This window comes from Thermophilibacter provencensis (assembly GCF_030372065.1).
Lineage (GTDB): Bacteria > Actinomycetota > Coriobacteriia > Coriobacteriales > Atopobiaceae > Thermophilibacter > Thermophilibacter provencensis_A.
The window spans coordinates 1-57671 of sequence record NZ_JAUDEA010000004.1 but is presented as its reverse complement, the minus strand read 5'-3'; the positions used below and the strand labels follow the sequence as shown (position 1 = coordinate 57671).

General features: G+C 62.7%; 39 protein-coding genes, 4 tRNA genes and 1 pseudogene. 30 read left to right on the top strand and 14 right to left on the bottom strand.

What is annotated here, in order from left to right:
* The first annotated feature begins 3 nt into the window (after positions 1–3).
* Positions 4–519: a helix-turn-helix domain-containing protein gene (locus QUW25_RS03820; RefSeq protein WP_289510902.1), complete on the top strand. Its 516-nt coding sequence runs from the start codon at positions 4–6 to the stop codon at positions 517–519.
* A complete protein-coding gene (locus QUW25_RS03815; RefSeq protein WP_289510983.1) occupies positions 468–1379 on the top strand; it encodes an IS3 family transposase in 912 nt (303 codons plus the stop codon). The genes QUW25_RS03820 and QUW25_RS03815 overlap by 52 nt, the downstream gene beginning before the upstream one ends.
* 101 nt (positions 1380–1480) lie before the next feature.
* Here the strand turns inward: QUW25_RS03815 and QUW25_RS03810 are convergent, their stop codons facing one another.
* Positions 1481–2008: a bifunctional nuclease family protein gene (locus tag QUW25_RS03810; protein WP_289510901.1), complete on the bottom strand. Its 528-nt coding sequence runs from the start codon at positions 2006–2008 to the stop codon at positions 1481–1483.
* Positions 2009–2142: 134 nt separating this feature from the next.
* On the opposite strand from QUW25_RS03810, the gene QUW25_RS03805 reads away from it, so the two are divergent.
* The 4 genes from QUW25_RS03805 to typA all read left to right on the top strand — a co-directional run bounded on the left by QUW25_RS03805 (position 2143) and on the right by typA (position 4938).
* Positions 2143–2219: transfer RNA gene (locus QUW25_RS03805), tRNA-Ile, on the top strand.
* An 84-nt stretch (positions 2220–2303) separates the two neighbouring features.
* Positions 2304–2379, top strand: a tRNA-Ala gene (locus tag QUW25_RS03800).
* 223 nt (positions 2380–2602) lie between these two features.
* Positions 2603–3025: a hypothetical protein gene (locus QUW25_RS03795; RefSeq protein WP_289510900.1), complete on the top strand. Its 423-nt coding sequence runs from the start codon at positions 2603–2605 to the stop codon at positions 3023–3025.
* Between the two features lie 74 nt (positions 3026–3099).
* Positions 3100–4938 (top strand): translational GTPase TypA, encoded by a 1839-nt coding sequence (gene typA, locus QUW25_RS03790; RefSeq protein ID WP_289510899.1) that lies wholly within the window; start codon positions 3100–3102, stop codon positions 4936–4938.
* 127 nt (positions 4939–5065) lie between these two features.
* On the opposite strand, the gene QUW25_RS03785 is transcribed toward typA, so the two are convergent.
* A complete protein-coding gene (locus QUW25_RS03785; RefSeq protein ID WP_289510898.1) occupies positions 5066–5797 on the bottom strand; it encodes a trimeric intracellular cation channel family protein in 732 nt (243 codons plus the stop codon).
* Positions 5798–5947: 150 nt separating this feature from the next.
* On the opposite strand from QUW25_RS03785, the gene QUW25_RS03780 reads away from it, so the two are divergent.
* From QUW25_RS03780 to purD, 12 genes are all read left to right on the top strand, one after another.
* A tRNA-Ser gene (locus QUW25_RS03780) sits at positions 5948–6038 on the top strand.
* A 40-nt stretch (positions 6039–6078) separates the two neighbouring features.
* Positions 6079–6168 (top strand) — tRNA-Ser (locus tag QUW25_RS03775).
* A 109-nt stretch (positions 6169–6277) separates the two neighbouring features.
* Positions 6278–7402: a DUF4013 domain-containing protein gene (locus tag QUW25_RS03770; protein WP_289510897.1), complete on the top strand. Its 1125-nt coding sequence runs from the start codon at positions 6278–6280 to the stop codon at positions 7400–7402.
* Positions 7403–7705: 303 nt separating this feature from the next.
* Positions 7706–7996 (top strand): 30S ribosomal protein S6, encoded by a 291-nt coding sequence (gene rpsF, locus QUW25_RS03765; protein WP_289510896.1) that lies wholly within the window; start codon positions 7706–7708, stop codon positions 7994–7996.
* Positions 7997–8044: 48 nt separating this feature from the next.
* The gene (locus QUW25_RS03760) at positions 8045–8548 is read left to right on the top strand and encodes a single-stranded DNA-binding protein (protein WP_289510895.1); all 504 of its coding nucleotides are present in this window, start codon (positions 8045–8047) and stop codon (positions 8546–8548) included.
* Between the two features lie 54 nt (positions 8549–8602).
* Positions 8603–8875: a 30S ribosomal protein S18 gene (gene rpsR, locus QUW25_RS03755; RefSeq protein WP_072373695.1), complete on the top strand. Its 273-nt coding sequence runs from the start codon at positions 8603–8605 to the stop codon at positions 8873–8875.
* Between the two features lie 33 nt (positions 8876–8908).
* Positions 8909–9970, top strand: coding sequence for a DUF2232 domain-containing protein (locus QUW25_RS03750; RefSeq protein WP_289510894.1), 1062 nt, complete (start codon positions 8909–8911; stop codon positions 9968–9970).
* 35 nt (positions 9971–10005) lie between these two features.
* Positions 10006–10536, top strand: a complete 531-nt coding sequence (gene rplI, locus QUW25_RS03745) for a 50S ribosomal protein L9 (RefSeq protein ID WP_289510893.1) — start codon at positions 10006–10008, stop codon at positions 10534–10536.
* Between the two features lie 439 nt (positions 10537–10975).
* On the top strand, positions 10976–12328 hold the full coding sequence (gene dnaB / locus QUW25_RS03740; RefSeq protein ID WP_354003622.1) for a replicative DNA helicase: 1353 nt from the start codon (positions 10976–10978) through the stop codon (positions 12326–12328).
* Positions 12329–12525: 197 nt separating this feature from the next.
* Positions 12526–13806 carry an adenylosuccinate synthase gene (locus QUW25_RS03735; protein WP_289510891.1) on the top strand — a complete coding sequence of 427 codons (1281 nt, stop codon included), beginning with the start codon at positions 12526–12528 and terminating at the stop codon, positions 13804–13806.
* A 19-nt stretch (positions 13807–13825) separates the two neighbouring features.
* Entirely contained in the window at positions 13826–14698 is an 873-nt protein-coding gene (locus tag QUW25_RS03730) for a DegV family protein (RefSeq protein WP_289510890.1), read from the top strand.
* Positions 14695–15993: a phosphoribosylamine--glycine ligase gene (gene purD / locus QUW25_RS03725; protein WP_289510889.1), complete on the top strand. Its 1299-nt coding sequence runs from the start codon at positions 14695–14697 to the stop codon at positions 15991–15993. The genes QUW25_RS03730 and purD overlap by 4 nt, the downstream gene beginning before the upstream one ends.
* Positions 15994–16147: 154 nt before the next feature.
* Here purD and QUW25_RS03720 read toward each other — a convergent pair whose 3' ends face one another.
* Positions 16148–16633 (bottom strand): hypothetical protein, encoded by a 486-nt coding sequence (locus QUW25_RS03720; RefSeq protein WP_289510888.1) that lies wholly within the window; start codon positions 16631–16633, stop codon positions 16148–16150.
* Between the two features lie 276 nt (positions 16634–16909).
* Between QUW25_RS03720 and QUW25_RS03715 the strand changes: the two genes are divergently transcribed.
* Positions 16910–17656 carry an NUDIX domain-containing protein gene (locus tag QUW25_RS03715; protein WP_289510887.1) on the top strand — a complete coding sequence of 249 codons (747 nt, stop codon included), beginning with the start codon at positions 16910–16912 and terminating at the stop codon, positions 17654–17656.
* 492 nt (positions 17657–18148) lie between these two features.
* On the top strand, positions 18149–30562 hold the full coding sequence (locus QUW25_RS03710; RefSeq protein ID WP_289510886.1) for a SpaA isopeptide-forming pilin-related protein: 12414 nt from the start codon (positions 18149–18151) through the stop codon (positions 30560–30562).
* Positions 30563–31584: 1022 nt separating this feature from the next.
* Here QUW25_RS03710 and QUW25_RS03705 read toward each other — a convergent pair.
* Together QUW25_RS03705 and QUW25_RS03700 are read right to left on the bottom strand one after the other, a co-directional pair.
* On the bottom strand, positions 31585–33051 hold the full coding sequence (locus tag QUW25_RS03705; RefSeq protein ID WP_289510885.1) for an ATP-binding protein: 1467 nt from the start codon (positions 33049–33051) through the stop codon (positions 31585–31587).
* A gap of 877 nt (positions 33052–33928) precedes the next feature.
* Positions 33929–35174, bottom strand: a pseudogene (locus QUW25_RS03700) (IS256 family transposase).
* Positions 35175–35363: 189 nt separating this feature from the next.
* Between QUW25_RS03700 and QUW25_RS03695 the strand changes: the two are divergent.
* The 3 genes from QUW25_RS03695 to QUW25_RS03685 all read left to right on the top strand — a co-directional run bounded on the left by QUW25_RS03695 (position 35364) and on the right by QUW25_RS03685 (position 40007).
* Entirely contained in the window at positions 35364–37112 is a 1749-nt protein-coding gene (locus QUW25_RS03695) for an ABC transporter ATP-binding protein (RefSeq protein ID WP_289510884.1), read from the top strand.
* A 396-nt stretch (positions 37113–37508) separates the two neighbouring features.
* Positions 37509–38306, top strand: a complete 798-nt coding sequence (locus tag QUW25_RS03690) for a hypothetical protein (protein ID WP_289510883.1) — start codon at positions 37509–37511, stop codon at positions 38304–38306.
* A 138-nt stretch (positions 38307–38444) separates the two neighbouring features.
* Entirely contained in the window at positions 38445–40007 is a 1563-nt protein-coding gene (locus QUW25_RS03685; protein WP_289510882.1) for a DUF6273 domain-containing protein, read from the top strand.
* Positions 40008–40137: 130 nt separating this feature from the next.
* Here QUW25_RS03685 and QUW25_RS03680 read toward each other — a convergent pair whose 3' ends face one another.
* Positions 40138–41016, bottom strand: a complete 879-nt coding sequence (locus tag QUW25_RS03680) for a pyridoxamine kinase (protein ID WP_289510881.1) — start codon at positions 41014–41016, stop codon at positions 40138–40140.
* A gap of 184 nt (positions 41017–41200) precedes the next feature.
* Here QUW25_RS03680 and purE point away from each other — a divergent pair, with 184 nt between their 5' ends.
* From purE to purN, 5 genes are read left to right on the top strand one after another with little or no spacing between them, the layout of a single operon-like run.
* Positions 41201–41662, top strand: a complete 462-nt coding sequence (gene purE / locus QUW25_RS03675; RefSeq protein ID WP_289510880.1) for a 5-(carboxyamino)imidazole ribonucleotide mutase — start codon at positions 41201–41203, stop codon at positions 41660–41662.
* A 27-nt stretch (positions 41663–41689) separates the two neighbouring features.
* The gene (locus QUW25_RS03670; protein WP_289510879.1) at positions 41690–42706 is read left to right on the top strand and encodes a class B sortase; all 1017 of its coding nucleotides are present in this window, start codon (positions 41690–41692) and stop codon (positions 42704–42706) included.
* Positions 42706–44253 carry an amidophosphoribosyltransferase gene (gene purF, locus QUW25_RS03665; RefSeq protein ID WP_289510878.1) on the top strand — a complete coding sequence of 516 codons (1548 nt, stop codon included), beginning with the start codon at positions 42706–42708 and terminating at the stop codon, positions 44251–44253. Before QUW25_RS03670 ends, purF begins: the two co-directional genes overlap by 1 nt.
* Entirely contained in the window at positions 44246–45337 is a 1092-nt protein-coding gene (gene purM / locus QUW25_RS03660; RefSeq protein WP_289510877.1) for a phosphoribosylformylglycinamidine cyclo-ligase, read from the top strand. Before purF ends, purM begins: the two co-directional genes overlap by 8 nt.
* Complete coding sequence (gene purN / locus QUW25_RS03655; protein WP_289510876.1) at positions 45327–45941, top strand: phosphoribosylglycinamide formyltransferase; 615 nt, start codon at positions 45327–45329, stop codon at positions 45939–45941. The genes purM and purN overlap by 11 nt, the downstream gene beginning before the upstream one ends.
* A gap of 316 nt (positions 45942–46257) precedes the next feature.
* On the opposite strand, the gene QUW25_RS03650 is transcribed toward purN, so the two are convergent.
* The 8 genes from QUW25_RS03650 to rlmD all read right to left on the bottom strand — a co-directional run bounded on the left by QUW25_RS03650 (position 46258) and on the right by rlmD (position 56285).
* A complete protein-coding gene (locus tag QUW25_RS03650; protein ID WP_289510875.1) occupies positions 46258–47967 on the bottom strand; it encodes a recombinase family protein in 1710 nt (569 codons plus the stop codon).
* 33 nt (positions 47968–48000) lie between these two features.
* Positions 48001–48870, bottom strand: a complete 870-nt coding sequence (locus QUW25_RS03645; protein WP_289510874.1) for a hypothetical protein — start codon at positions 48868–48870, stop codon at positions 48001–48003.
* On the bottom strand, positions 48863–49933 hold the full coding sequence (locus QUW25_RS03640; RefSeq protein ID WP_289510873.1) for a DNA methyltransferase: 1071 nt from the start codon (positions 49931–49933) through the stop codon (positions 48863–48865). Before QUW25_RS03640 ends, QUW25_RS03645 begins: the two co-directional genes overlap by 8 nt.
* Positions 49930–50085: a hypothetical protein gene (locus QUW25_RS03635; RefSeq protein ID WP_289510872.1), complete on the bottom strand. Its 156-nt coding sequence runs from the start codon at positions 50083–50085 to the stop codon at positions 49930–49932. Before QUW25_RS03635 ends, QUW25_RS03640 begins: the two co-directional genes overlap by 4 nt.
* Positions 50086–50192: 107 nt before the next feature.
* On the bottom strand, positions 50193–51503 hold the full coding sequence (locus QUW25_RS03630) for a hypothetical protein (protein ID WP_289510871.1): 1311 nt from the start codon (positions 51501–51503) through the stop codon (positions 50193–50195).
* A gap of 313 nt (positions 51504–51816) precedes the next feature.
* Positions 51817–52134: a hypothetical protein gene (locus QUW25_RS03625; RefSeq protein WP_289510870.1), complete on the bottom strand. Its 318-nt coding sequence runs from the start codon at positions 52132–52134 to the stop codon at positions 51817–51819.
* Positions 52135–52194: 60 nt separating this feature from the next.
* Positions 52195–54153: a Rep family protein gene (locus tag QUW25_RS03620; protein ID WP_289510869.1), complete on the bottom strand. Its 1959-nt coding sequence runs from the start codon at positions 54151–54153 to the stop codon at positions 52195–52197.
* A 689-nt stretch (positions 54154–54842) separates the two neighbouring features.
* On the bottom strand, positions 54843–56285 hold the full coding sequence (gene rlmD / locus QUW25_RS03615) for a 23S rRNA (uracil(1939)-C(5))-methyltransferase RlmD (RefSeq protein ID WP_289510868.1): 1443 nt from the start codon (positions 56283–56285) through the stop codon (positions 54843–54845).
* Between the two features lie 141 nt (positions 56286–56426).
* On the opposite strand from rlmD, the gene QUW25_RS03610 reads away from it, so the two are divergent.
* Together QUW25_RS03610 and QUW25_RS03605 are read left to right on the top strand one after the other, a co-directional pair.
* Positions 56427–57446, top strand: coding sequence for an SPFH domain-containing protein (locus tag QUW25_RS03610; RefSeq protein WP_289510867.1), 1020 nt, complete (start codon positions 56427–56429; stop codon positions 57444–57446).
* Between the two features lie 12 nt (positions 57447–57458).
* Positions 57459–57635: an Arc family DNA binding domain-containing protein gene (locus tag QUW25_RS03605; RefSeq protein ID WP_289510866.1), complete on the top strand. Its 177-nt coding sequence runs from the start codon at positions 57459–57461 to the stop codon at positions 57633–57635.
* Positions 57636–57671 lie beyond the last annotated feature (36 nt).

Genomic DNA, 57671 nt, shown 5'->3' with positions numbered 1-57671 from the left:
TCCATGTCCGTCGACCTGCGGTGCAGGCACGACCGCAAGCTCAGGGAGCTCGCCGCCGATATGTTCGCGGAGGGGCGGGGGCGGGGATCTGTTGCCAAGGTCCTCGGGATTCCGGAGGAGGCCGTGAGAAAATGGCAGCAGACGTACCGGTCCGTGGGGAGGGGTGCGCTGCTGGACATGGGCAAGGCGCACGCGAGATACGGCTTCGAGACCAAGGTCGCCGCGGCCAGCGCCGTGGTCGACGGCGGCATGGCCAAGGCCGAGGCGATGGCGCGCTACGGGATAGCGAGCCTCTCGCCACTGAAGCAGTGGTGCCGCCTCTACCGCGAGGGCGGGGCCGAGGCGCTCAGGCCCAAGCCGAAGGGCAGGCCGAGGGGGTCGGGCGCCGGGGCGGCGCCGATGACGCGCGAGCAGGAGCTCGAGCGCGAGGTCAGGCGGCTCGAGGCCGAGGTGGCGTACCTAAAAAAATCGATAGCCCTGAAGGCGGAGCTGCGCTCCCGAACCGGGAGAAGGCCCTAGCGGTCGCCGAGCTTTCAGGGCAGGGACACGACCTCGCCGACCTGCTGGGGGCCGCCGGGCTCGCCAGGTCGAGCTACCACTACGCGCTCGCTCACCCGAAGAAGCCGACCAGGCCGGAGCTCCGGCCGAGGGTCGCCGGGATATTCGGCAGGCTCCCCAACGGCGTGGGCCACCGGCAGATAGCGATGGAGCTGAGGGCCGTGGACGGCGCGAGGATAGCCGGCAAGACGGTGCTCAAGATGATGCGCGAGATGGGGCTGCGCTGCGGCATACGCCGCGAGACCGACTACCACAGGTACAACTCGTACAGGGGCGAGGTCGGCGAGACGTTCGAGAACGTGCTCGGCCGCGACTTCTCCGCCGACGGCCCCTGGCAGAAGATGGGCACCGACGTCACGGAGTTCAGGCTCTCCTTCGGCAAGGCCTACCTCGCGCCGGTCTACGACTTCGGCAGCAAGGAGATAGTGGCGCACTCCATATCCCCGCACCCGGACCTCGCCCAGCAGCGGGAGATGCTGGACATGCTCGAGGCCGCCATGCCCGAGGGCGCTGCGCCGGTCATGCAGACGGACATGGGGTGGCAGTACCAGCACCCGTCCTTCACGGGGAGGCTGCGCGGCATGGGCGTCACCCAGAGCATGTCGCGCAAGGGCAACTGCATCGACAACGGAGCCACCGAGCAGGTCTTCGGCCACATCAAGGACGAGTTCTTCCGCGGGCGCGACTGGGACGACTTCGAGTCGTTCAAGCGCGACCTCGAGGAGTACATCATCCACTGGAACACGAGAAGGCGCCAGGTGAAGCTGAAGGGCCTGACCCCGGTGGAGTTCCGGGAGCAGGCCCTTCGGAAGGCTGCCTAGCGGCTATGATTTAACGCGTCCAGGTTTTGGGACGCAGTTCAGATTCGCTCCGGGGCCTGTCCCGAATTCTCTGAGAGGAAAAACACGTCCCCTTTTTGCAGCTACTCGCTTTCGGGTGCTACGTTGAAGTCCTCGGGAGAGAGATTCTCCACAAACTCGTGGAACTCCTCGAGCTCATGGGCCTGCTCGTCTCGCTCCACGCCCTGAAAGTCGGGGAGCGCCGCTGTTGCGAGCACGGACTCGTCCACGTACACGGGGACGTTCTCGCGTACCGCGAGGGCAATTGCGTCCGAGGGCCGAGCGTCCACGAAGGTCCGCTCGCCCGTGAGCGTGACAAGCTCTACCTGCGCAAAGAACGTGGTTCCCTGGACGGCCATGATGCGAACGCTTGCGCAGGCCCCGCCCAGAGACGAGATGGTTGAGACAAGTAGGTCGTGCGTCATGGGGCGATTGCCCTGGCGCGCGTTCACGCCCATCGTGATGGCCGTGGCCTCCACGAGACCAATGCGGATGGGCAGCTGAAGCGACGGCTTGCCGTCGTGCTCGTCCTGGGTGCGCAGCACCACGAGCGAGGCAACCGGTCCGCCGCCCACGATCACGCTCTCTATGTCCATCTTGCGAAGCGACACGTTTAATCTCCCTTTCTCTGAAGGGATATCCTACCCAATTGTGCCCAGCGAGCAACAAGTTCACAGCATTTGGAGAGAAATGGAAAAAGTTGTTGACGCGCGCGCCACAGCTGTGTAAAGTATCTCCTTGCGTTGGGCCTGTAGCTCAGTTGGTCAGAGCGTCCGGCTGATAACCGGGAGGTCACAAGTTCGAACCTTGTCAGGCCCACCACTTCCTGACAATAGTCGCCCCAGCGTTAGCCGAGTCGCCGCTGGGGCGATTATTATATTTATCCGACGCGTGCGTCGGCCCAGAGGGGACGTAGCTCAGCTGGGAGAGCGCGGGCTTTGCAAGCCTGAGGCCGTGGGTTCGAGCCCCATCGTCTCCACCATGAAACGCCGGCCGGGGTCCAATTGGGCTCCGGCCTTTTCTTGTCTCGAGCGGCCTTTTAAGCGTGGTCGAAAAAATAACGGGCACAGCCCTGCCGTCAAAAAGCGGTCAACTGGGGTTTCTCTATTGAGAAGGTCAGTTTTGATGCACTTGTGCCCGTTATTTTTAGCGGTGGTGGCGGTGAGGTATCATCGCTGCAGGAAAACACGAAGCGAGGGGAAGCCATGTCGCAGGAAACCAAGCGCCGCGAGGGCGTTTCGCCCAAGACGGACGAGCTGGCGAGCACGCTCATGGGCGATGCCCTCGACATGCTCGCCAACGGTGAGGCCTTTGAGGTCCTTCTCGCCGTGCAGGACGAGTCGGGGGAGATCAAGAGCTACGAGTTCCAGGACGACGGCCCCGAGGCGTGCCTTGAGGCCGCCCGCGCCCGCGTGGGCGAGCTCCCCGGCGCGCGCCGCTACGCCATAACCTACGAGGGCGCCGTCGCCGACGAGACCGGAGCCTATGCCGATGCCCTTCTCCTCGAGTTTGGCGAGCGCGGGTACCTTGCCTACTCGGCCTTCTCGCTCATTGACGGCAAGGGCACTGGTGATGGTTTCACGTGGACCGACCCCGCGCCGGCCGGAGAGATGCCCCCGCTGCTGTAAAGTACCGTATGTCGAGAAAAACCAACCGTCGGCCGAGATGGTCGACTTTGTGCTGCCGTTGAGTGAGGGGACCCATGCGCCAGGAGAACATCAGGAACATCGCCATCATCGCCCACGTCGACCACGGAAAGACCACCTTGGTCGACCAAATGCTCAAGGCCACGGACGCCTTCCGCGAGAACCAGCAGGTCCAGGAGCGCGTGCTCGACTCCAACGACCAGGAGCGCGAGCGTGGCATCACCATCCTGGCCAAGAACATCTCCATCGAGTACCAGGGCGTGAAAATCAACGTCATCGATACCCCGGGTCACGCCGACTTTGGCGGTGAGGTCGAGCGCGTCCTGCGCATGGCCGATGGCGCGCTCCTCTTGGTCGATGCTGCCGAGGGCCCCATGCCGCAGACCAGGTTTGTCCTGCGTCACGCCATCGATGCGGGCCTGGCCATCATGATCGTGGTGAACAAGATCGACAAACCGGCGGCCGACCCGGAGAAGGCGGTGAACACATCGCTCGATCTCATGGCCGACCTGGGCGCCACGGACGAGCAGCTCGAGTTTGCGATGGAGCACGTCATCTACGCCTCTGCCGTGAACGGCTTCGCGCGCCTGGATCCCGATGACGGCAATCAGGACATGATCCCGATGCTGGACATGATTGTGAACGAGCTTCCCGCGCCCGAGGTTGACGTTGATGGCCCTCTTGCCATGCAGTGCGTGACCATCGACCACTCCGAGTACGTGGGCCGCATCGGCATCGGTCGCATCTACTCCGGCACCATCCACGATGGCGACAAGATCCTCGTGGTGAAAAACGACGGCTCTCGCGCCATGAGCCAGGTCAAGCAGCTCTTCACCTTTGACTACCTCGGCCGCAAGGAGTGCTCCGAGGCCCAGGCCGGCGACATCGCCGCCGTGGTGGGCATCGACTCCACCGACATCGGCGACGTCTACACCGACCCCGAGAACCCCGTGGAGCTTGAGCCCATCGAGATCGACCCGCCCACGCTTTCCGTTGTCTTTGAGCCCTCCACGTCGCCGCTCGTTGGCCGCGAGGGAGACATCGTGGGCGGTCGCCAGCTCAAGGAGCGCCTCATGCAGGAGCGCGAGAACAACGTGACCATGCGCATCGAGGAGCTTCCCGACAAGACCGGCGTGGAGGTGGCCGGCCGCGGCATCCTGCACCTCTCCGTCCTCATGGAGACCATGCGCCGCGAGGGCTTTGAGTTCCAGGTGGGTCGTCCGCGCGTGCTCTTCAAGAAGGACGAGAACGGCACCATGACCGAGCCCGTCGAGCAGGCCGTGGTGGAGTGCCCCGGCGAGTACTCCGGCAAGGTCATCGAGGTCTTTGGCAACGCTGGCGGCACCATGACCAGCATGGACGCGGGCACCACGCAGACCCACCTCGAGTTCAAGATCCCCACGCGCGGCATCATGGGCCTCAAGAACCGCATCCTGAACGTCACCCACGGTGAGGCCGTCTTCTATCACACGTTCCTCGAGTACGGCCCCTATGCGGGCGAGATCGGCGTGCGCCAGAACGGCGCAATGATCTCAATGAGCACCGAGAAGGCCGTGGCCTACGCGCTCGGCACGCTTCAGGAGCGCGGCCAGCTCTTCGTGGCGCCCGGTGACGAGTGCTACGAGGGCATGCTCGTGGGTGAGCGCTCCAAGCCCGGTGACATGGTGGTCAACATCGCGCGCACCAAGAGCCTGGGCAACCAGCGCTCCTCGACGGCCGACATCGCCGTGCAGCTCACGCCGCCGCGCACGTTCACGCTGGAGGAGGCGCTCGAGTACATCATGGACGACGAGCTCGTGGAGATCACGCCCAAGAGCGTTCGCATGCGCAAGCGCATTCTCAATGAGACCGAGCGGCGCAAGTGGGCCGTCCGTACCGGCAAGGTAAAGAAGTAGGGCTGCTAAAAGGGGACGTGTTTTCCCCTCAGAGTTTTTGGGACAGGCCCGGGGCGGCGGGGCCTGTCCCAAAAACTCTGAGACGGAAAACACGTCCCCCTTTTAGCAGACCCCTTCTAACGGTCCCCTACTTCTTGCTGGAGCGCCAGCGGGTTACGCGGACGCGGCGGGCGGCGCACTGAACGGGCCTCATGACCTTGGGGCCCAGGTCAACGTCGGCGGGCGTCTGCACGTTGAAGCGCAGCGACCAGCGCCTGAGTCCAATGGTGACGGCGAGGCAGAGCAGGGAGCCCCAGAGCTTGTTCACCGAGAAGCACACGACGGTCAGGTAGTACACCACGCCGCCGGCAAGCGCGCACACCGCGTAGAGGTTCGACTTCTGGAAGATGCGCGGCACCTCGCCAAGGAAGACGTCGCGCAGCATGCCGCCGCCCACGCCGGTCATGATTCCCATGAGCACGCACGAGGCCGGGTAGAAGCCGTGCACGATGGCCTTGTCGGTGCCCACGAGGGCAAAGAGCGCCACCGCCATGATGTCGAGCCACTCGAGCAGGTTTCCCGCGCGGTCGAGCGGCTGCGGGAAGAGAAACGCCACGAGGCCTGTGGCAACGCTCACCGGGATGGCAAAGGGCGAGGTCAGCATATAGATGCGGCCGACCTGCATCATGATGTCGCGGATGAGGCCGCCGCCCAGGCCGCAGAGCAGCGCCAGTCCGACAAACCCCACGGCGTCGAGGTGGCGCGAGCGCGCGACCATGACGCCACCGGCCGAGCCCACAACAACGGACGCGAGGTCAACCCACGTGGGCAGCGAGACGGCGGCAACCTCTGGGCTATATTGGGCAAAGATGTCGAGCACGGAGACTCCCCTTTTGGCGCGACAAGGGCGATGGTCGGTCCTGCTCGTCCATTGTTGCTCATGACGATGAAAAGTGACAGTCCCTTTTCATCATGAAAAAGTCTTCCGCGGGGACGGGGAATACGCTATACTGACCGCTGCACCAAATATGGAGAGTTGTCCGAGTGGCCGAAGGAGCACGATTGGAAATCGTGTAGGCGCCTAAAGCGTCTCCAGGGTTCAAATCCCTGACTCTCCGCCAGAACTTTTTCGTGGCCCCGCAAGGGGCCACGTCACCCTTCGGAGGGGTGGCAGAGTGGTTGAATGCGGCGGTCTCGAAAACCGTTTACCCCTTCGGGGGTACGAGGGTTCGAATCCCTCCTCCTCCGCCATCGCACGCCAAGACCGGTCCCCGTGGCCGGTTTTTTCATATGTGCGAGAAATGCTACGCTTGCGGCGCATGTTTGCGGCACGTTCCACGCACCACGCTAAGGAGATCCCATGGTTAGTGAGACCGAGCTCGAGGGCTTCCGCAAGGACCGCTACTTCGCGCGCTCCTGGGCGCTGCTCACGAGGGACCGCGGCTGGATCAAGCCCGTCCTCGTTATGACGGTGGCCCTGTTTGTTCCCATCGTGGGGTTGTTCGGTGTGGTCGGCTACGCGCTCGAGTGGGCGCGTCTCACCGCCTGGAACATCAACGCCTCCCCCAAGCAGAAGGGCGTGCGCGTGGGCGAGTGCATCGGCAGCGGCGCGCGTGCCTTCGTCATCTCGCTCGTCTGGGGCATCATCGCGGGAATCATCATGGGAATTCTCGGTGCGATTCCCCTCATTGGCGGCCTGCTCACGTTTGTTTGGTCGATGGCGAACATCTTGTTCGGTGTGGTCGTTCTGGTTGCCGCCCTGCGCGCGACCATCTACAAACGCCTGCGCGCGGGCTTCAGGCTCTCCGCGATCCGGCATATGCTCTCGCACGACACCTCCGGCATTCTGCGCATCTTTGGCCTGGGGCTCATGGGCGCGCTCATCATGGGCATCGTCGCCTCGATCATCACCCTCTGCGCGCTCATCTCGACCATCCCCCAGCTTTTGGTCACCGCTGAGTACCTCTCGAGCTACGGCGCCATCATCTCAAGCTCCATGCAGACGCGGATCATCCTCGAGATGGTCTTCTCGATGATCGGCAGCGCCCTCCCCTCGCTGGTTGTTCTCGGCGTGATCTCGAGCTTCATGTACGTTGTCATGACGCTCCTTGTGACCACGGCGGTGGGCCTGTGGATGAGGCAGTTTGACGTGCCGTCATGGGGTAGGGACGAGGACCCGCTCCCGTCGCCCGTGATGGATCCGCGTGACGCCGCGCCCCAGGGCGGCTCCTGGCAGGCTCCCTACGACATTCCGGTTGACCCGCAGCCGCGCGCTGCGCACCAGGATGCGGCCGAGAAGGACGTGGCGCCCGAGCCGCCCGCGCCCGCCCAGGACAGCCCGGTTCCCGCCGAGCCGCGCCCGGACGTCCCCGCAGAGGACCCCGTTGAGACGGACCGGCAGGACGTCCCCGCGGAGCTTCCCGCCGCAAAGCCGCAGGACGACCAGCCCACGCCCTTCTCGGCAGAGGATCCCAGCGCTCGGTAGGCGTCCTCCCCGGACACCACGCAATATGGAGAATTGATGGCGGCGAGAAGCCCTTGCGCTTCTCGCCGCCATGCGTTCCTGCACGTCCGCGCGGTGGCATATGGGCTGGTGGCAGCTCGTTGGCAGCTTGGGGGAAGCTCCGTGCAAGTGCCGCCGGGTACCATCTCCTCAAAGGTCCGCAGGGGATTCGTGGAGGGTTTTAGCAGGTCATCAAATCTGTGGTATGATGCTTCGCCGAACCTTTCCTGCTCCGGGTGCAAACCTTCACGTCCCGGAGCCATTAGCCCAGAGGAGGTGAACCACATGAAGGCCTATGAACTGCTGTACTTTGTCGACCCCACGTGCAACGAGGAGACCCGCGCCGCTGTTATGAAGCGCATCGAGGTCGCTCTTGGCGAGACGGGCAAGGTCGACAGCGTCGAGGACTGGGGCAAGCGCAAGCTCGCCTTTGAGATCGACGACCTCACCGAGGGTGACTACACCCTCATCAACTTCCACGCAGATCCCACCGTTATCGCCGAGCTCGACCGAGTTCTGCGCATCAACGACGCCGTCAAGCGCCACATGGTCGTGCGCCGCGTCGACAAGGACTAGGCATGGAAGCGCGGGCCACGCGGCCCGCAGGTGAGAGGGAGTGAGAACATGAGCATCAACAGGGTCAACATCTCTGGCAACCTCACGCGCGACCCCGAGCTGCGCGTGACCGGCAGCGGCACCCAGATTCTCTCGTTTGGCGTTGCCGTGAACGACCGTCGCCGCAACCCGCAGACCAACGAGTGGGAGGACGTTCCCAACTTCGTGGACTGCGTCGTCTTTGGCGCCCGCGCCGAACCGCTCTCCCGCTTCCTCTCCAAGGGCTCGAAGGTTGCCGTTGAGGGCAAGCTTCGCTACAGCTCCTGGGAGACGAAGGACGGCCAGCGCCGCAGCAAGCTCGAGGTCGTGGTCGACGAGGTTGACTTCCTGTCCTCGAGGGGACAGCAGGGAGGCGCCCCCGCGGGCGGCCCCTATGCCAACCCGACCTATGCCACCCCGGCTGCCGCAGCTCCGATGCCGGTTGCCGCGGCACCCGCCCCGCAGCAGGCCTACGCCCCCGCCGTCCAGGCCCCGCCGTCGGCAGACGTCTACGACGAGGACATCCCGTTCTAACCATCCGGCGGAACGGGCCCCGCGCCCGGTCCGCAACAGAAAGGCAAAGAAGACATGGCTCAGCAGAAGCAGGATTTTCAGCGCCAGCCGCGTCGCAAGTACTGCCAGTTCTGCAAGGAGGAGACCGAGTACATCGACTACAAGGATGTGCAGCTCCTCCGCAAGTACATGACCGACCGCGGCAAGATCAAGCCGCGTCGCGTCACTGGCGCCTGCACGCAGCACCAGCACGACATCGCGCTTGCCATCAAGCGCGCTCGTGAGATGGCGCTTCTCCCCTACACCGTCCCCGTGGTCTCCAGCCGCGGCGGCCGCAACCGCGGCTAGGCGTCACTTCGTTGTTAGTAGAGCGCAGCCAAGATGAGTGACTGTCCCACAAACGGCCTCCCTCCCTCACCGCAGGGATTTGGCGAGAAGGGCGGTGCGGCGCGCAACAGCCGCGGCATCGTCCCCGCAGGCCCCGCTCCGGCGGGCCGCCCGGGACTCTCGCTCCCGGCCGGGCTGTTCCTCTGCGCGCTGGGCGGTGTCGTGGCGTCCTCGACGTTCTCGTTCATCGGCCCGGTGCTCGTGGGGTACGGCTACGTCTCCGCCGCCACTAAGGGCGGGGTCAGGGGCAGGCTCGCGGGCGCTGCCGCGGCTATTGTCGCCGCGGTTGCCCTGAGCCTCTCTCACGGCATCTCATCTGTGGTTGCGGCCGTGGTGTCCTCTCTTGTTGCCGTGGCGGTTGCCGAGGCGCTCCTCAGGGGCAGGCTTACCCCTGGCGCTGGCTGCATCGTCGTCGCCCTCGCGGCGGGATGCACCATCGCGGCGGACGCGCTTCTCGCCGCCTCGCAGGGCACGTCGCTCGCGGCGAGCGTTGACCAGCTCGTCACGCTCGTCTCGGAGGAGCTCTCCGAGACCTCCGTTGCCGTGAGCGCCCTCATGCAGCAGGTCCGGGCCGTCGTGAGCCTGCTCTGGCCCACGGCGTACCTGGTGAGCGCGTTTGGCTCGTACCTGTTTGCCACCATCGGCGCAGGCATGGCCGCGGAGAGGACAACCGAGAAGGACCTCGTCGTGCCCAAGCTCGCCTCCTACGACCTGCCCATTTGGGTCGTGGCGGCACTTGTGGCCTCGGCGGCGGGCGTTGCCTTTGGACTCACGTTTGAGGGCACGGCCGCCAAGGCGTCCCTCATGGTCTCGGCCAACCTGGCCATGGGCCTGAGGTTTGCCTTTGCGGCGCAGGGCTTTGCCGTGCTCGTCTGGTCGCTCGACCAGCGCGGCACGAGCGTCCTCACCAAGTTTCTTCTCGGCGCACTTGCGCTCTATCTCGAAGTACAGTTCGTCGTAATGAGCTTCGTGGGCCTTGCAGACGTCTGGGCCAACTTCCGCCACCTCACACGGGGCGAGGTTGCCGGCGAGCAGGGCAGCGCGAGGCAAGACTAGGGTCGGCTCAGGCCGACCGACCGAAGGAGTGTCACATGAAGGTCATCCTTTTGGGTGAGCTCCGGGGCAAGGGCGGAGAGGGCGACATCGTCGACGTCGCCCAGGGCTACGCGGAGAACTACCTGTTCCCCAACAAGATCGCCCAGCCCGCCACCCCGGGCAACATCAAGCAGCTCGAGGAGCGTCGCCACAACATCGAGAAGCGTGAGGCTCAGCGCATCGCCGCCGCCGAGGCCACCAAGGCCGCTCTCGACGGCAAGTCGGTGACCGTCGACGCCAAGATTGGCGAGGAGGGCCAGCTCTTTGGCTCCGTCACCCCCGCCCAGATCGCCGACGCCATCAAGGCGCAGCTCGACGTCGAGGTCGACCGCAAGCGCGTCGGCCGCGGCAACAACATCAAGACCTCCGGCAAGCACGCCGTTGAGGTCAACCTCTATCGTGAGATCACCGCCGTGGTCAACGTCCTCGTAGGCGTGACCGAGGAGGAGACCGTCGAGGAGGAGGCCGAGGTCGTCGAGGTTGAGGCTGAGACCGAGACCGAGACCGAGACTGTTGAGGCCGAGTAGCACTTTTCAACGCACTTCTTGCTGAGCTGCGGGTTTCTACAAGAACCGCAGGTCAGAAAAGTGTAAGTTTGGACCCCGGGAGCCCAGGTGGCGCCCGGGGTCCCTTTGTGGCTCAGATTCTTGATACCAGCTTCTACCTGCGGTTTTGTTGTTCGGTACACCCTTTTATATAGAAATCCCAAGTCAATCTGGGGGTTTGCCAGCACCGGTCTAAACTGACAGAAAATGTTGAAAACTCAGGTTTTTCCAGCGCAAACATTTTGTTGAAAACGTCGAAAAGCGAGAAAACCGCCGTTCAGACGCCCGCCGCCTGTCAAATGCTGACACTGGCGTCAGAGCTGAGTGTCACGGAGCGCCAGGGCGTCACGGAGTAGAATGGACGGACCGACCGAGAGGAGCCACCGTGGCGCAGAGGGAATACGACGTCAACCCCACCAAGATGACCATTGCCGAGGGCGCGGCCATGCCGCAGGACACCGAGGCCGAGGCGTCGGTACTTTCCGCCATGATGGTCTCCCCGGACGCGCTGCAGGAGTGTCTCATCGACCTCGAGCCGGATGACTTCTACCTGCCCTCCAACCGCACGGTCTTTCTCGCCATCCGCGAGATGTTCGATAAGAACCTGCCCATCGACACCATCTCGCTGGCCGACTACCTGCGCAGCACGGGCGAGCTCGAGCGCGTGGGCGGCCGCAGCTTCCTGCTGGGCCTGGGGACCAACTCCCTGGCGCTCGTGGGCTGGCGCCGCCACGTGGAGATGCTGCACCGCGACACCACGCTGCGCAAGATGATCAACGCGTCCGCGCAGATCACCGCCCTCGCCTTTGACGCCCCCGAGGACACCAAGGAGGTCGTGGACCGCGCGGAGCGCCTGCTCCTCGACGTTACCAACCGAGACGTCAAGTCCGGCGAGCAGTCCCTCGAGGAGATCATGGCCGACCTCTACGAGGAGCTCGGCCGGAACGCCGCCAACCCCGGCGGGCAGCTCGGCGTCTCCACGGGCTTCAAGCGCATCGACGAGACGCTGCTCGGCCTGCGCCCCGGCCAGATGGTCGTCATCGGCGCCCGCCCGGGCGTGGGCAAGACGTCGTTTGCCCTGAACCTCGCCACCAACGCGGCCTTTGCCGGCGCCTCCGTCGCGCTCTTCTCGCTCGAGATGTCCAAGGTGGAGATCGCGCAGCGCCTCCTTGCCGCCGAGGCGCGCGTGGGCCTGCAGGAGATCCGATCGGCACGCATTCGCAAGGAGCAGTGGCCCCAGATCCTCGAGGCCACCAACAGCCTCTCGCAGCTCGATATCATGATTGACGACACGCCGGGCACCACGGTCACGGAGATTCGCGCCAAGGCGCGCCGCATCCTGCACGGTAAGAAGCTCGGTGTCGTGATCATCGACTACCTGCAGCTCATCTCGCCGCCTGCCGGCCAGCGCCGTGCGGACAGCCGCGCCACGGAGGTCTCCGAGATGAGCCGCGGCATCAAGATCATGGCAAAGGACCTCGAGGTGCCCGTGGTGGCGCTCTCCCAGCTCAACCGTACCGTCGAGAACCGCAACGGCAAGCGACCGCAGCTCTCTGACCTGCGCGAGTCCGGCTCCATCGAGCAGGACGCGGACATCGTCGCCCTGCTTGACCGCTCGATGAACGAGGACGAGGCCGCCCGCGAGGACCGCCCCGCCATGAACGAGACCACGTTCATCATCGCCAAGAACCGCTCGGGCGCGCTGGCGGACATCCCGCTCACGTTCCTTCCCGGCTCCACCAAGTTCGTAGAGATCGACAGCTTCCACGACTAGGGCTGTGAAAAGGGGACTGTTAAAAGGGGACGTGTTTTTTCGCTCAGAGACTTTGGGACAGGCCTGTTGATGCAGGCCTGTCCCAAAGTCTCTGAGCGAAAAAACACGTCCCCTTTTAACAGTCCCGAAGGCGCTCGTGCTTCTCGGTTATTGCCGTATAATGAGCCCTGTATGTGAAACGCGACGAAAGGGCGCACATGTCGGCATCAGTGCTCGTGGGAACTCAGTGGGGCGACGAGGGCAAGGGTAAGGTCACCGACCTCATCTCCGGCGACTTTGACGTGGTCTGCCGCTATGCGGGCGGCGCCAACGCCGGTCACACCGTCATCGCCAACGGCAAGAAGCTGGCCCTTCACCAGGTTCCCTCCGGCGTCATGTACGAGGGCACCTACCCCGTGATCGGCAACGGCTGCATCGTCGACCCGGAGATCCTTCTCCAGGAGATCGACATGCTCGCCGAGCAGGGCATCTCCGCCGAGCGCCTCAAGATCTCCGGCAACGCGCACATCGTCATGCCCTATCACAAGGACCTCGACGGTGCGCACGAGAAGAAGCTCGGCAAGAACCTCATCGGCACCACCAAGCGCGGCGTCGGCCCCTGCTACATGGACAAGATGAACCGCACGGGCCTGCGCATCCAGGACATGCTCGACGAGAAGATCTTCCGCGAGAAGCTCGAGAGCGCGCTCGCCTACACCAACCCCATCCTGGAGAAGGTCTACGAGCTGCCCACCTACACCGTGGAGCAGATCTGCGAGACCTACCTCCCCTACGCCGAGCGCATCCGCCCCTACATCGTGGAGAGCAGCCTCTTCCTCAACGAGGAGCTCGAGGCCGGCAAGAACATCCTTTTTGAGGGCGCGCAGGCCACGATGCTCGACATCGACCACGGCACCTACCCCTTTGTCACCAGCTCCAGCTGCACCGCCGGCGGCGCCGTCACCGGCTCGGGCGTGGGCCCCACCAACATCGACCGCGTTCTCGGCGTGGCCAAGGCCTACCTCACCCGCGTTGGCTCCGGCCCCTTCCCCACGGAGCTCTTTGACGAGATCGGCGAGAAGCTCGGCGAGGTTGGTCACGAGTACGGCGTGACCACCGGCCGCAAGCGCCGCTGCGGCTGGTACGACGCCGTCGTGGTCAACTACGCCGCGCGCGTGAACGGCCTCACGGACCTCGCCATCACCAAGCTCGACGTCCTCGGCTGCCTTGACGAGATCAAGGTCTGCGTGGCCTACGAGTGTGACGGCGTGGAGTACCACACCGTGCCCGAGCACCAGAGCGTCTTCTATCACGCCAAGCCCGTCTACGAGACCCTGCCCGGCTGGAAGTGCGACATCTCCGGCGTCCGCAACTTCTACCAGCTCCCGCGCGAGGCTAAGGACTATATCGACTTCCTCGAGCAGCTTGCGGGCGTGCGCGTCTCCATCATCACGGTGGGCCCGGACCGAGAGCAGACCATCGACCGCTACTGGCACTAGGCCGTCGTGAGGCTGGCCCGTGGCCGAGAAGGACTTTGCGATCGTCTGTGACAGCAGCTGCGACCTGCCCGTCTCGTTCTTCGAGAAGGCCAAGGTCGAGTGCGTGACGCTTTCTGCCGGCGCGGGCGGCGAGCAGGGCCTCGTGTCCGAGTTTGCCGCCCTGTACCGCAGCCTTGCGGCGCGCGGGTACGCGCGCGTGGCGTCCGTGCACTCCGCCGCGTGCTTCTCGCCGGCGCTTGAGGCTGCGCGCACCGCGGCTGCGAGCTGCGAGGACGCCGTCGTGGAGGTCATCGACTCGGGCTCCGGCTCGTGCGCCACGGGCATGCTCATCGATCGCATTGCGCGGCACCGCTACTTTGACCTGCCCTTTGAGGACTCCGTGGAGGCCACGCGCTCTCTTGCGGCGCACGTGCGGCTGCTCGTTGTGCCCACGGCCTCGGCGCGCCTGGGCAAGCGCCGCTCGCAGCGCTCCAAGCTTGCCGTCCTGGCACGAGCCACGGCGTCGCTCAGGGTGCGCATCTCCGGCGAGCGCGGGCTCTACCTGCTCTCTCGCGGAGAGATCACGCAGCTCGCCCGCGCGACGGAGCTCATCGAGCTCACGAGCCGCCTCGCACACGCCATGAGCGCGGTATCCGCCGGCGAGGGCCCGGTCGTCTATGCCCTCACCGAGACCGGCGACGCTCGCGCCCTGCGCGCCGCAGAGAAGCCCCTCAACACCAACGAGTTTGAGTCGCGCTGCCTGGGCACGGTGCGTGCCTCGGCGTACGTTGAGTCGCTCATCGGCTCCGGTGCCGTGGCCGTGGCCTTTGCCCCCGCCGCTTCCTATGATTCAAAAGCGGACAGTCCCCTTTTGAATCATTCCGCTCCCAAAAACGAAGGAGAGATCTCATGAGCAACACCAAGGTCGACATCCTGCTGCTTGGCTCCGGTGGTCGTGAGCACGCACTTCTCGTCAAGCTGGCCGAGTCCCCGCGCGCGGGCAAGCTCTACGTGGCTCCCGGCAACGGCGGCATGGACGCCATGGCCACCCCCGTTGACCTGGACGCGGAGTCCCCGGTGGCCGTGGCGGACTGGGCGCGCGAGCACGGCATCGGCCTCGTGGTGATTGGCCCGGAGGCCCCGCTCGTGGCCGGCGTGGCGGACGCGGTGCGCTCCGCGGGAATCCCCTGCTTTGGCCCCAACGGCAAGCCCGCCCAGATGGAGGGCTCCAAGAAGTTTGCCAAGCAGGTCATGAGTCGCGCGGGCGTGCCCACGGCGGCCTACCGCACCTTCACGGACGAGGAGAGCTGCGAGGCGCACGTGCGCCAGGTCGGCGCGCCCATCGTGATCAAGGCCGACGGCCTGGCCGCGGGCAAGGGCGTCATCGTGGCCAAGACGCTCGACGAGGCCCTGGAGGGCGTACACGAGTGCTTCTCCGGCGCGTTTGGCGAGGCCGGCTCCACCGTCGTGGTGGAGGAGACGCTCGACGGCCCCGAGTGCTCGCTGCTGGCGCTCACGGACGGCAAGACCGTGGTGCCGCTCGCCACGGCGCAGGACCACAAGCGCGCGCTCGACGGCGACAAGGGCCCCAACACGGGCGGCATGGGCGTGTACTCGCCGGTGCCCGAGCACTTGGTCTCCGCCGAGGAGCTGGCCGCGATGGTGGACATCGAGCGGCGCGTGGTGGCCGAGCTCGCCTCCGAGGGCATCACGTACTCCGGCTGCCTCTACGGCGGCTTCATGCTCACGTCCGAGGGCCCCAAGGTCCTCGAGTTCAACGCCCGCTTTGGCGACCCTGAGACGCAGGTCGTGCTCCCGCGCATGAAGGCGGACCTCGTGGACGTGTTCCTTGCCTGCGACAACGGGACGCTCACGCAGGATATGGTCTCCTGGGAGAACGACTGGGCGGTCTCGGTGGTTCTCACCTCCGCCGGCTATCCCGGAAGCTACGAGAAGGGCAAGGTCATCACCGGCATCGAGCGCGCCGAGGAGTTGCCCGGCGTGACCGTCTACCACGCGGGTACGGCGCTCGCGGACGGCCAGCTGGTTACGGCCGGCGGCCGCGTGCTCGACGTCACGGCCGTGGCGCCCACCTTCGAGGAGGCCCGCAAGCAGGCCTACGCCGCCTGCGAGCTCATCGACTTCGAGGGCAAGACCTACCGCACCGACATCGGCGCCCGCGCCATCCTGACAAAGGTGACAGGGTAAACTGTCATAAAACCGTCCGCGCGCCGCCCGTACTCACGCTAGGGGCGACAATCGGACGGTTTTGGCGAGAAGAACGTCCGCGCGCCGCCCGCATCCAATCTGCGGGCGGCGCGCGTGACACTCAGCTCTGACGCCAGTGTCATGTGTCATGTTGTTAGTTGGTGCCGGACCCGAGGAGTTTGGTGGCAAAGAGGCCGCGCTTCCACCAGGGGAGGGCGGCAATCGCCTGCTGGCGCTCGGCGATGCCGGCAACGCGGTCGGCCAGGCGAGAAGAGCGCTCGTTTGCGGCGGCAAGCTGGTCGCGCAGCTCAGCCAGCTCGCGCTCGCGCGACGCGCGCATCTCCGCAATCTCTGCCACAAGGCGGTCGTTTTGCTCCTTCAGGTCCGCGATCCGGCCGTTGAGCGCCGCGATGAGGGAATCCTGGGCCTCGGGCGCCGGGCTCTCATCCTGCGTCTGGCGCGGAAGGACGTTCTTGCCCAGGGCATCCGCGAGGGCCGATACCGCAAAGTCGTCGAGCACGTCGGTCTTGCCCACGCGCGTCACGTGTTCCGGCGCCAGGCCGAGCTTGTCGATGTAGTTGACCACGGTCTGCTTGGCCACGCCCAGCTGGTCGGCAACCTCACGCTTTGTGATACCCATCTACGTCCCTTCCATCTGCCCCTCGCAGGAGCCGTGTTTGTCGACCATCGATTATACGGATAGTCGATGCGCTGTTCGGTCGACATCGACCACTTTCCGCAAGAAGTCGTCACAATTGCTGGATACGTTGGCGTTGTCGACAATGGTCAGCCCGCTAAGGCAAACAAACAGATAGTCAACCACGATGCACAGAAGCCGCCAAACCCCCAACCCTAAAGTTGAGGTACAGTAGAGAGGCTGACAAACAGCGTCAACCACAACGGCACAGGAGGACGGATGTCCGAACCCGATACGAGCTTTGAGACCAGAGACGCCGCGGGCGACGCCCACGAGGCCGCCGTCGACGACATGCGCGAGACGGTCGAGGCCTTCACCTACGATGGTGACCGCTCTCGCCTTGACCACTTCTCCGGCGCACCCGAGGAACGCGACCTCGTTCTGGGAGACGACGACCCGCGAGACGCCGCCCTTGCCGAGCGCCCCGTGACCGAGGACGTTGCCTGGACGGGCAAGATATTCAACGTTGACCGACTACGTGTTCAGTTGCCTGATGGCAGGCTTGCCATTCGTGACGTGGTGCGCCATCCCGGTGCCGTGGCCATTGTCGCGCTGACCGAAGATGGTCGCATATGCCTTGTTCGACAATATCGAACAGCGCTTGGTCGAGTCACCGTGGAGATTCCCGCCGGCAAGCTCACACCGGGCGAGGACCCGCTGGAGTGCGCGAACCGCGAGCTCCTGGAAGAGACGGGCATGTCTGCCGAGAAGTGCGCGTTTCTCACCACTATCGCCACCTCCGACGGCTTTACCGACGAGCTCATCCACGTCTACATGGCAACGGGCCTCACGTTCACGCGCTCGGACCCGGATGCGGACGAGTTCATCAACGTGGACCTCGTGCCGCTCGAGGAGCTGGTGGACGCCGTGCTCGACGGCCGCATCGAGGACGCAAAGACCGTGGTGGGTGCCCTCATCTGTGATGCGATCATGCACCGGCTGACCCCGGAGGATCCCGAGGAGTAGCCCCGCGGCAAAACGCTGCAGAATCTCGCCGAGTGTGCGCAAAGCGCGGCTTGGGCGCTGAGGAATCCCGCCGAGTGCGAACCGGCGGGTTCTTCTCGCTTAGGAATTTGGCCGAATGTCACGCGTTAGCCAGATTATGCTGCGGTTATTCGTCGTGTGATCGATGCTGGTCGATGCCCGCGTGCCACTCGACGCAATTCCTCAGCGCCCCAACTGCCAACTCCACGCACTCGGCGCAAAAACGCAGCACACACCGGCGAACATTGCCACAGAGCGCCTATGAGGAGCACTAAAAGGATGGTTTAGGCAAACCGCCATCTTGTGCGGGAATCAAGGTGCTTTTAGCTCCTCCCCCCACCATGTGGCAACATATCGTATTCAGGAACATTCAAGATAGGCCGATTCTGTAGCGCTGTGGTGAGGTACATGAGCTTTGATTTTCGCAGGTCACGCGACAACGGTAACTCCGGACGCGTGAAGGGGCACAGCCGTGTGCAAAGGGGCGTCTCTCTTGCCCTCGCGGCGGTTCTGACCTTTGAATCTCTGTTTAACAGCGGCGTTTCTCTCGCATTTGCAGATCCGCTGGACGGGGAGGCCACAACGGGCATCTCCTCGACCCAGGTGCTCCAGTCAGAGGATGACACCATCCTTACCAGCGAAAATGTCACCGGGACCCCCAGTCTCACCGCAGTTGAGACCTGGGACTGGACCGGTCGCACGGACAACCTCACGCTGAGCTCGGCTGGGCTCACGCTGGACGCCGACGACCTCGCCGCCGCTGTGGCAGAGGCGCAGGATGCCGAGAAGGACCTCTCCGCGGGCGCCCTGCGCGCCCTTCTCCCCGAGGCTCTTCTCGGTACGCTTGACCTGGAGCTTTCCCTTGACCCCGCAGCCTCCGACGCCAGTGCCGACGGCCACACCGTCGTGCTGCCCGGGGACACCCTCACGGTGAGCCTTCCCGAGGGCCTCACCCTCTCCGACGCCGCGCTCGACGTGTATCATTCCGACGCCGAGGGCAGCCCCACCGCGATTAAGGTCGCCGAGGCCGCGCCTGCCCAAGATGGCACGGCCCTGACGCTGACCTTCGTGGAGCCCGCAGACGCAGAGACCGGCGCCGCCTACTATGTGGGTACCCCCGCGGAGGGCACCGTCCCGGCCGCCCAGACGGAGGGAAAGCAGCAGCTCAAGACGCTCGACGCCAACCTCTCCCTGGAGGTGAGCGTCTCCACGGCGCTTCTTTCCGACGAGGCGTCCGAGCTCACGTGGACCCTCCAGACCAGCTCCGCGGACGGAGCCGTCAAGCAGGACGCCACGCTCGCGCTCCCCGGCCTGAGCGAGCTTGCCGCACAGCTTGGCGCGGAGGCGCAGGGCGCCGAGAAGGACGCAGAGTCACCCGCCCCCGCCGAGGACGAGCCCGCGCCCGCGCCGCAGGCAGAGCTGACCTGCGCGCCCGTGGGGGACAGCACCACCAAGGCGACCCTCACCATGAGCTGGTTTGATAACAACAACAGCGGCAAGGTCCGCCCGACCACGGAGGACGTGGAGAAGACCCTCTCCCTCTCGTTCACGCTCGACGACAGCGGCGATCCCCTCCCCCTGACCGCGGAGAACGCCGAGAAGTACTTTGGCATGACCCCGGAAGACCTCGCCGGCCTCTTCTCCGTCAAGGCAACCGGCGTCGGAGCCTATACCGCCACCGCCTCCAACCTCTATTCCCAGATCAAGGACAGCAACGGAGACACTCACAGCGTCACGTGGACCCTCACCAGCTCCGTCGAGCCCGAGGGCTACTACCGCGCGGACGCCGATGACGGCGGCCTGAACTTCCAGCTGCTGGGAACCTCCACCTATAAGATCGTGGCCAAGGTGGGCGAGGAGACCCTCGACCCCGCAGCCGCGCCCGCTGCCGACCTTGTGGTCATCGACGGCAGCGGCAAAGCGGTGAGCCTGGACAGCGTGAACAACCACCCCGGCTGGAAGGGCGCCTGGGACGCCGAGTCTGGCACCTACACGCTTACCGCCCCCGTCTTTGGTACGGATAACCTTCCCATCGAGTACGGCCTAACGGACTCGCCGGAGACGCCGTTGCCCACGCCGGACGACGGCTACGCCTTCACCTACGACAATGCCGCCTCCACCAACCACGGCTCCAACACCGAGGCCGTCTACGACGGCGGCACCGTCACGATCCTGCGCGTGGGCAAAGCCACGTTCAACGCCACCAAGCAGTGGCTCGACGCCAGCAACAAGCAGGGCCTTCGCCCCAGCGGCGGAGACACGATCACCTTCACGCTCTGGCGCTACGCGAGCAACGGCGACACCGCGGCCAACGCCGCTCAGGTCACGGACGCCAACGGCAACTTTGTGACGCTCACTGCCAAGGTTGATGACGTCACGAAGGACAACGCCATCGACCTCGGCGCCCTTCTCGCCGATCAGTACCCCGAGCTCACGCTGGAGAAGTACGACAACGACGGCTACGCCTACTACTACGGCATCCGCGAGGAGAGCATCTTTGCCGGCTACGAGACCGTCTACGGCAGCGTCTCCGCGGACGGCGAGGTCACGGACACCGCGCCCAACTACACCAACAAGGATGGAAAGCTCGTTTCCAAGGACGGTTGGGAGCGCGACACCAACGTCGATCGTCTGATTTACAACAACGGCAGCATCGGCAACCGCCTGAGCGGTCAGAAGACGGTCGAGGGCGAGAAGGAATGGCATGTTGCCGCCTTTGCCGACCAGCTCAACGGCGTGAGCTGCACCTTCACGCTGCAGTCCCGCGTGAAGGGCGACGAGAACGCCGAATGGACGAACACCACCGTCACCAAGACCCTGACGGACTTCACCGCCGAGACCCTCACCAAGGACTTCTCCGGCACCTACGACCTCTACGACCTCAACGGCAACGAGCTCGAGTACCGCTGGATCGAGACGGGCGTCGAGCAGAAGTACAGCAACATCTCGCACGGCGGCACTGGCTTCACGCAGCCCGAGGAAGGCGAGGGCGGCCATCTCTTCTCGACCTTCACCCTGTTCCTGCGCGTGCTCGACGAGGGCGGCAGCGACCTCGGGGACGCAGACGAGTACGAGCAGGTCGAGTTCACCTCCGAGACCTGGGTCGACGAGAACGGCGTCTCCCGCGCGCGCAACACCTTCGACGACACCGTGGACGAGACGGTCTCCAAGCGCTGGGCGGCGCCAAACGAGGACGGCGAGCTCGTCGACCTCGATCCCGGCGACGTGCCTGCGCACAACCTCACCATCTCCATCTATGATGGTGACGTCAAGGTCTCCGAGGCCGTGATGGACGGCACGGTGGACGCCGACACCACTCCCGTCACGCTCGTGGACGGCATCGACGAGGACATCAAGGCGGACTTCGAACAGGCCAACCCCACCTACCAGGAGACCACGCCCGACCACCTTGAGATCAACAACCTCCCGCGCTACAAGAGTGACGGCTCCCGTTACAACTACCGCATCGTGGAGGGCACAAAGCTGACCGAGTGGAACGCCCAGACCTACTACGACCCCGATACGCACAAGACCAGCATCGTCAACATGCCGGCCGATGGCGCGGGCGCAAACGTTGCCCTCGAGAAGGACTGGGTCGACGGCGGAGACTCCTCCCACCGCCTTGCCGTCGAGGTCGAGTTCTATGCCAAAGAGGCCATCTCCAAAGACGGGAAGACCGTCTACGAGAAGGGCGACATCCTGCCCATCCTCATTCTCGGGGAGGACGGTAACCTCAAGAAGGTTGATTCGGTGACCATCACCGAGGACGACACGTGGTTCAGGACGGCCATGATCATGGGCGTCACCGACGCCGACCTGAGCAAGGTTGGCGTCAGGGAGACCTACCTCGTCTCCTCCGGGGCCGACGGCGTCGATCCCGCCAGCTACGAGGTCCTCACCTACGACGAGGCGCGCAAGAAGTACGAGGACAGCGAGCAGGTCCCGTCCTGGGTCAACACTGGCTGGGGCTACGAGGAGAGCGGCTTCAACAACGCCCATCTCGAGCGCGTCTCCACCGGCGAGCACGTCTACGAGGTGAGCTACAAGAGCGCGACTGCCGAGGAGAGCCCCTACGAGCTCCCCACGTTCTACGTCAGCAACCGTCGCATCGGCCTGGTAAACATCTCGATCGAGAAGACCTGGAAGGACGGCGCCACCAAGGCCGACGACCGCCCGGACGCCGTCTACCGCATTTCCTGCGACGACCCCAAGGCAGTCTTCGCCGTGGACGACGAGGGCCGGGCCACCGTCAAGCTCAACAACGGCAACACCCTCCCGCTCTTCGAGGAGGACCCGGACCTCTCCGGCGAGGCCCCCAAGCGCCTGACCGGCTCGGTCGAGACGGACGAGAACGGCCGCACCACCCTTCTGGTCAGCGTGCCCAAGGGCACCGACGACGAGAACACCGTCGCCACGGGCATCTGCGGCCTGCCCAAGTACGACGGCAACGGCACGGTGGTGAGCTACTCCGTCACCGAGGAGTGGGCGGACGACGATCACGCCGGCTACGCGAGCTCGCTCTCCGAGCCCACCTACACCACGGGTGTGTGGCACTTCAAGGACACCTGCACCTACACCGCGACGAACTCCCTCGTGGGCTCGCGCGACGTGGTCTTCTTCAAGGAGTGGAACGACGCCTACATCAGGGAGGGCGCGGGCCAGCGCCCGGACATCAACCTCACCCTCTATCGCGTGAGCGCGGCCGAGGGCTCCACGCCCCAGAAGGTGACCGGCTACATCAGCTGGCGTTGGGAGGCCCTGAAGGACGACAACGGCGACGTCTCGCAGTACCAGTGGAAGGCGACGGCGCCCAACCTCGCCACGTATGACGCCAACGGCTACGCCTACACCTACTACGCCGTGGAGAACATCCCCGATGCCGCCGCGCGCCTGGACTACCAGGACGTGACGTTTAAGGAGGATGACCTGCTGAATGACTGGGAGGCCCCTGAGGGCGTGAAGCTCTCCGACACCGCCCTCTGGAACCTCGCTGACACCGAGAAGCCCGAGGCGGTTGATACCGCCACCGGTGACGAGGCGGGCTCCTCCTACGCGTTGCGCGAGGGCTACACCTTTGTGAACAGCCTCAAGAACACCCTGCGCGTGGGTGGTAGCAAGATCTGGCAGAACGTCCCCGGCGACGTTGGCCAGGCCGCGCTGCCCCAGATCCTGGTTCTTCTCCAGCGGCGCTATGTGGGCGATCAGGATTGGCCCGAGGCACACATCGAGAAGGACGGGGACAAGTGGGTTCCGGCCGAGGGCCCCGGCGTTGTTGCCTGGACCAGTACGCTCGAGGGCTCCGAGGCCACCTACAGCTTTACGATCGTCAAAGAGGGCGACAACAACGACGTTGAGCCCGGCGCCGAGGGCGCGCTGCCGCGCTACGACGCCTCCGGCCGTCGCTACGAGTACCGTGCGGTTGAGGTGATCACCGGCCTTATCGGCACGCCGGCGCTGCCGCTGTCTGACGAAGACGTTGAGAAGATTGACTTTGCCTCCGAGGAGGGCCTCACCACGGCAGATGACGTCTACGCGGCCCAGCACGGCGAGGCTGGCTCGTTTGTCCTGCGTAACACCTACGCGCCCGCGAAGGGCAACCTCACGGTGAAGAAGATCGTGGAGGGCCAGCGCGAGGAGGACGACAAGTTCCCCAACGTGACCTTCTCGCTCTATCGCTTTGACCCGAAGGAGGGCGAGGACAGCGCCGAGAAGGTCGACGAGGCTACCATTACGTCGTTTGAGTCGGATGACAGCGACAAGACCGGCACCGCCACGCACACCTTTGAGGACCTCGAGATTTACACCCCGCTTGGCGAATACTGGCACTACTACGTGGTCGAGAAGGCCGTGAACGGCTACACCACCACGGTGGGGATGGGCGATCTTAAGGCTGACGCCGTCATCGAGGCGGGCTCTCAGTCGCCTGAGGCGATGGAGGACGGCGCCACGCTCGTGAAGGCGGACGACGAGGTCGACTTCTCCTTCAAGAACACCTACGCCGAGGACAATGACCTCACGCTCACCGGCACAAAGTACTGGAACGACCTGGGCAACGCCTTCAAAACCAGGCCTGATAGCCTTGATATCACGCTCACGCGCCACAGCACCAAGCAGACCGCCGAGGAGCCGGTGAAGCTCCAGAGCACCAACGCCAGCGGTGAGGCCTATCTCCAGTGGTCCAACACCGACGCCGACACTTGGACCTATACCATCTCCAACCTCGAGCAGTGGGCTCCCGACGGAACCGCTTGGACCTACACCGTGACCGAGAAGCTCGCGGACAACAACCAGGCGTACCGCATCACCACCGGCTCGGTTGAGGCACGGGGTTCAGACCCCGATGGGGAAGGCAGCTACTCGGGCGCGTTTGGCAAGCTCGAGAACCGCCTTGCCGGCACGGCCTCGGTGAAGAAGAGCTGGGAGGGCGACGGTAACGACGAGTGGGGCCTGCGTCCCACGTCCGTGACCGTTGAGCTCCAGGCGCGCACGTCGAATGACGGCACGAGCTGGGGCGAGTGGGGCAACGCGAGCGAAGTGCTGACGCGCGTCGCTGGCACGAACGGCGGCATTACCGCCACCCAGACCCTTACGGGTCCAAACTGGAGCCACACGTGGAACGTGCTGCCCAACCAGCTGAAGGACGGAACGCTGGTCCAGTACCGCGTCGTAGAGACGAAGGTTGGCGGCAAGGACGTCGCCAACCCGACCGGCGACGATCTCGATATCACCTACCCCCTCACCAATTCCTACACCGGTGAGGGCACAACCGCGCTCTCCTCGACTCGGAACACAGACAACAACTCCACCACCTCGACCAGCCAGACCACCATCACCAACACCCTCGATGCCACCAGCCTGACCATCAAGAAGGCCTGGGACGATGACGGCAACAAGTGGGGCCTGCGCGACAAGGTCTCCGGTGAGACCGACTGGTCTACCACCTTCTATCTCCAGCGCTCGACGGACGGCGGCGGCACGTGGGAGTACGTCACCAAGGCGGATGGTACCCGCGTGAAGTCCGTAACCGTCACGGGCGCGGCGGGTACGAACGAGGGCATCAAGACCTTTGGCAACCTGCCAGCTTTTGACGAGAACGGCAAGCCGTACCGCTACCGCGCCGTCGAGGTCGTGCCGGGCGGATACAGCCTTGATGGCGCGATTGTGGACGGCCTAGACAAGGGACACGCCGCGGTGACTGGTGACAGCTCCGCCAGCAACGGCTCCGGTGATGCCGACCAGACCTTCACCAACACACTCCAGACCATTACCCTGAGCGGCAAGAAGGAGTGGAACACCTTTGGGGCAACCGGCCTCGTCCCGGGAGATGCCAACAATGACGGCACCCCGGACAAGACTCCGACCCTCGCCCTCGAGCGAACCACGGCCGAGAACCCCGCCGCGGAGGACGCGACGTGGGAGAACGTGACCAAGATCGCCGGCCAGCCCGCATGGACGTGGGGCAAGGACAGCTGGAAGTGGACCTACGACGGCTCCGCTAAGGCCAGCGACCTGCCCAAGTACGACGGCGACGGCAAGGCCTACACCTACCGCGTGTCCGAGGCCGCCGGCTCCGTGCCCGGCTTCTACCCCACGTACGAGGGCGGCGGCACGACCACGGGCCCCGCGACAGCGGACCCCGACACCGGCAACCAGGCCGCTTCTACCATCACCAACGTCGCCACGCGCTTCTCGCTCAACAAGGTGAGCGACTCCAACAATGGCGAGAACGTCGACGACGTCGAGCTCTCCGTCATGAGCGCGGACAAGGCGACGGTCTATGCCGTGTGGAATCGTGACCCCAAGGGCATGGAGACGAGCTTCGTCTGGCCGGACGGCGTGCCCGCGACCGACGTCTGGGCCGGCGGCATCACTTCCGGCTCTGCCGACACCTCTGGCTCCGTTGAGATGACAGGAGCCAGCGCCGGCGACATCATCGGCCTCAAGGCTGGCTCCTACAAGGTCGTCGAGACCGGCGACCTGCCCCAGGACTACGCCCGCGCCGCAGACGTTTCCCTGACCATCGCTGCGGACGGCTCCATCAACGGGGTCACGTCGAGCGCCGGCACCGTGGCGGAAATCAAGGTCACCGACGAGGTCTTCCGTGGTTACTTCCAGTTCACGAAGCAGCTCACCAGCGGCGACGGCCTCGAGGGCGTGACGTTTGACCTGTACCGCGCGGGCACGGGTGTAGACGGCGCGGACGAGCTCATGGCCGAGGGCCTGACCACGGGCGCCGACGGCACGTTTGCCTCCAAGAGCAGCGACGTTGCCTTCGAGGACGGCGCCTCCCTGGGCACCGCCGATGACAGCCGCGGCAAGCTCTCCGACGGCCTCCAGCCTGGCAGCTACTACCTGCTGGAGCGCTCGACCACCGCCGACGCCGCCCTGCCCTCCGGGGAGGGGGCGGTCTTCCCGTTCACGCTCGATCAGGAGACCGACCACGAGGCCGTGGTCACGGTCAAGGACAACGCCGAGGACAACCCCGGCGACGTCCTTCTCAACACGCCCTTCCAGGCCACGGTTTCGCTGACGAAGAGCGACGCCACGGATGGCGCCCCAATCGATGATGCCGTCTTTGAGCTCCAGTGCCTCGACGGCTCCACGTGGGTGAGCGTCGCCGGGGGGCTCGAGACGGGCAACGCCTACACGCTGACGCTTGATGCCGAGAACGGCTATCAGGCGACCGGTGCCGACAGCGCGACGCCCGCCAATGCCGGCGAGCTCCGACTCACCCTCAACCTGAAGGGCACGTATCGTCTCGTGGAGACGGCCAACCAGGGCTACGAGGTGCCGAAGGACGCCGCGGCGCTCGCCGTGACCTTCGAGCTCAAGGACGTCGATCACGGCACCGTGGTGACGCTCGATCTTGAGAACGAGCGCCTGACGGGCAAGGCCACGCTGACCAAGACCGACGACGAGGGCGACGAGCTCGAGGGCGCGACCTTCTCGCTCCAGACGAAGGGCGCGGACGGCGAGTGGGCCGACGTCGAGGGCAAGACTGGCCTCACCACGGACGGCAACGGACAGATCGCCGTTGACGGTCTTGCGTGGGGCACGTATCGCTTTGACGAGACCACGCCCACCGAAGGCTACGTCGGTCACGTGGGCGACAAGCCCGTGACGAGCGCTGAGTTCACGATCGATCGTGACACGGTGTCCACGGAGCAGGCTGTGGCCGCGCAGAACGCGCCCACAAAGCTCAAGATTAAGAAGGTCGCGCAGGACGGCACGGTTCTTGAGAGCCTGGCCACCTTCACCATCCGCGGCAGGCTCGCGGGCGGGGAGACCTCCGTTGACGTGACCACCGTAAACGGCGTGGCGACGCTCGATGACGCGCTGCTCGTTGCCGGCGAGACCTACACGCTCACCGAGAAGACGGCTCCTGCGGGCTACGAGCTCGCAGGGTCCGTCACCTTCACGGTGGACAAGAACGGTGACGTGGTGAGCCTCGGGACCACCACGGATGGCTCCGGCTCCTACGCCGTGGGCAAGGACGGTGGCATCAACCTCATCACCGCGGTCGACACCAAGATTGACGTCACGTTCCAGAAGGATGGTGACGCAACGCTCGACGGCGTAACGAACCCTTACGCGCGTGCCGAGTTCACCATCACACCCGCCGAGGGCGATGCCTTTGCCGACGGCAAGAGCGATTCCCTCACCAAGAAGACCGATGCCAACGGATCCTTCGGGCTTACTGGGCTTCTCGTTGCGGGCAGCACTTATACAGTTACGGAGTCCAAGGCTCCCGCGGGCTACGAGCTGATTGACGGCAACCTGGTCTTTGAGGTCAACGCCGACGGCTCGCTCAAGGTGACCAACCAGCCGACCGGCTACGACGTGAGCGCGGAGGACGGCCTCGTGACCATCAAGGCCACAGACCCCTCCATCAAGGTGACGCTCGCCAAGGTTGACGAGGACGGTAAGGCACTTTCGGGTGCCAAGTTCACCGTGGCCCCCAAGGCGGGTACGAACACGACCTTTGCGAACGGCTCCACCGATTCCATTCAGGTGACCGTTGACGAGAGCACGGGCAAGGTGTCGCTCGACGACGCACTGCTCGTTGCGGGCGGCACCTACACGCTCACTGAGACTGTTGCCCCGAACGGCCACGAGGTTGCCGGGTGGGTCGACTTCACCGTTGGCACCGACGGTACCGTGACGCTCGTCGATCCCGACGAGACGACGGCCGGCGTAGCCGAGGGTACCGACGGTACCGGCAAGTACGTTGCCGCCGAGGATGCAAACGGCACGGTCACCATCACGGCGACCGACCTCCAGACAGAGGTCACCTTCCTCAAGGTGAGCACCAAGGGCGGGACCGCCCTTCCGGGCGCCGAGTTCACGCTCACGCCCGAGCAGGGCAAGGGCTTTGCCTCCACGTCCGTCGACCTTAACGGCGACGGCCAGAACGACATTCAGAACGGCGTGCTCCACGTTGTGAGCGACGGCCAGGGGCAGGTGGTCCTTGTTGGCCTCCTGAACGTGGACACGGACTACACGCTCACCGAGACCGTTGCCCCGGCGGGCTACGAGCTCAACACCACCGTGTTTGAGTTCACGGTCAACGCGGACGGCACCATCACGGCCGCGCTCGACCAGGAGGGCTACAGCTTCGATGGCACGGACGTCATCACCGTCACGGCCACCGACGCCCCGATCGAGGTCACGCTCAACAAGGCCGACCTTGCCGAGAACGCCCTCAACGGCGCGGTCTTCTCGCTCTCCGGCACGTTTGCCAACGAGAACGGCACGCCGGGCAGCTCCGCCACGCGCGAGCTTACGCTCGAGGACAACACCATCACCATCGACGGGCTTATCGCCACGCGCGAGGGCGCTGAGTACGTCTACAAGCTGACCGAGACCACGGCGCCCAAGGGCTACGAGCTCCTTGGCGAGTTCCGGTTCACGGTTGACGAGCACGGCGCCATCCACGCCGTCTCCGACGAGCGCGCCGAGGGTGCCGCGGGCTATGACGTCTCCGACGACGGCCTCACCATCACGGCGCACGACCAGGACATCCAGATCAACCTGTCCAAGCAGGACACTGAGGGCAACGCGCTCTCCGGCGCCGCCTTCGAGCTCGTCCCTGCCGAGGGCAGCCACTTTGCGGACGGCTCCACCAGCGTCGTTTCCGCAACGCCCGGCAGGCCCGTGACCGGTCTGGTTGCCGGCCAGACCTACGTGCTCACCGAGACCGACGCGCCGGCCGGCTACGAGGCCATCTCCGGTAGCTTCACGTTCACGGTGAACGCCGACGGCACCATCGCCGCCGCCTCCGCCGAGAACGACCCGGCCTTTGCCGTTGCCGACGACGGCATCACCATCGTTGCCACGGACGCCGCGATCGAGGTTGGCCTGATCAAGCTCTCCACGGACGGAACGCAGCTCGAGGGCGCGTCCTTCTCGCTCGCCGCTGCCGACGACCCGGACACCGAGCTTGCCACCATCACCTCCACGGCCGAGGGCACCGTGGCCGTCCCGGACCTCGTTGCCGGCAAGACCTACGTCCTCACCGAGGTCGAGGCCCCGCTTGGCTACGAGCTTGCCGAGGGCAGCTTCACCTTCACGGTGGGCGCTGACGGCACCATCTCCGTGCCCGAGGACGCCGAGAACGGCGCTGCCTACAGCCACGCCAACCGCGGCGTGGTGACGGTCACCGTGACCGATGAGCCCGTCGAGGTCCAGATCGAGAAGCTGGGCGAGAACAGCGCGCCGCTCACCGGCGCCACGTTCAGTCTGGCTCCGGCCGAGGGCTCCACGTTCGCGAACGGCGGCACCGAGGCGCTGACCCTCTCCACCACGGACGGCCTCACGAGCGTCGTTTCCGCTCAGCTGGTGGCCGGCCAGACCTACGTGCTCACCGAGACCGCGGCCCCCGCGGGCTACGAGCTCATCGCCGGCAGCTTCACCTTCACGGTGAACGCCGACGGCACGCTGGCCCCCGCGGCCGAGGGCAACGCCCCAGCGTACGCGCTGGGCGTGGACGCCGGCGTGATCACCATCACCGCCACGGACGAGCCCGTCTCCATCGAGCTCTCCAAGACCGACCTCTCCGGCAACGCGCTCGAGGACGCCGAGTTCACGCTCACCGGCATCTTTGCCAACGCCGACGGCACGCCCGCGGCCGAGGCCGAGACCCGGACCGTCCCCGTTGACGGCACCACCTCCGTGAGCGGGCTTATCGCCAGCGTCGAGGGCGGCACCGTCTACGAGTACCAGCTCGTGGAGACCGTTGCCCCGGCCGGCTTTGAGCTCATCGACGGCACGCTCGCCTTCACGGTGGACGCGCAGGGTAACCTGGTGGTCGATCCCGCCACGGTTCCCGCTGGCTACGTGGCCGAGTCCGGCACGGTGACCGTCACCGCGCAGGACACGCCCGTGGAGATCGTGGTTGCCAAGCAGAGCGAGTCCGGCGAGGCCCTTGAGGGCGCCGAGTTCACGCTCTCCGGCACCTTTGCCGACGGCACCGCCGAGAAGGACGTCACGCCCGGCACGCCCGTGACCGGCCTCATCGCTGGCGAGAAGTACGTGCTCACCGAGACCGTCGCGCCCGAGGGTTACGAGCTGCTCAACGCCCCCGTGACGCTGCTCGTCTTTGAGGACGGGTCGCTGGCCCTGGCCGAGAACACCCCGGCCGACCTTCGCGACGCCGTGAGCGTGGACAACGGCGACGGTACCGCCATCGTGGTGGTGCGCGACACGCCCGAGCCCACGATTCCCGACACAGGCGACGAGCCCGATCCTGGCGACGAGCCCGAGCCCGATAAGCCTACGGTGCCCGACACCGGCGACCACACCATGACGGCGCTGCCCGCCATCCTGGGTGCCGGCGGAGCGGCCCTCATTGGGATCGGCCTGCTCGCACGCAGGAAGCGCAAGCAGTAGCGTCGGCGGCTGGTCCGACGGCTTCTGGGCCGGCACCCCATCCGGGTGCCGGCCCTCTTTCTTGCCACGCGACCCCGTTCTTACCCTCGTTCAGGTGTAACAACACGGCCAAGAACCCCCTCGCGTCGCCCCGCGACCCCGTTCTTACCCTCCAACGGGGATAACAACGGCCAGCTCCGCTCCGCCATCAGGCCCATGGTGGCGATGACGCACTTTGATATAGAGCTGATAAAGAGAACTCGCCGTCACGTAAGAAAGAAGAGCCTCAAAACCCCAGCTCAGCGCCCCGCGGCAGTCCGTCCGGGCACGCCGTGCCCCAAGCGATGATCGTGAGTGATATAGAGAACGCCGTCGGCCCGCGTTCGAGTCCCGCTCCTGAGACAAGACCCAAATCTTGTGCATAACCTCGTGGGTGTAGTTACAATAGGCTCGACGGCCGCCTACGTTGGGGAACCTAGGCAGTGCCGCTACTTGCGATGTGGGCCGCTCGCGCTTGCGCGCTAGCGGCCCTCGCTTTCACCGGATGACCTACGCGCCCTCCTCGCCATTGGGTGCACTTTCTGCAGTTAATCGGCAAAAACGCCCCAGCAACCGCAGAATCCGCACCCAACAAGGTCGCATCCACGACCTGCCCGCGTTGTTACCCACCAATGGGCGTAACAACTCGATTGAGAGGCCCCTCGAACCGATATCCAACCGTGTTGTTACTCCCGTTCGAGCGTAACAACACGGCCAGCAAGCCTTCCGAGCCGCCGCGCGACCCCGTTCTTACTCTCCAACGGGGATAACAACGGCCGGCCCCGCTCCACCGTCAGATCCGCGACGGCGCCAATGATGCGCTCTGATATACAGGTGATATAGAGATGATAAAGAAAAATCAACGCCAAGCAAGACAGAAGAGCATCAAACCCCCAGCTCAGCGCCCTGTGGCAGCCCGTCCGGCCGCGCCGTGCCCCAAGCGTTGATCATGAGTGATATAGAGAACGCCGCCGCCGGCCCGCCCGCGCGACCCGCGCCCGCCCTCAGCTCCACGCCGGCACGTACCTCCGGTACCGCGTTCCCGCGTCGGGATCCTCGTCCTTGATAAGCCCCTGCTCGCAGCACTCCCGTATCAGGCGCGACACCGCAAGTCGGCTCCTCTGAGAGCCGTCCAGGCCAAACCGCTCCCTAATGCTCTGGTTGTTGATGGCCGAACGACGTGCGTACGCCAAGCACGCATGCCAGTACACGGCCTCCATGCGCTGCCGCTTGGTCATTCTGTCAAACCCGCCGCCGCAAAAAAGCGTGACGGTTGTCCCCTCGCCCTCAACTGAGCGAATCTCCGGCGAGAGGAGGTGCGCCTCCTCGCATGCCTCGATGGTCAGGTCCCAGCCCGTGCCCTCCTCCTCGCACAGGTCCATGAGCCGCAGCATGTCCACAAGGCGTCCGTTGCGCGTCTTTGGGAGCGCGTTGAGAATGCGGTCCTCGGGAACAAGCAGCGTACCGGGGTTGGTGAACTCGAGCCTGTCGGCAAAGATGTGAACCTCTGGGTACTGCATCGTGTTTGCCAGGTCCTGATGGATGACGGTGTTGGAGAGGAGCTCGCGCACCGCGGCCTGCGGAAACGCCGTGCGTACGCGACGAAACATCCCGTCAAGCTCCTCGCGCGCCGGCGTGACGGACATGATGTGCGCCTCGGCCTTCGGGAGGGAGAGCACGTATCCCTCGTCAAAGAACCGATCCTCGATGATGCTCGTGCGCGAGGTGCCTTCAAATCTCACAACGCGGAGCTGGCGTCTCCTGAGCGCAGGATAGTCCGTGAGCCGCCGCGCAATGAGAAGCGCCCCCAGATTGGTAATCGTGTAGCGACCGTTGTCTTGCCTCATCACAAGCTCTTGGGCAACAAGGTCCTTGCAGATTTCCTCAAAGTCGGAGGGGGTGCGTCGCGCAAGGGCGGAATAGAAGGCGTCAACGGCAAGAAGGCCGCCGAGGTCTTCAGCGGACACGTCCTGCTTGGCGGCGAGGCTCTCAAAATCCCTCGTTTGAAGCCTCTGCCACAAGACAACCTCCCGCTCAGAGGCGCTTTCGAGCCGCGTTGTGCTTGACCCCTCCCTAATGTACGCAACCCCATCGTAGGTGACGGGCTGCCTGACGGCTGCCCAAACGGTGAGGATGACAAAGCGCCTGCCCGAGTGATGCGTCTCGCTAAACTCATAGGTTGCGTTAGGGGAGAGGACGCGCTTGAGCCAAATGGGAAGAAGCTGGTTTCCTTTTACCTTTTGGCTGAGAGGCCTGAAGGAGGTGCCAACAAGCTCGCGAGACTGGTCATCGATGCCCCAGATCTTGTAGGCGCAGCTCCTTCCGCTGTAAGCCGCGGAGTTGGCAAGAGCCGAGATGTCCCGAGCAACGGCGGTCGCGTCCGAGTTGTCGGTCTTAAACTCGAGCCACTCCGTTTCTTCCGGAAGCTGGGCAAGAGAAAGCAGGAGCTCGACCATTGCCTCGTCGCTCATAGGCACCTCCGTTCACGAGATTGATATACAGATGATATAGAGATGATAAAGAGAAATCAACGCCCCACAAGAAAGAAGAGCCTCAAACCCCCAGCTCAGCGCCCTGCGGCAGCCCGCCCGGGCGCGCCATGCCCCAAACGATGATTATGAGTGATATAGAGAACGCCGCCGACCCGCCCTCGCTGCCCCAGCTGAACTCTGTGAATCCCGATGCCTCCCACCGGCTTTGTGTACACCGTCTCGGGCTTTGTGTACACTCCCCGCCGCGTTGTGTACACAGTTGCAACCCTGATTACCTGGAGACACCACATCTACCTGCGCAAACGCAACGAGAAGAACAACGGATATCCCGTAGCTGTGTACACAATGCCGGGGCGACTGTACACAACCTCGCCCAGCGGCCCGTACGCGGTGCCCAAGCCACAACCGAACCCGCCAGCACTAGCACACATCGCTCCAGGCAAGAAGGACGTTGCCATCGCATCGGCAAACGGCCCAGCCCCTCAACCAAACGTTCTAAAGGGCTATGCTGTTTTTGTGTTTTCGCCCCCGAAAGACCGTAAACAGGCGCATCGAAAGGCAGGTCCCTCGATACCTGCCGCCTCACAACGCTGAAAACGTTCTCACTATAAAACTAGCAATCGAACAGACCGACCAAAGCGGCAAAGTCACGGCTTCAACCGCCTTCGAGAAACCGGAAGACATCCTTAACCTTCAGGAGCCTCCGCAAATGACCTCTGCAGGCAGCATTATATAAAATCAATTGTGGAGGGGGGTACATTCAGGTACATCTACCTGCTGGTTTTTAAGAAAAAGCCATGACAACTTGCCGAAAACTTGAAAAAGCTCTCGACGGATGGTCTAGACTGGCACACGTCTAGTTGTGTGTGGGCACCACTGTGGGTAGTGTCAAGATTCTTGCGCACTTTCCGACAGCCCCTAGGCCCGCCATCCGGTGCGGCCACTCCTCCAGCAGCGTCACGTCCAGGTACCGCCTCGAGCCCCGCTCGCTCTCGGCGACGTACTTGAGCCGGGCCGTCGCGAGCATGGGGGCCGACCTGCCGTCGGGGAAGGCGCCGACCACGCGGGCCCGCCTGCGGATCTCGCGGTCGGGCCGCTCGATGGCGCTGTTGGTGCGCATGCGCCGCCAGCGCTCGCGGGGGAGCCTGGTGTGCGTCAGGGTCTCGGCGAAGCCCTCCCGCGCGACCCTCGCGGCCTCCCCGGGCCTCATGCGCTCGAGCCCCCCCGGCGACCTCGAGGGCCTTGGCCTCGGAGGCCTCGCGCGACTCCATGGCGCGCATGGCCTCGGGCGTGGCGGCGACCGTGGGGCGCCTGGACCTGGGGACCCTGGCCAGCACGTTGCGGCAGAAGCGCGCGGTGCAGCACTGGCAGGCGGCCCCCGGGAAGACCTCGGCGATCGCGCCGACCATCCCGGCGGCCTTGTCTCCGGCGGACACGCGCGCGCCGCGCAGCCCCCGCGACCTCGGCCAAGAGAGGAGCTCGCGCCGGCACCCGGCCGACTCCGTGAACCCCTCCGCGGCGCCGATGACCTCGCGGTGGCCGTCGTCGTCGGCGCCGATGGCGACCATCGCGGCGACGTTCTCGTATGAGCCTCCCCAGCTGCGCCTGAGGTGGATGCCGTCGACGCAGGCGTAGGGGCAGGCGCGCTCGAGCGGCCCGTTGCGCCACTCCTCGACGGCCTCGAAGGCCCTCTCGTTCAGGTTCGAGACGGTGGCGGCCGAGACGCCGGGGCCCCAGAGCATCTCGCTCACGTCCTCGGTCCGCCCGGTGGACACGCCCGCCAGGCACATCTCTATCATGGCCTCCTCGACGCCCGTCTCGCGGCGCCGGCAGCGCTCGACGATCGCGGTCGTGAACCTCATCCCCTTGAGCTTGGGCATGCGGATCGTCGCCTCGCCGGACGTCGTCGCGAGCTTCCGCTCGTAGTGGCCCGCGCGGTAGGCCTCGCGGTCGGCGGTGCGCCCGTGGCGCTCGGCGCCCACGAGGTCTCCGGCCTCCTCGTCCAGAGGGCCGTTGAGCATCTCCTCGACCGTCCTCCTCACCAGCTCGCGCAGGTCGGACCTCAGGGACTCCTCGTTCGGTGTTGCGATGGGCTCGGGCATGGCCTTCCTCCAATATGCCTCCTGTCTCGACAGCTCGAATCATACCGGGGCGGGCCGTGCCCTCCTTCCTTACCTGGGCGCTATGCCGCTGTCAAAGTGCGCAAGAAATTGTACGTTACCCCGAGTTCGCGTGCGCGTGGTACGCTAGAGCGCGCTCATACCATCGTCTCATCGGAGTGTCGCACCATCATGTTCAAGCGTTTTCTTGGCTACTATCAGGGCCAGATGCACCTCTTTGTCATCGACATCATCGCCGCTATCACCGTTGCCGGCATCGACCTCGCCTTCCCGCAGATCCTTCGCACCCTCACGGGTGGCCTCTTCACCGAGGGCCCCGACGCCATCATGGGCGCGCTGGCCTACCTCGCCGTGGGCCTGGTGTGCATGTACGCCATCCGGTTTGTGTGCCGCTACTTCGTGATCTTCTGGGGCCACGTCATGGGCGCGCGCATGGAGAGCCGCATGCGCGAGGACCTCTTTGACGCCTACGAGCGCATGAGCTTCTCGTACTTTGATCACAACAAGTCCGGTGACCTCATGAGCCGCCTGGTCTCTGACCTCTTTGACATCTCCGAGGCGGCCCACCACGGGCCGGAGTTCATCCTCATCGGCATTGTGGAGGTCACGGGCTCCTTTATCATCCTGTCCACGATCAACCTGCCGCTCACGGGCGTGCTGGCGCTTATCGCGGTTCTTCTCGTTGTGTATAACGCGTTTGCCAACTACCGGATGCGCGCGGTCTACACCGAGAACCGGGTTCGCATCTCGGGCGTGAACTCGCGGTTGGAGGACTCGCTGGCCGGCGTGCGCGTGGTCAAGAGCTTTGCGGCCGAGGACGTGGAGCGCGCGAAGTTCCGCCGCAGCAACGACGCCTATCTCGCGTCCAAGACGCGGATGTATCGCGCCATGGGGCGCTATCAGGCGGCCATTGCGGTCATGATGGGCGCCCTCAACACGGCCGTGGTGGTCTTTGGCGGCTGGCTCATTGCGCAGGGGCAGATGGAGGCCATCGACCTGGCCACGTATGCGCTCTATATCTCGCTCTTTACCACGCCGATCACGAGCATCCTGGACTTTACGGAGACGTTCCAGAAGGCCATCGCGGGCTTCCGCCGCTTCTGCGAGGTGCTCGACACCCAGCCGGACATCCAGGACGCGCCGGGCGCCCGCCCCATCCGCGTGACCGAGGGCGCCATCAGCTATCGCGACGTCCACTTTGCGTACAAGGCCGCCGACGGCTCGCCTGAGGACGGCGTCATCAACGGTCTCACGCTGGACATTCGTCCCGGCGAGACCATCGCGCTCGTGGGGCCCTCCGGCGGCGGCAAGACCACCACGTGCTCGCTGCTGCCGCGCTTCTATGACGTGGACTCGGGCTCCATCACCATTGACGGCCAGGACGTGCGCGAGGTCACGCAGCGGAGCCTGCGCGAGGCGATTGGCCTGGTGCAGCAGGACGTCTACCTCTTTGACGGCACCATTGCGGAGAACATTGCCTACGGTAGCCCGGACGCCACCATCGAGGAGATCCAAGAGGCGGCGCGCAAGGCGAACATCGCCGAGTTCATCGAGACCCTGCCCGAGGGCTACGAGACCGAGGTCGGCGAGCGCGGCAGCCACCTCTCCGGCGGCCAGAAGCAGCGCGTGGCCATTGCGCGCGTCTTCCTCAAGAACCCGCCGATTCTCATCTTTGACGAGGCCACCTCGGCGCTGGACAACGAGTCCGAGCAGGCCGTTCAGGAGTCCCTCGCCGAGCTCTCCCATGGTCGTACCACGCTCGTCATTGCCCATAGGCTCTCCACAATCAAGAATGCTGACGAAATTGTCACCATGGAGGGCGGGCGTGTGGCGGAGCGCGGCACGCACGAGGAGCTCCTCGCCCGCGGCGGCACCTACGCGCGCTACTACCACATGCAGTTTGCCGACGGAGCGGAGTAGCACCCCCCGGTGACGGCTCTAGCCGAAAAAACGTCTCTCGTGTAGCGCCAGGTCTTCTGGCGAGGAAATCTGCCCCTTCGTGTAGCGTGAAAAATGGGCTGATCCTGAGGTTCGGACGAGTATCAGCCCGCTAGCGGCGCGAATCGTCCCAGTTGGCTACTTCCGGGCCCCTCGAAATTACGCTACACGAAGGGGCAGATTTTCGTTCAGCGATGCCCGGCGCTACACGAAGGACCATATTTCCTCTAGAGTGAGCCCCTTGAGCCCACTGTGAGGGGTGTGCATACTCTGCTGGCCGGCTGATGGCGCACGCTATACCACCCGATTTGCGTATACTTGGCTGAGCAGCAGGAAGGCGAGCCGTCGCGGCGGGAGTGCCGTCGCGGGAGAGAGCAGATGGCAAAGAAGAGCGAAGTCGCGCGCATTCAGAAGGGCGCCCTTACGGCCGACGAGGCCGAGGAGCTGTTCTCGCGCGTCGATCACACGGGCCATACCGACGAGGAGCGCGCGCGCCGCCAGAGGGCGCACCGCAAGGAGAAGGGTGTCTCGCTCGACATCGACCCGCTTTCCGAGGACGATCCCTCCGGCTCAAACGTCGGCAAGGTCATCACCAAGACCGCCGTCCTGTTTGTGGTCATCTTCCTGGCTGTTGTGGTCATCGGCCAGGTGGCCTTTGGCTTCATGCGTCGCGCGAACACCGCCAACCTCGCCGAGGAGGCTAACGTCCGCACCGTTGCCTCTGCGCTCTCCGGTGGCGTTGAATGGGGCAACGGCTTCACGCAGTTCCCCGAGGACTTCACCGTGCAGGAGGCCGACGAGAACACCGGCCGCATCGAGGTCACCGTCATAGACACCAACTCGCAGAACGCCCTCGAGTGCTTTGCCGGCTCGCAGGTCCAGGCCACCGCCTTTGCCGTGAACGCCCTGCTCAACCCCAACATCGACACCGTGGTCTACCACGTGAGCGTGCACGTTGGCGATGACGGTAAGATGCAGCAGTCCTCGTTCTTTGGCTTCCTCAAGCCCACGGGCGACGTCACCTCGTTCATGACCTTTGTCTGGACCAAGACCCAGTCAGAGGCGGGGGTGCAGTTCTCCTGCAGCATCACCGGCATCGACGACGTCGTTCAGGAGGAGCTGCGCGACCAGATCACCACGTCGTTCACGCCCGTCGAGATCCTCTCCGGCAACTAGCGCTGCGTCCGCGCCGCTTGGCGCTGCGAGTTGGTTCAACTTACCGGCAATACGCAGCCTAACGGTCAGTTTGGCCGCCCGTTGCCCCCTCTTCATGCTAACGTGTGGAAGTGTGTGAACAATTCGAGGAGGGGTCCCATGAAGTGCAAGAAGTGTGGCGAGGAGCTGCCCGACCGCGCGCGGTTCTGCCTCATCTGCGGAACGCCGGTCGAGGCCGCTGCAGATAGCGACGCCACGCCAAACAATGAGGAGCCCGAGGGCGAGGCCGACTCCGACGCCACCGCGGTAACGGATGCCGCCCCCGAGGCTGCTGGCGAGCCCGCTCCCGACCCCGACGCCACCAGGGAGTACCAGATGGAGGCGGACGCGATGCCCGCCGCCAAGAAGCTCGAGGAGCCGCTCGAGCCCACGGCGGTGGGCGCCGTCCCGCTCGTCCCGCTCGCGCCGCCCCCGCGCGCCACGAGGATTCGCCCGCGCGCCCCGCGCCCCTACGCCGCGCACGCCGCACGCTCGCCCTACTCCGATCGCAGGATCTCCGACGGCCCGGCATGGCCCGCCAGCCACGCCGCAAAGGAGACCGCTGGGCCCAAGGTCGAGGCGGAGGAGAAGCGCGAGAAGGCCCCCGAGGACGCGGCGGCTGAGCACGCCCCCGAGCACACCGAGAAGCCCGCTGCCGAGTCCCGCGAGGGCAACGTCGCGACCGACCTCGTGAACAACCTGCGCGACCGCGCTAAGTCCATGGGCGCCTCTCGCGACCGTCTCTTTGCGATCGCGGCATTTGTGGCCGCCGCGGCGATCATCGCGGTGTTTCTCGGCGTCTTTGCCACCAGCTGGATTGGCCCGCTCGCTCCCGAGCCCGAGCCCGTCCCGCAGGTGCAGCCGCCCTCGGACGGCAGCATCCCGCCGCTGACCGCGGATGACGAGGACTCCGACGCCCAGACGCTCCCCGAGGACGCCCCCGAGGTGCGCTCCGCCGTTGACGACTACTCCTGGCAGGAGCTCTCGCAGATCTCCGCCCTTATCGCCGACGCCTCGTCCGACGCCGACGCCCTTGAGCTCGCGGAGAGCTACAACCTCTGCGGCGCTGACGGCAAGCTGGACGGCACGCAGACCAAGACCCTCGAGCTCACCAGCGGCACGGAGGTCTCCATGCGCGTTGCCGGCTTCCGCCAGGACGAGAAGGCCGACGGCTCCGGCGTGGCGGGCATCACCTTCATTGCCGAGGATCCCTTTGACAGCCTCTCCATGGACTCGGGCGAGGACGCCACCAGCTGGAAGGACACCTCCCTGCGCGCCTACTTTGAGGACGAGGGCGCGGACCTCCTGCCCGAGGAGCTCGCCGACGTGGTGGTTGCCGTCAACAAGACCACCAACCCCGTTCAGGGCAGGGGCAGCCAGCAGATCGTGACCGAGGACGTGCTGTGGGTGCCGTCGTACTCCGAGCTTGTTGGTGAGGTCACGGGCGGCAAGCGCATGGGCGCCTACGAGTCCGAGGGCGAGCAGTACCAGCTCTTCGAGGATCTGGGCGTCACGTGGACCGACGGCGGCTCCGCCGTTGCACTCTCAGGCTCCTATTGGTGGCTGCGCAGCCCGGAGGTTACCAACAGCCGCTGGTTCATGTGCGTCTCCCCGGACGGCATCACCTCGTACGACCACCGTCCCATCACGCCTAACGCCATCTTGGTTGGTTTCTGCCTGTAGAAAGGCTGGCCCGGCGCCAAAGGGGGATGATGACAAAGGTGACGGGGTAAGTTGTCACCATGAAACCCATGGTGACAACTTACCCCGTCACCTTTGTCATCATCCCCCTTTGGCGCCGGGCCAGCGACTGTTACGCGAGAAGTGCGGTCACGTTTCCGAGGACGCTCTCAAAGCTCACGCCGCGCACCTGGTAGTCGGGCTGGTCGGGCGTGATGCGCATGGCGTCGCGCACGAGCTCGCAGGCAAACGCCACCGCGTCGTGCAGGCTACGGCCGGCGTAGATCGCCGCCGTGAGGCCCGAGGCAAAGAGGTCGCCGGTGCCGTGCAGCATGTACGGCAGCAGCTCGCCGGCCACCTCGTCGACGCCCTCGCCGCCGGCAACGGCCACGTAGTTGCGGATGATCCTCTCGCCCTCGTGGACCACGCCCTTAAGCACCACGGACTTTGCACCCATCTCGAGCAGCGCGTCCATCATCTGGCGCACGTACTTCTCGTCAACGTCCTGGCCCTCGTAGGCGATGCCGGTGATGATGGAGGCCTCAGTGAGGTTGGGCGTGAGCACGTCCGCGCCGTCCACCAGGCCCTTCATGGCCTCGCACATCTCGTCGGTGTAGGTGGGGTACTTTGAGCCGCCGTCGCCCATCACCGGGTCAACGACGCGCAGCGCGCTGGGGTACTCGCGATAGAGGCGCAGGATGGCGTCGACCTGCTCGGCCGAGCCCAGAAACCCCGAGTAGATGCCGTCAAGCTCGATGCCCTCCTCGTGCCAGGCGTCGAGGTAGTCGGTGAGCATGGGCGTGGTGTCGTGCATGTAGAACTTGGGAAAGCGCGTGTGCGCCGAGAAGAGCGAGGTGGGTACGGGGCAGACGTCGATGCCGGCCGCCGAGAGCACCGGGATGGCGATGCCGAGGGAGCACTTGCCGTAGCCGCACAGGTCGTGAACGGCGGCCACGCGCGGCAGGTAGCCGCCCTCGCGCTGGTAGAGGTACAGATTGCTGGCGTTGTTCATGGGATTCTCCTTTGTCCGCGGACTGATGGACCAGCGTACAAGGGGAAAGCATAGCACTCGCGGGCGCCAAGGACGGCGTGGCTGTCAGCCCCGTCGCCCCCGTCAGCCACGCCGTCCTTGGCGCCCGCGCCCGCAGGTCGCGTATACTGGGAGGACAGCAGATATGACAGCCGAGAGGAGCATCATGGCAGACCAGCCGCTTGTTGGAATCATCATGGGTTCAAAGTCGGACATGCCCACGATGGAGGCGTGCACCGCGCAGCTCGAGGAGCTCGGCGTTCCGTACGAGCTCGTCATCGCGAGTGCCCACCGCAACCCCGACAAGGTCCACGAGTGGGCGGGCTCCGCGGCAGATCGCGGCCTCAAGGTCATTATCGCCGCCGCCGGCAAGGCCGCCCACCTCGGCGGCGTGGTCGCCGCCTTCACGCCGCTGCCCATCATCGGCGTGCCCATGAAGACCTCCGACCTCGGAGGCATGGACTCGCTGCTCTCCATGGTCCAGATGCCCTCGGGCGTGCCCGTGGCCTGCGTCGCCATCAATGGCGCCAAGAACGCCGCCATCTACGCAACGCAGATCCTCGGCGCCACCATGCCGGAGTATCGCGAGAAGATCGTGGAGCTCAAGCGCCAGATGGCCGAGGCGTAATCCCGCGACAAGCGACAAGGAGCCCGCATGGCCTCGCACTTCAAGCAGCCCGAGGGCGCCGCGCGCCCGACGGGACGCCACGTTGACCTCCACACCCCGCGCGGGGGCGACGAGTCCTACCACGCGCCGGCGGGAAACCCGCACGCCGCGGACACGCCCCGCAGCTCCGCAGCGCACTTCATCCCGGTGGTCTCCGAGCCCGAGCGCGGCGGCAGCAACCGTCGCCGCCGCGAGAGCCACTTCCGCGAGACTGACCCCTACGACCTCTCCGGCCGCCGCAGCCGCGACCCAAGGAAGCGCGCCGGTCGCGTGGTGTCCGTCCTGCTCTTTGTCATTGGCATCGCGCTCATTGCCACCGCTGCGGGCATGTGGCTCTACAACCAGTGGCAGTACAGCGAGCAGGACCGCATCAACGAGGAGCTGGCCACGTTCGCGGACGTCTCCGACAACGGCACCACGCCGCCGCAGGTGGACTGGGCGAGCCTCAGGGCCGTGAACGACGAGGTCGTGGGCTGGCTGCAGATTCCGGGCACGGCGGTCAACTTCCCCGTCTACCAGGGCCCAGACAACGACAAGTACCTGCACACGAGCGCCGAGGGCGAGTACTCGCTCGGGGGGCAGGTCTTCATGGACTATGCCAACACCGCGCCGGGCATGGTTGACGCCCAGACCATCATCTACGGGCACCACCTGCGCAACGGCGCCATGTTCAAGCCCATCTCGGACATGGCCAACCAGGAGATGTTCGACAGCGTCTCCACGGTCTGGTACGTGACCGAGGACACAACCTACGAGCTCGAGCCGCTGCTGCTCTACGAGACCGACGCCAACGACGCCAACGTCCGCACGTTCACCTTTGGCTCCGAGGACGAGCTGCGCGCCTACCTCACGGGGCTTCTCGACGTGGCCGTGACCAAGCGCGCGGACGCCGCCGAGAAGGTTGCCGCCGCCACCAACGTGCTCACGCTCTGCACCTGCAACTACGAAAACGGCGACTCAGGCCGTACCCTGCTCGTCTGTGTTCCCAAGGGAGGTACCGAGTGATGCCCGCTGCCGAGAAGCTCCACGAGGAATGCGGCGTCTTTGGTGTGTGGGCGCCCGAGCGCGACGTGGCCCGCATCACCTACTTTGCCCTGCGCGCGCTGCAGCACCGCGGCCAGGAGTCGGCGGGAATCGCGGTGGGCGACGGGCGCTCCGTGCTCGTGCGCAAGGACCTTGGCCTGGTGACGCAGGTCTTCTCGGACGCCGATCTCACCGCCATGTCGGGTAAGGTCGCGTGCGGGCACTGCCGCTACGGCACGGCGGGTGCGCGCGGCTGGGAGGCCGCGCAGCCGCACCTCTCCACGATCAACGACGTGATCATCGCGCTGGCGCACAACGGCACGCTCGTGAACTTTGACGTGCTGCGCCGCGAGCTCATCGAGATGGGCATTCCCTTCCGCTCCAACACGGACTCCGAGGTGGCGGCCAAGCTCATCGGCTACTTCACGCAGCGCTCGGGGCGCCTTCGCACGGGCATCGCGCACACGATGCGCATGCTTGAGGGCGGCTACGCCATGGTGCTCGTGCGCGAGAACGCGCTCTACGCCTTCCGCGACCCGCACGGTATCCGGCCGCTGGTGCTAGGTCACCTCGGTGACGACGGCTGGGTCGTTGCGAGCGAGACCTGCGCGCTCGACATTGCCGGCGCCAAGTTTGTGCGAGAGATCGAGCCCGGGGAGATCATTCGCGTCTCCGATGACGGCCTGCGCTCTGAGCGCGGCTGCCAGCTGGGATGTCGCGCGGAGTGCATCTTTGAGCACGTGTACTTCTCGCGCCCGGACTCGATGAAGGACGGCTCGAGCTTCTACCTCATGCGCAACAACATGGGGCGTCGCCTGGCTCAGGAGACGCCCGTCGAGGCGGACCTTGTGATCTCTGTGCCGGACTCCGGCACCCCTGCGGCCGAGGGCTTTGCCCAGGAGCTGGGGATTCCCTTTGGAACGGGCCTCATCAAGAACCGTTACGTGGCGCGCACCTTCATTCAGCCCACTCAGGAGCTGCGGCAGATGGGCGTGCGCCTGAAGCTCAACGCCCTGCCCGATGTGGTGCGCGGCAAGCGCCTGGTGATGGTGGACGACTCCATCGTCCGCGGCACCACGAGCCGCCAGATCGTGCGCATGCTCAAGGAGGCCGGTGCGACCGAGGTGCACGTGCGCTCCGCCTCGCCGATGGTTGCGTGGCCGTGCTTCTACGGGATTGACACGGGCAGCCAGGACCAGCTCATCGCAGCAAAGATGACCCTCGAGGAGATTCGCGCCCACATTGAGGCGGACTCCGTGGGGTTTCTTTCCATCGAGGGGCTTCTTGCCTGCGTGCCCGGCGGTGACGCCCACGGCTACTGCAAGGCGTGCTTTACCGGGGAGTACCCCGTTGAGATTCCGCGCTCGTACTGGGGCGACCGCTTTCTTGCCGAGTACGAGCCCAAGAATCTTGCCCCGGCGTCCGAGACGTCTCGGATGCCGCTCAAAGATGCGAAGGACTTCCTCGATAATGATTCAAAAGGGGCAGCCCCTTTGAATCGCCCAACCCGAAAGGACCAAGATGGCTGAGAACACCAAGCATGTGAGCTACGAGGACGCAGGTGTTGACACCGCCGAGGGCGCCCGCGCCGTCGACGCGATCAAGGCGGCCGTTGCCGCAACCAACCGCCCCGAGGTCATCGGAGGCCTGGGCGGCTTTGGCTCGTGCTTCTCGGCGGCCGCGCTCAAGGACATGGAGGAGCCTATTCTGGTCTCCGGCACCGACGGCGTGGGCACCAAGCTCGCCATCGCGCAGCTGCTCGACCGCCACGAGACGGTGGGCGAGGACCTCGTTGCCATGTGCGTGGACGACATCGTGCCCATGGGAGCCGAGCCGCTGTTCTTCCTCGACTACGTGGCCATCGGCAAGCTGCGCGCCGAGCACGTGGCCAAGATCGTGGGGGGCATCGCCGAGGGTTGCCGCAAGTCCGGCTGCGCGCTCGTGGGCGGCGAGATGGCCGAGCACCCCGGTGTTATGGCCGAGGGTGACTATGACCTCGCCGGCTTTGTGGTGGGCGTGGTGGACCGCCCCAAGATGATCGGCCCGGACCTGGTGCGCGAGGGCGACGTCATCCTGGGCCTTCCGAGCTCGGGCATCCACTCCAACGGCTACTCGCTCGTGCGCAAGGTTGCCATCGAGGGTCGCATGGTGGAGGAGCTGGAGACGCCGCTCGATGAGCTGGGCGGGGAGTCGCTCGCCGACGCCGTCATGCGCCCGACGACCATCTACGCCGGTGGGCTTCTCGCCGCGCTGCGCGCCGGTGCGCCCATCCACGCGATGGCGCACATCACGGGCGGCGGCATCACCGAGAACCTCGACCGCGCCATGCCCGAGGGGCTGGACGCGCTGGTCTATCGCGGCGGCGAGGCCGGTCCGGCCTGGGACATGCCGCCCGTCATCGCGTACATGATTCGCGAGGCGGGTCTCACGCTGGAGGAGGCGTACCGCACGTTCAACATGGGCGTGGGCATGGCGATCATCTGCGCCGCGGACGACGAGGACGCCGTTTGCGAGGCGCTGGTGGCGCAGGGCTTCTCGCCGTTTGAGGTTGGTCGCGTGGTTGCCGGAATGCCGGGCGAGAAGGGGAAGGTCGTGTACGACGATGAGCATTAAGCTGGGCGTTCTCATCTCCGGCAGCGGGACCAACCTTCAGGCCATCATCGATCGCATTGCCGACGGCACGCTCGACGCGACGATTGAGCTGGTGGTGAGCTCGCGCCCGAGTGCCTTTGGCCTCAAGCGCGCCGAGGCCGCGGGCCTGCAGACTCTCACGCTCTCCAAGGAGATCTATGCCGACCCTGAGCAGGCGGACGAGATCATTGCCTCCGAGCTGAGCCGTCGCGGCGTGGACTACGTCATCATGGCGGGCTACATGCGCAAGGTGCATGACCCCATCCTGGCGGCGTTCCCCAACCGTGTGGTGAACCTGCATCCCGCACTGCTGCCGAGCTTTCCCGGCGCGCACGCCATCGCCGACGCGTATGAGCGCGGCGTCAAGGTCACGGGCGTGACGGTGCACTTTGCCAACGCCGATTACGATGCCGGCCCCATCATCGCGCAGCGCGCGCTGCCCGTTGAGGAGGGCTGGACGGTCGACGAGCTCGAGGAGCACATCCACGAGATTGAGCACGAGCTCTATCCCGAGGTCGTGGGGCTTCTCGCCGCCGGTCGCGTGCACGTGCGCGAGAACCTGACGGTGGCGATTGACCCCGCGTAAAGGGCTCGCCGGCCAAGGCATTTTCAAGATTTTCAAGGCTGCGGCCCCAAAGGGGCCGCAGCCTTTTTGAGATTCGGCCTCTCGTGTAGCGCAACACCCGCGCCCATGGAAATCTGCCCCTTCGTGTAGCGTGCTTTAGCAACCCTGTTGAGTAGGCGGCTTGCTGCCAACTGGGACTTTGCGGCTACGCGGGTTACCGCTACGTGCGAAGAGGCGTATCAGGGCCCGATTTCACGCTACACGAAGAGGCAGATTTCCAGCGAAGGGGCCCGTGCGCTACACGAGAGCCCAAATCCCGACTAATGCGACCAGACGATCAGCGTCGGACGAGTGTGACCACGCTTTCGTCATTACTTACATTAGATAGGGAATTATTGTCATTGTCAATAATCACGTCATGTGACGATACACCGTCAAATTCCAGCGGAACTTTGAAGCGAACGCTCTTGATCCAGAGGCCGTTTGGCTGCCGCTCAGGGTAAATCTGCACGCTGTCAAGCAATGAGTGCATGATTTCCTGTTCGTCACGCTCCGGCATAATGTCCATCATGTCCACGATAATCCGCATGGTGGCATATACTTCCTCAGCCGTAGCGGCCTTGCTGCCTGCGTTCTGAATAGCGATACTCACCTGATTGATCTTGCTGTCCAATTCGGAAATACGCTTCATTCGCTGGCGCAGCAGCCCTTGCAGGTCATCGTACATTTCGTCGTACAGCTCATCGTCGGCATCAAGTTCCATAATCTTCGATAGCAGCTTGGCCTTCTGGCGTTCTTCCTTCTTTTTGGCAGCAGTGAGAGTATCGGCTTCCGCCTGTAAAGCGTCCAGATTGGCGTCGGTTCCGATGGATTTCATAATGTCCGCTGTGAAATCCATATTCCGCAGCGCTTCCTGGACTACACGGCGCACCTGCTCATTCACCGCGTCCTGCCGGATGTGCTTTGTGTATGTGCAGCGCTGGCCGCTTACGGTTTTGGTATTCTTGCAGATATAGTACCACATATCTGTGTAGAATTCGCCGGAACCATCTTTTTTCTTCTTCCGGTTCACGACGCCGTACATCGGTGCGCCGCAGATAGGGCATTTGACGAGACCGGAAAGGATGTGAGCGTGTTCCGGGCTGTATCTTTTTTCCCGCTTGTAGGCGTTCAAGCCTCGCTTTGCTCGCGCGGCCTGCCAGAGCTCGTCCGAAATAATGGCCTCATGCTTCCCGTCAAATATTTCATATTCCGCCTGTTTGACGGTATGGTATTCATTGCGTGTGCCTTCTATTTTCTCGCTTTTCCGGCGTCCGTAAGCGATTTTTCCGGCATAGACTGGATTGTCCACTACCCCTTTCACGAAAGTAGCTGAAATCCGGCTATATATCCCATTTTGACGAGCCTGCTTACTATATCCGTTCTCATTCAACCATTTGGCAACGCCGTTTATACCCATATCAGACTGCACATATTTTTCGAAAATTAGCCGAACAAGCGCAGCTTCGGAATCTTCGATGACCAGTACACCATCCTCGATCCGATAGCCGTATGGAGCTTGACCGCCATTCCATTTGCCTTCACGAGCCTTCTGCCAACGTCCAGCCATCGTCTGAGCCTGAATGTTTTCACGCTCCAGCTCTGCAACACCGGCAAGAACAGGAAAGAGGATTTTTCCGGCAGCACTGGCAGAATCAATCCCATCTTCTACGCAGATGAGATTGACACCGAAATCCTGCATGATCTGCAAGTTGTTCAACACATCAGCGGCATTCCTGCCAAACCGGGACAGCTTGAAGACCAGCACATAATCGACGTGGTCTTCGTTGCCATTCTGTATCCGGCGCATCATTTCCTGAAACTGCGGCCTGCCAGTGGTGTTCTTGCCGGATTTGCCCTCGTCCGAAAAGACGGCGACCACCTGCAAATTGCGGTGAGCAGCCTCCTTTTTCAGTCGATCTTGTTGTGCATCCAGACTGTATCCGTCCACCTGCATCTGCGTGGAAACGCGGGTATAGAGATAGCAGCGCAATTTCTTTTGTGCCATTTGCCGTATGCCTTTCTTTTTGAAGTAGCTTTTTTATAAATCCATTAGTTGCTTGACATGGAATACAACCTCGTCTACCCATCCAGAATCGTGACCGGCAGCCTGTGCCAAACGCTCAAATCGCTGACGGACTACTTCTTCATTACCGCGTTCGTCAAATAGCTTCAGAAAGCGTACCCACCACCTGGCCTCAATGCCAGCAAGAGGTAATGTCATCGTGTCTGATACCCAATCCTCCATCAAGCCGTGTACCCTAGCAATGCGTCCGAAATTACCGCCTCGATCATCATGTACTATATCAGAATACGAACTACCCGCTTCTGGATATGGGTGCGTCTCTGGATGTTCTACTGGCATTGCGTTTGGACTACGATGTTCCCAGTAATATGTCCGTAAATCGGCAGCGTATTTTGCTTGTTCGATATATGGTTCCTCTAAAATAGGCTGTCCAGATATCACATTAGAAAGGGACCAGGGAAATACAGCAATTAAGTCCCATACGGTCATTGCATCTGCGGAAGCCTTAAAGCGAAAAGAAGGCATTTCTTCTTTGGCAAGCAGATACCATCCTTTCAGCTCAATTCCAATCAGAGGCTGTTCTCCTCCAGCTCTTTCAAGGCGAACATCGGGAAAACTTTCAGCATATCTTCTGAATTCGTAATTTGCCCATTTACCGCTTGGGTCCCAAATCGCTCTTGTCGCATTTAATGTGGCAACTGTTTGTTCCTCGATAGCGCCCCCCAGAAGTGTATTCATTGCAAACAGATCTGTTGCAGACAAGCCTTCGATGTTAATTGTGGACTTAAAGTGCATTGGCACTGCTTGCAGTGCTTTAATTACTCCCATTTGAAGCTCTGTCCGTTCGTCATCAGCTGGAAGCGTGTATCTAGTTACTTCACTCACTTTTTTCCTCCCTAAAATTATACACTCCATTGTTTTGTAAACTTTCATTGGCTTCGATGAGTCGTTCTTTTGCCAAATTAACAAAAGTTTTGTCAATTTCTGCTGCATATGCGTGTCGGCCTAATAGAACAGCGGCTACAGAAGCTGATGCTAAGCCTCCAAAAGGTTCCCAAACAACACTACCTTCATTTGTGGTTGCGGCGACTTGAGTCAGCATTAGGTCTAATGGTTTTTGATTCAGATGAGCCGAAGATAACTTTGTCGGTTTGTACGTTCTCGGTGCACTGCGTTCCATTGTACCCTTCAACCGTTCAGAATCAGCAAGGGGTGGCCTGCTCCATACGTTTGTGATCCCATTCCTATGATTCCAAACCGAACGCAACGCATCCCAATCACGGGCCGTTACGTTGTGTATTCCATCTAATGAGAAATACGGCCAAGTAGTCTTTTTCCCATGTCTGGTGCAATAATCAGCCATTTTTTCAACCGCCTCACCGGGCGGCCAATACCAAAGCCAATCAGCAGTTAGATACTTTCGCGTGGCCGCGTTTTTAACTTCGCACGCTTCATTGGATTTGCAAAGCGGCAATCCGCTGCGCTGCCATTCAGCACGCAACCACTCTTTTGCTCCTAAAGTTTGTCCATCGCCTGTCTGCAAATAGATTTTTCTTCGATATAAAGCAGATACCTCAGTTACAACCGGCAGTTGCCTAATAGTTTTTCCATTTACATTTCCAGCGATATGTGCCAATCCTTTGTCCCATACAGCCAGCTGAACATATTCCCATCCTGTAGCCAAAAGCAACGGATGGACGGTTGCCCATCCAACCTCTGTATTCCAAAACCATAGACTTGTGGACGGCTTGGCAGCTTTTGCCCAGGCTAAGACATGCGGCTTATACCAATCGACCAAGCCTGCTGCATCAGTTGTATCTCCCCGAAATCCACGAACACCATACGCACCATCGGATATAATTAAGTCGGGTGCCGGCCACTGAGAATAAACCTCCGACACATTGCCATAGTGCAAAGAAAATAGCGTCCCGTTAATATTATTGTTCATTTGTTCTGTTCCTCCTTTGCTTGGTGTTCTTTTAGCCAGTTACGCAAAAGAGCAGAAACCGTCATATCTTTGTCCAGGGCAATCTGTTTGAGTGCCTTACGTTCTTCTCGCGTCATTGTAATTGTCAGGTTTACCATATTTCTTTCTGCCATTTTAATTTTCCTCTCAACGCGCGATTTTGTGTTATTGTGTACTTGTGTAATAGTGTATCATAAAATGGCCCAAAAAGCAATCTGGACCTCCGAAAAGGTGCCAACTATTATTGCTTTTCTTGCTGCTCCACACCTTGATGCAACCGGTCATATTCATTCTTCAGCTCGGATGCACGATTCATGAATGCGGTGTCATGTTCTTGCTTCTGCCGGATGGATGATTGATAGGCATCTTCCAGCGTGCGGCCATCTCTAAACTTATGAGCTTCCATAAAGCGTTTTCTACTGGCGTCCGTATCTGTGGACGATTGCAGCTTATCTCTAAGCTGCTCCAATTCATCCAAAACCAATTTCTGGGCTTCCAGCGCATCTTCTTTCTTTTGAAATGCAGCGGCTGCTTCTTCCTGCGCTTTCGTTCGCGCCTCTGTTGTTGTGCGTTCCACAAACGAATCCATGGCGGCCTTGAACATCTCAACACCCTCAGAGTATGTGCGGAATGCAGCACGCTCGCCGCTAAGATTTTGATATAAATTGTAAATGAATTTCAGCAAGCGGCGCTGCCCCTTATCTCGACCATCCAGCTTTTTCTGTGTATCTTCCTGCTGTTGGGTGAGTGCTTCCTGCTCTTTGCGTGTGGTTTCCTGCTGCTGTGCGGTCAAATCCAGTTGCTGTTGACGTGCAGCGGCAGCGGCTTCCATCTGTGCTTTCAATGCTTCTGCCTGCTCAACAAGCTCTGCGGCATCCTCAGCCATCTCACGAGCTTTATTACCCAGGTGTTTATTAACAGAAAGACCGGATTGCCGACGTTTTGCGTTTCGCTCGCTGGCGTATTCTTTGTCGGTCTTGGCCCGTTCAAAGTCTGTGCGGTCAAGGTCATCCATATCCCACCCGCACTCACGCATCAGAGCGGGAAAACGCTCATTGATTTTAATCAGGAGCTTTGCATCTATAAGATTTCCGCAATAGCGTCCGTCTGCATCTTTCGATACTCCGAGGTCATGCAAATGACGGTCAATCACACCTGAATTTTCATCTGGTGGAATACCTTCATCAAAGTGCTCGGCAGACATTCGGATATTTTCACTGCGAAACAATCGCGGCTCAATCTTAGCCATGCACTCCCGACAGTCTGCGTAAAATTTTTGATAATCGTCGTTCGTCCATGTTGCACAAACTTCGGCGGGCGGATTATAAATCACTGCCCAGCCGATCACAGCATTATGCGGCAGACCTTTTTCACGCACGACCGGCTTTTTATCTTTAGTTTTTCCATTCACTTTGACACGATACTTAGAGGCTTCCTGTTCCATAACAGCGGCAAACTCCGCACCGCTACTGTATCCGTCATACTGGTTTTGCTTCGACCGGCTCTTATCCAGTGTATCCGATTTCGATGCTCGCTCGTATCCGGCTTCCATCGCAATCTTCCGAATGTTCGCACGATGTTTCTGCCCTTGCTTCGGTTCACCTCTCACCAAGCCCATCACTTGCGGCGCACATTTCCAACCCATATCGCTTCACCTCCTGCCGCGGGGTCGTTTACAAACCCAGTATGAATGTCCTCAGGGTTTGTAAACAAACCCATCGTCCTCCTGCCGTCAGCTCCCTCTTTGGAAACTACGTTTCCAGCCGGGCGGCAAACCTTCCTTTACCTGCAACATACCACAAAATGTTCAGAACGCAAGCCCCTAAATTATAAACCCCGTCGGGTTCTTCCCAACGGGGTTTAGGTCAAATCTGCTGTGCATAGCCCGCAGATTGATTCACGGGCTGCTGTTCTGTTAAATCAGTTGCAGGTTGTGCGGCAGCTTGCTTTTCAGCCATCTTCTCAGAGATGTAATCAAAATAGCTTCGATTGCCATCCCGAAAATACATCTCCTTTGCCATCTCCACGAACTCAAGAGCAAACTGTATATCACGCTGGCGCTGTTCTTCGGCGGCTTGCTGATCTTCCAGTCTCTTCATCTTGCGGGCCTCTTTTTGAACTGCGGCAAGTTTTGCCCGCAGAGTGGCCGCTTCCTTTTTCAAGTCGGCGCTTGATTTGGCCATTTGAATCACCTCACTTCTGATTTCAGTTTACCGTAAATCATGCAGAACGCAAGTAGTCAATTATAACTGTCCGTTCCACACCATCTCGATTGTATCCCGAATAATCTGCTCTGTGTATGTTGCTACCAGTTCGCCGTCTACATATCTGTTAATCGCATCTCGGATTGTCGGCCATTGCAGATTGTGCAAAAATTCATATTCTTCTTGTGGGCGCACTTTGGCAGCAGGATACATTTTAGTGTATTCCGCCCAGCCACCGGCGGGGGAATCCCAGAACCAATGGCCGAATGATACCAGCGTATTGAAGCGCCGCTCCTCGTACTCAGCGCACTCACGCATAAAACGATCTTCAGCCGATTCAACAACGGGCATCATTTCCGGCGGAATCTGATCGGGATCAGAAATCTTATCATCATGTTTGTCTTCAATCATTTTTGCGGCGTTTACCACCGGTTGGACAAATCCAGCAAAAGCCTTTTGTTTTGCTGCCCCGTCCAATCTTTCGATGATAGCTTTCATGCTCCCGCGTACATGAGAATAAGTAATTAGTGTTTGAATAGAGCTTAGGTCTTTATTGATGAAGCCCTGGTTAATCAAAATATCGAAATCGTTTTCCCGAACGCATAAAATCATCGGAAAACGTCTCCATGCCTGATTTGCATCTTCAGCGTGATGATGATAGCCTTTCGCATCGATGTACTCACCCGCAAGTGTAGAAATAAATTTGTCAAAAGAATCTACGCCGTTAATAATAGTTAAGGCGTTGTTCAAAATAACACGTGTATGTTTTGCCTGCTCTGCCATTTTCTTTGGGTGCGGATCAAACAAACGGAAAGTTCCATTGTTGCCAAAGTGTTTAATAAAGTCTATAGCTCGCATATCATCCCAGATAATAACAGGCTCACCATCATAACCGTCAAATGTAACACGCTCATCGTTCCCAACGTGAAAAAATGGATCATCTACGAACGAAAATAAACTTTGTGCAATATACTCACAAAAAGCCGATTTGCCAATGCCGCCGGGGCCGTCCACATAAATGTTGAGCCTAAAAGGGCAAGGTGGTGCATCCATCAGATAGTCAAGTCGTAAAGGAGGCAATGTATTCCGTATCTTTGAAAATGTGAGCGGATCATCCTCACGGCACTGTTTCATTGTCCAACCATCCAATAGAACGTGCATCCGCATTGTATCGACGGGTGTCATCTCACCAGCGCGTTTGCCAAATTTAGCTCTATGCGCTTGCAAATCGGTCAGCTCTTTGCGGAAATCAAAACCCGGTGAAGTATGAACCTCATCGTCATCGTAGTGCGTCTTGTGTTGTTCGACCGCACGAGGGCTTTCATGCACAAGGTATTCGGAACCATCGAGAAAAGCCCCGCGTCCGCGCAGGATCGTCACCTGCTGCGGCGGTACCTTGAACCAGCGGGCAATAGTCGAAATCGGCACTTTGCCGGGAACTTCAAGCACAATGTGCGCGTGTTTGAACTTTCGGTCGCCTGCTTTGATTCGCCCGGTTCGGTCAGCGATTTCATCCTCTTCGGTGTAAATATCACGATCATGCCAAATCCAACACCAACGCTTGATGCTCTTGTGGTCAAGACCAGCTTCAATCTGAGGCGTATCAATCCAAGGGGCCACGCCGGGTTTCAGCATTTGCCTGTCATCTTCCCATTCGTCAGCGAAAGGGTCAAGCAGAAATTGCGTCACCATGAAAAATTTATATCTGGATTCTGTTCCTTCACCATCTTCTTCCTGCCGACGTCCGGCTTGTTCTTCGGCTTTCCGCCACCACCAGAACACAGGATAAATATCCGGGTGATTTGCCCGCATATCATTCATGCAGGCAATAAATGACGCATCATCCAGATCATCCAGCTTACCAAAAGCATCTAAATTTGCCTGTGCCAGAGCTAACGTAGCCTGGGGATCGTATCCCGGAGCGGCTTCCATTTCCTTTACGGCCTGCAAGCCGCGCTTGCGTTCACCCTTGACACTGTTTTTCGTTTTATATGCCATGCGCTCACCTCGTTTCACACTGTTTCTTCTTGTATTGTAATGTAGAAACGGTGTGAAGTCAATACATTAACACCGTTTCTTTTGTATATGCTATTGCTAAAAAGGTGTGAATTTGCTTGTAGGAAGCGTTTTTTCACACCGTTTACACCGTTGCGTTCTGGGCCATCCCACACAAGCCCACTGTGGGATGGCCCCCTATTTTCAAGGGTTTTCGGCACTTGATGAAAAATTTTACACTGTTTACACCGTTTACACTCCATAGCCTAAAAGGGTGTAAAAAGAAACGCTGGTGCAAAAACGGTGTGTTTGGACGGTATGGGGACGGGCTAACGCCCGCCCGAATACAGACAGAAGCAAAAAGAACCGCAGCTACATAGTGCAGTTGCGGTTCATCTTAGAATGTATCGAAATGTGCGCCTGTTGTTTACGCTGTGCAATTTTTCTTCGTTTCTCGTGTATCTGTGCTCTGAAGCATCTTATTTGCAATCTGAGCAAAATTTGACGCCACACTTGACTGAACCTGTCGGCGGCGCTGCATAAAATAGCCGACGGTGAGGAACTCAGGAGCAATCCTCCAAAGAACCTCACCGTCGCATTCACCAGTATAGCACCGCCGCCAGAACCCGCCAAGTGCAAGCCGCTTTGCGGTGGCTGGCTCTGCCTCCGGCTCAGAATCTAAGAGCAATCCGTCAGATCATCTTGAAATGCTTCAATGCCGCCTCAATCGCCGCTTCCTTTTCCGGCGGGCATTGCGGCTGTTTGGCATCCTCAGATTTGGGCTTGTTGTAACACTCCCGCTCGATGATACCATGCTTTTGTTTGACCTGGGCGATATAGAGGTGGCTGACTTTCAAGCCGGTATGCTCCAGCACATACGCCTTGATCTGCTCATAGGTCGCACCGCCGGGCAGATCAATTTCTTTAGACGGTTCATAGTCCAAGTAGACATGTTCACGGCTTTTCTCTAATTCCCTACCTAAGAGAACAACCGTCTCGACGTGCTTGGTGTGCGGGAACATATCCACGGGGCACACGCGCTCGAGCCGATATCCGTGCACACGCAGAATCTCAAGATCTCGCGTCTGGGTGACGATGTTGCAGCTCACGTAAACCACGCGCCCTGGGGCGAGGTCCGCCACGCCGGTCAGAAACTCGGGCGTGCTTCCCGCGCGCGGCGGATCCATGATGACGGCGTCGAAGTGCTCGCGCGCACCCTCGCGCGCCATCCACGAAGTGGCGTCCGCGGCAACAAAGCCGCACCGATCCGCCACGCCGTTGGCCTCGGCGTTACGCCGCGCGCACGCTACGGCGCCCTGCACCTGCTCAACGCCCACGACCTGCATCCCGGGCGTCTCTGCGGCGGCGCAGATGCCGATGGTGCCCGTGCCGCAGTACGCGTCGAGAACGCGCCGGGCATCACCTGTGCCCTCAATCGCGAGCCCGTAGAGCACCTCGGTTTGGGCGGGGTTGGTCTGGTAGAAGCTCGTGGGGCCAATCTCAAAGCGGCAGCCCAGGAGCTCGTCGTGCATGACGCCCGGGCCAAAGAGCGTGCGGCAGCGCCGACCCAAGATCGCGTTGGTCCGCCGGTCGTTCACGTTCTGGGCGATGGTCGTGACCTCGGGGCACTCCGCGCGCAGCTCGGAGACGAGGCGCTCGACCCCACGCAGCTCATCAACGCGCGTGACCAGCACGAGCATCACGTCATCTGTCTTCCACCCGCAGCGTACGACGGCGTGGCGCAACACCCCCACGCCCCGGTCCTCGTCGTAGGGCGGTATGTGCAGCCGCTCGGCAACGCGCGCAACGCCGTTCAGGATGCGACGGGCCCGCTCGTCCTCCGCCAGGCAGCTCTCGCACGGCACGATCCGATGCGTTCCCGCAGCGTAGAACCCGCAAAGCACGCGCCCGCCGCGCGCGTGGGCAAACGGCGTCGCCGCCTTGTGCCGATAGCGCACGGGCTCCTCCACGCCGCGAATGGGCTCGAGCGCGGCGCCGTCCTCCTTGGCCATGCCCCCGAGCAGCCCCTCCGCCTGCTCCTGTTTGCGTCGCAGCTGTATGGGGTAGGGGACCGCGAGCCATTCGCAGCCGCCGCAGTCGCGCGCAATCGGGCAGGTGTAGGTCTTGTATCCCATGGCACCCAGTATACCCGCCGTTTGCCGACAAACGCCGCGCGCTTGCGGTCCCCTCTTGCAAAGAAACCAATGTGATATCACAATGGCATCAGACGAGGACGCCCACCCCGGGGCGCGCCCGTCACCAGGAAAGGAACCGCAATGACCGTAGAGAAGCAGGCCCGCGCCGCGTCCGGCTGGCCCATGCTCTTCGTCACCCTCGTCGCGTATGCCGCCGCCATCTGGGGCATGGTCCAGGGCATCATCATCCTCGCCACCGCCGAGGACGCCGGCGTGCCCGCGCCCGTCACCGGCCCCGCGCTGCTCGTGGGCAGCATCGTGCTGCTCATCGTGGCAATCATCCTCAGTTGCGGGTTCTTCTCGCTGCAGCCGGGCCAGGCGCGCGTGCTCGTGCTCTTTGGCAACTACGTGGGCACCGTCCGCGAGTCCGGCTTCTACTGGGTCAACCCCTTCTATAGCCACAGCCTGGGCTCGGACGGCACCGGCGCCTCCATCGACGTGAGCCTGGAGGAGGGCACCCCGTCCGTGAAGGCCGCCGCGGCCGCCAAGGCACTCTCCACCAAGGTCTCGCTGCGCGCCCGCACGCTCAACGGCGACCGCCTCAAGGTCAACGACAAGATGGGCAACCCCATCGAGATCGCAACCGTCGTGGTCTGGCACGTGGCCGATACCGCCAAGGCCCTCTTCGACGTGGATCACTATCCCAGCTACGTGGCCATGCAGACGGAGACCGCGCTGCGTCACGTGGCCAGCGTCTACGCCTATGACCACATGGAGGATGACGACGCCTCCAACAGCTCCATCACGCTGCGCTCCAACATCGAGGAGGTCTCGGAGTCCCTCAAGGAGGAGCTCGACCGTCGCCTTGCCCCGGCCGGCGTCTCTGTGGATGACGCCCGCCTCACGCACCTCGCCTATGCGCCGGAGATTGCCCAGGCCATGTTGCGCCGCCAGCAGGCCGAGGCCATCATCGCCGCGCGCAAGAAGATCGTGGAGGGCGCGGTCTCCATGGTGGACATGGCTCTCAAGGAGCTCTCCGCCGGCGGCGTGGTGGAGTTCGACGACGACCGCAAGGCCGTTATGGCCTCCAACCTCATGGTCGTCCTCTGCGGCGAGTCCGAGGCGCAGCCCGTTCTCAACACCGGCTCCCTCTACCAGTAAGGCGAGAAGGACGTGGCCGCGCGCAAGCAATACCCGCTCCGCATAGACCCCGAGGTCTGGGCCGCGGTAGGGCGCTGGGCCGCTGACGATATGCGCAGCGCGAATGGCCAGGTCGAGTGGATCTTGCGCGACGCTCTGCGCCGCGCCGGCCGTCTTCCCAAGAAGGGCGAGAAGAACGACGACCAGTAACGGTGGTGACGGGGGCGACGGGGTAAGCTGACAAAG

What these genes read in the sequence shown, in the direction of transcription:
- QUW25_RS03820 (WP_289510902.1), top strand. Translation starts at nt 4, where the DNA reads ATGTCCGTCGACCTGCGGTGCAGGCACGACCGCAAGCTCAGGGAGCTC.
- QUW25_RS03795 (WP_289510900.1), top strand. Translation starts at nt 2,603, where the DNA reads ATGTCGCAGGAAACCAAGCGCCGCGAGGGCGTTTCGCCCAAGACGGAC.
- typA (WP_289510899.1), top strand. Translation starts at nt 3,100, where the DNA reads ATGCGCCAGGAGAACATCAGGAACATCGCCATCATCGCCCACGTCGAC.
- QUW25_RS03770 (WP_289510897.1), top strand. Translation starts at nt 6,278, where the DNA reads ATGGTTAGTGAGACCGAGCTCGAGGGCTTCCGCAAGGACCGCTACTTC.
- rpsF (WP_289510896.1), top strand. Translation starts at nt 7,706, where the DNA reads ATGAAGGCCTATGAACTGCTGTACTTTGTCGACCCCACGTGCAACGAG.
- QUW25_RS03760 (WP_289510895.1), top strand. Translation starts at nt 8,045, where the DNA reads ATGAGCATCAACAGGGTCAACATCTCTGGCAACCTCACGCGCGACCCC.
- rpsR (WP_072373695.1), top strand. Translation starts at nt 8,603, where the DNA reads ATGGCTCAGCAGAAGCAGGATTTTCAGCGCCAGCCGCGTCGCAAGTAC.
- QUW25_RS03750 (WP_289510894.1), top strand. Translation starts at nt 8,909, where the DNA reads ATGAGTGACTGTCCCACAAACGGCCTCCCTCCCTCACCGCAGGGATTT.
- rplI (WP_289510893.1), top strand. Translation starts at nt 10,006, where the DNA reads ATGAAGGTCATCCTTTTGGGTGAGCTCCGGGGCAAGGGCGGAGAGGGC.
- dnaB (WP_354003622.1), top strand. Translation starts at nt 10,976, where the DNA reads ATGACCATTGCCGAGGGCGCGGCCATGCCGCAGGACACCGAGGCCGAG.
- QUW25_RS03735 (WP_289510891.1), top strand. Translation starts at nt 12,526, where the DNA reads ATGTCGGCATCAGTGCTCGTGGGAACTCAGTGGGGCGACGAGGGCAAG.
- purD (WP_289510889.1), top strand. Translation starts at nt 14,695, where the DNA reads ATGAGCAACACCAAGGTCGACATCCTGCTGCTTGGCTCCGGTGGTCGT.
- QUW25_RS03720 (WP_289510888.1), bottom strand. Translation starts at nt 16,633, where the DNA reads ATGGGTATCACAAAGCGTGAGGTTGCCGACCAGCTGGGCGTGGCCAAG.
- QUW25_RS03715 (WP_289510887.1), top strand. Translation starts at nt 16,910, where the DNA reads ATGTCCGAACCCGATACGAGCTTTGAGACCAGAGACGCCGCGGGCGAC.
- QUW25_RS03705 (WP_289510885.1), bottom strand. Translation starts at nt 33,051, where the DNA reads ATGAGCGACGAGGCAATGGTCGAGCTCCTGCTTTCTCTTGCCCAGCTT.
- QUW25_RS03695 (WP_289510884.1), top strand. Translation starts at nt 35,364, where the DNA reads ATGTTCAAGCGTTTTCTTGGCTACTATCAGGGCCAGATGCACCTCTTT.
- QUW25_RS03690 (WP_289510883.1), top strand. Translation starts at nt 37,509, where the DNA reads ATGGCAAAGAAGAGCGAAGTCGCGCGCATTCAGAAGGGCGCCCTTACG.
- QUW25_RS03685 (WP_289510882.1), top strand. Translation starts at nt 38,445, where the DNA reads ATGAAGTGCAAGAAGTGTGGCGAGGAGCTGCCCGACCGCGCGCGGTTC.
- QUW25_RS03680 (WP_289510881.1), bottom strand. Translation starts at nt 41,016, where the DNA reads ATGAACAACGCCAGCAATCTGTACCTCTACCAGCGCGAGGGCGGCTAC.
- purE (WP_289510880.1), top strand. Translation starts at nt 41,201, where the DNA reads ATGGCAGACCAGCCGCTTGTTGGAATCATCATGGGTTCAAAGTCGGAC.
- QUW25_RS03670 (WP_289510879.1), top strand. Translation starts at nt 41,690, where the DNA reads ATGGCCTCGCACTTCAAGCAGCCCGAGGGCGCCGCGCGCCCGACGGGA.
- purF (WP_289510878.1), top strand. Translation starts at nt 42,706, where the DNA reads ATGCCCGCTGCCGAGAAGCTCCACGAGGAATGCGGCGTCTTTGGTGTG.
- purM (WP_289510877.1), top strand. Translation starts at nt 44,246, where the DNA reads ATGGCTGAGAACACCAAGCATGTGAGCTACGAGGACGCAGGTGTTGAC.
- purN (WP_289510876.1), top strand. Translation starts at nt 45,327, where the DNA reads ATGAGCATTAAGCTGGGCGTTCTCATCTCCGGCAGCGGGACCAACCTT.
- QUW25_RS03650 (WP_289510875.1), bottom strand. Translation starts at nt 47,967, where the DNA reads ATGGCACAAAAGAAATTGCGCTGCTATCTCTATACCCGCGTTTCCACG.
- QUW25_RS03640 (WP_289510873.1), bottom strand. Translation starts at nt 49,933, where the DNA reads ATGAACAATAATATTAACGGGACGCTATTTTCTTTGCACTATGGCAAT.
- QUW25_RS03635 (WP_289510872.1), bottom strand. Translation starts at nt 50,085, where the DNA reads ATGGCAGAAAGAAATATGGTAAACCTGACAATTACAATGACGCGAGAA.
- QUW25_RS03630 (WP_289510871.1), bottom strand. Translation starts at nt 51,503, where the DNA reads ATGGAAGCCGGATACGAGCGAGCATCGAAATCGGATACACTGGATAAG.
- QUW25_RS03625 (WP_289510870.1), bottom strand. Translation starts at nt 52,134, where the DNA reads ATGGCCAAATCAAGCGCCGACTTGAAAAAGGAAGCGGCCACTCTGCGG.
- QUW25_RS03620 (WP_289510869.1), bottom strand. Translation starts at nt 54,153, where the DNA reads ATGGCATATAAAACGAAAAACAGTGTCAAGGGTGAACGCAAGCGCGGC.
- rlmD (WP_289510868.1), bottom strand. Translation starts at nt 56,285, where the DNA reads ATGGGATACAAGACCTACACCTGCCCGATTGCGCGCGACTGCGGCGGC.
- QUW25_RS03610 (WP_289510867.1), top strand. Translation starts at nt 56,427, where the DNA reads ATGACCGTAGAGAAGCAGGCCCGCGCCGCGTCCGGCTGGCCCATGCTC.